The 57,076-nt window shown below is 64.2% G+C and carries 51 protein-coding genes and 1 pseudogene (2 of these 52 running past the window's edge); 16 read left to right on the top strand and 36 right to left on the bottom strand.

What is annotated here, in order from left to right; all coding sequences use genetic code 11:
- The 10 genes from GGR36_RS12580 to GGR36_RS12535 form a co-directional block, all read right to left on the bottom strand.
- Positions 1–988, bottom strand: partial view of an ABC transporter permease subunit gene (locus GGR36_RS12580; protein WP_183635091.1) — the 5' portion only. The gene continues 23 nt to the left of window position 1, outside the view; only the first 988 of its 1,011 coding nucleotides appear in the window; the start codon lies at positions 986–988; its stop codon lies off the left edge, out of view.
- A gap of 5 nt (positions 989–993) precedes the next feature.
- Positions 994–1,347, bottom strand: a complete 354-nt coding sequence (gene yedF, locus GGR36_RS12575; protein WP_183635090.1) for a sulfurtransferase-like selenium metabolism protein YedF — start codon at positions 1,345–1,347, stop codon at positions 994–996.
- Positions 1,348–1,400: 53 nt separating this feature from the next.
- Positions 1,401–3,008: an ABC transporter substrate-binding protein gene (locus GGR36_RS12570; RefSeq protein ID WP_183635089.1), complete on the bottom strand. Its 1,608-nt coding sequence runs from the start codon at positions 3,006–3,008 to the stop codon at positions 1,401–1,403.
- 174 nt (positions 3,009–3,182) lie between these two features.
- Positions 3,183–3,701 (bottom strand): GNAT family N-acetyltransferase, encoded by a 519-nt coding sequence (locus GGR36_RS12565; protein ID WP_183635088.1) that lies wholly within the window; start codon positions 3,699–3,701, stop codon positions 3,183–3,185.
- A gap of 88 nt (positions 3,702–3,789) precedes the next feature.
- Positions 3,790–4,308: a GNAT family N-acetyltransferase gene (locus GGR36_RS12560; RefSeq protein WP_183635087.1), complete on the bottom strand. Its 519-nt coding sequence runs from the start codon at positions 4,306–4,308 to the stop codon at positions 3,790–3,792.
- 8 nt (positions 4,309–4,316) lie between these two features.
- Positions 4,317–5,909, bottom strand: a complete 1,593-nt coding sequence (locus tag GGR36_RS12555; RefSeq protein ID WP_183635086.1) for an ABC transporter substrate-binding protein — start codon at positions 5,907–5,909, stop codon at positions 4,317–4,319.
- Positions 5,910–6,024: 115 nt separating this feature from the next.
- Positions 6,025–6,591 carry a YceI family protein gene (locus tag GGR36_RS12550; protein WP_183635085.1) on the bottom strand — a complete coding sequence of 189 codons (567 nt, stop codon included), beginning with the start codon at positions 6,589–6,591 and terminating at the stop codon, positions 6,025–6,027.
- Between the two features lie 83 nt (positions 6,592–6,674).
- Positions 6,675–7,232 carry a YceI family protein gene (locus GGR36_RS12545; RefSeq protein WP_183635084.1) on the bottom strand — a complete coding sequence of 186 codons (558 nt, stop codon included), beginning with the start codon at positions 7,230–7,232 and terminating at the stop codon, positions 6,675–6,677.
- A gap of 14 nt (positions 7,233–7,246) precedes the next feature.
- Complete coding sequence (locus GGR36_RS12540) at positions 7,247–7,786, bottom strand: cytochrome b (RefSeq protein ID WP_183635083.1); 540 nt, start codon at positions 7,784–7,786, stop codon at positions 7,247–7,249.
- Between the two features lie 127 nt (positions 7,787–7,913).
- Complete coding sequence (locus GGR36_RS12535; RefSeq protein ID WP_183635082.1) at positions 7,914–8,174, bottom strand: accessory factor UbiK family protein; 261 nt, start codon at positions 8,172–8,174, stop codon at positions 7,914–7,916.
- A gap of 269 nt (positions 8,175–8,443) precedes the next feature.
- Here GGR36_RS12535 and GGR36_RS12530 point away from each other — a divergent pair, with 269 nt between their 5' ends.
- Genes GGR36_RS12530 through GGR36_RS12520 form a run of 3 tightly spaced genes read left to right on the top strand, consistent with a single transcriptional unit; the run spans position 8,444 to position 11,170 of the window.
- On the top strand, positions 8,444–9,217 hold the full coding sequence (locus tag GGR36_RS12530; protein WP_183635081.1) for a TorF family putative porin: 774 nt from the start codon (positions 8,444–8,446) through the stop codon (positions 9,215–9,217).
- 60 nt (positions 9,218–9,277) lie between these two features.
- Entirely contained in the window at positions 9,278–9,616 is a 339-nt protein-coding gene (glnK, locus tag GGR36_RS12525; protein WP_172202545.1) for a P-II family nitrogen regulator, read from the top strand.
- A gap of 21 nt (positions 9,617–9,637) precedes the next feature.
- A complete protein-coding gene (locus GGR36_RS12520; protein WP_183635080.1) occupies positions 9,638–11,170 on the top strand; it encodes an ammonium transporter in 1,533 nt (510 codons plus the stop codon).
- An 84-nt stretch (positions 11,171–11,254) separates the two neighbouring features.
- Here GGR36_RS12520 and GGR36_RS12515 read toward each other — a convergent pair whose 3' ends face one another.
- A complete protein-coding gene (locus GGR36_RS12515; RefSeq protein WP_183635079.1) occupies positions 11,255–12,481 on the bottom strand; it encodes a methionine gamma-lyase in 1,227 nt (408 codons plus the stop codon).
- 127 nt (positions 12,482–12,608) lie between these two features.
- On the opposite strand from GGR36_RS12515, the gene GGR36_RS12510 reads away from it, so the two are divergent.
- Positions 12,609–13,091: an Lrp/AsnC ligand binding domain-containing protein gene (locus tag GGR36_RS12510; RefSeq protein WP_207064420.1), complete on the top strand. Its 483-nt coding sequence runs from the start codon at positions 12,609–12,611 to the stop codon at positions 13,089–13,091.
- A gap of 101 nt (positions 13,092–13,192) precedes the next feature.
- Entirely contained in the window at positions 13,193–13,975 is a 783-nt protein-coding gene (locus tag GGR36_RS12505) for a substrate-binding periplasmic protein (RefSeq protein WP_221229583.1), read from the top strand.
- 31 nt (positions 13,976–14,006) lie between these two features.
- Here the strand turns inward: GGR36_RS12505 and mtgA are convergent, their stop codons facing one another.
- The 11 genes from mtgA to GGR36_RS12450 form a co-directional block, all read right to left on the bottom strand.
- A complete protein-coding gene (mtgA, locus tag GGR36_RS12500) occupies positions 14,007–14,705 on the bottom strand; it encodes a monofunctional biosynthetic peptidoglycan transglycosylase (RefSeq protein WP_183635076.1) in 699 nt (232 codons plus the stop codon).
- The gene (gene aroE, locus GGR36_RS12495; RefSeq protein WP_183635075.1) at positions 14,702–15,535 is read right to left on the bottom strand and encodes a shikimate dehydrogenase; all 834 of its coding nucleotides are present in this window, start codon (positions 15,533–15,535) and stop codon (positions 14,702–14,704) included. The genes mtgA and aroE overlap by 4 nt, the downstream gene beginning before the upstream one ends.
- Positions 15,536–15,564: 29 nt before the next feature.
- Positions 15,565–16,644, bottom strand: a complete 1,080-nt coding sequence (locus GGR36_RS12490) for an energy transducer TonB (protein WP_183635074.1) — start codon at positions 16,642–16,644, stop codon at positions 15,565–15,567.
- 29 nt (positions 16,645–16,673) lie between these two features.
- Positions 16,674–18,581 (bottom strand): ribonuclease catalytic domain-containing protein, encoded by a 1,908-nt coding sequence (locus tag GGR36_RS12485; protein WP_183635073.1) that lies wholly within the window; start codon positions 18,579–18,581, stop codon positions 16,674–16,676.
- A gap of 58 nt (positions 18,582–18,639) precedes the next feature.
- A complete protein-coding gene (gene rarD, locus GGR36_RS12480; RefSeq protein WP_183635072.1) occupies positions 18,640–19,527 on the bottom strand; it encodes an EamA family transporter RarD in 888 nt (295 codons plus the stop codon).
- A complete protein-coding gene (locus tag GGR36_RS12475; protein WP_183635071.1) occupies positions 19,524–20,093 on the bottom strand; it encodes a YqiA/YcfP family alpha/beta fold hydrolase in 570 nt (189 codons plus the stop codon). The genes rarD and GGR36_RS12475 overlap by 4 nt, the downstream gene beginning before the upstream one ends.
- A 53-nt stretch (positions 20,094–20,146) precedes the next feature.
- Complete coding sequence (locus GGR36_RS12470; protein ID WP_183635070.1) at positions 20,147–20,740, bottom strand: PEP-CTERM sorting domain-containing protein; 594 nt, start codon at positions 20,738–20,740, stop codon at positions 20,147–20,149.
- 147 nt (positions 20,741–20,887) lie between these two features.
- Positions 20,888–21,712, bottom strand: coding sequence for an undecaprenyl-diphosphate phosphatase (locus GGR36_RS12465; protein WP_183635069.1), 825 nt, complete (start codon positions 21,710–21,712; stop codon positions 20,888–20,890).
- A gap of 165 nt (positions 21,713–21,877) precedes the next feature.
- Positions 21,878–22,249, bottom strand: a complete 372-nt coding sequence (locus tag GGR36_RS12460) for a ribbon-helix-helix domain-containing protein (RefSeq protein WP_183635068.1) — start codon at positions 22,247–22,249, stop codon at positions 21,878–21,880.
- Positions 22,250–22,329: 80 nt separating this feature from the next.
- Positions 22,330–22,908, bottom strand: a complete 579-nt coding sequence (locus GGR36_RS12455; protein ID WP_183635067.1) for a DJ-1/PfpI family protein — start codon at positions 22,906–22,908, stop codon at positions 22,330–22,332.
- Between the two features lie 100 nt (positions 22,909–23,008).
- Positions 23,009–24,415 carry a bifunctional enoyl-CoA hydratase/phosphate acetyltransferase gene (locus tag GGR36_RS12450; RefSeq protein WP_183635066.1) on the bottom strand — a complete coding sequence of 469 codons (1,407 nt, stop codon included), beginning with the start codon at positions 24,413–24,415 and terminating at the stop codon, positions 23,009–23,011.
- A 187-nt stretch (positions 24,416–24,602) separates the two neighbouring features.
- Between GGR36_RS12450 and glmU the strand changes: the two genes are divergently transcribed.
- The 3 genes from glmU (at position 24,603) to GGR36_RS12435 (ending at position 27,270) form a co-directional block, all read left to right on the top strand.
- Positions 24,603–25,964: a bifunctional UDP-N-acetylglucosamine diphosphorylase/glucosamine-1-phosphate N-acetyltransferase GlmU gene (gene glmU, locus GGR36_RS12445; protein WP_183635065.1), complete on the top strand. Its 1,362-nt coding sequence runs from the start codon at positions 24,603–24,605 to the stop codon at positions 25,962–25,964.
- The gene (locus tag GGR36_RS12440) at positions 25,961–26,794 is read left to right on the top strand and encodes a transporter substrate-binding domain-containing protein (protein ID WP_183635064.1); all 834 of its coding nucleotides are present in this window, start codon (positions 25,961–25,963) and stop codon (positions 26,792–26,794) included. Before glmU ends, GGR36_RS12440 begins: the two co-directional genes overlap by 4 nt.
- Before the next feature lie 80 nt (positions 26,795–26,874).
- Positions 26,875–27,270: a GNAT family N-acetyltransferase gene (locus GGR36_RS12435; protein ID WP_183635063.1), complete on the top strand. Its 396-nt coding sequence runs from the start codon at positions 26,875–26,877 to the stop codon at positions 27,268–27,270.
- Between the two features lie 41 nt (positions 27,271–27,311).
- On the opposite strand, the gene GGR36_RS12430 is transcribed toward GGR36_RS12435, so the two are convergent.
- A complete protein-coding gene (locus tag GGR36_RS12430; RefSeq protein ID WP_183635062.1) occupies positions 27,312–27,806 on the bottom strand; it encodes an Lrp/AsnC family transcriptional regulator in 495 nt (164 codons plus the stop codon).
- Between the two features lie 141 nt (positions 27,807–27,947).
- On the opposite strand from GGR36_RS12430, the gene glmS reads away from it, so the two are divergent.
- On the top strand, positions 27,948–29,774 hold the full coding sequence (gene glmS, locus GGR36_RS12425) for a glutamine--fructose-6-phosphate transaminase (isomerizing) (protein WP_183635061.1): 1,827 nt from the start codon (positions 27,948–27,950) through the stop codon (positions 29,772–29,774).
- A 544-nt stretch (positions 29,775–30,318) separates the two neighbouring features.
- Here the strand turns inward: glmS and GGR36_RS12420 are convergent.
- The 6 genes from GGR36_RS12420 to GGR36_RS12395 all read right to left on the bottom strand — a co-directional run bounded on the left by GGR36_RS12420 (position 30,319) and on the right by GGR36_RS12395 (position 38,325).
- A complete protein-coding gene (locus GGR36_RS12420) occupies positions 30,319–31,950 on the bottom strand; it encodes a DUF1254 domain-containing protein (protein ID WP_242533257.1) in 1,632 nt (543 codons plus the stop codon).
- A 116-nt stretch (positions 31,951–32,066) separates the two neighbouring features.
- Positions 32,067–32,960 carry a transporter gene (locus tag GGR36_RS12415; RefSeq protein WP_183635060.1) on the bottom strand — a complete coding sequence of 298 codons (894 nt, stop codon included), beginning with the start codon at positions 32,958–32,960 and terminating at the stop codon, positions 32,067–32,069.
- A gap of 55 nt (positions 32,961–33,015) precedes the next feature.
- The gene (locus GGR36_RS12410; RefSeq protein ID WP_338086687.1) at positions 33,016–34,287 is read right to left on the bottom strand and encodes an anaerobic sulfatase maturase; all 1,272 of its coding nucleotides are present in this window, start codon (positions 34,285–34,287) and stop codon (positions 33,016–33,018) included.
- Between the two features lie 132 nt (positions 34,288–34,419).
- Positions 34,420–36,774 carry an arylsulfatase gene (locus tag GGR36_RS12405; protein ID WP_183635058.1) on the bottom strand — a complete coding sequence of 785 codons (2,355 nt, stop codon included), beginning with the start codon at positions 36,772–36,774 and terminating at the stop codon, positions 34,420–34,422.
- Between the two features lie 91 nt (positions 36,775–36,865).
- Complete coding sequence (locus GGR36_RS12400) at positions 36,866–37,681, bottom strand: hypothetical protein (RefSeq protein WP_183635057.1); 816 nt, start codon at positions 37,679–37,681, stop codon at positions 36,866–36,868.
- A gap of 164 nt (positions 37,682–37,845) precedes the next feature.
- Complete coding sequence (locus tag GGR36_RS12395; protein ID WP_183635056.1) at positions 37,846–38,325, bottom strand: hypothetical protein; 480 nt, start codon at positions 38,323–38,325, stop codon at positions 37,846–37,848.
- Positions 38,326–38,780: 455 nt separating this feature from the next.
- Between GGR36_RS12395 and GGR36_RS12390 the strand changes: the two genes are divergently transcribed.
- Positions 38,781–39,833: an AraC family transcriptional regulator gene (locus GGR36_RS12390; protein ID WP_183635055.1), complete on the top strand. Its 1,053-nt coding sequence runs from the start codon at positions 38,781–38,783 to the stop codon at positions 39,831–39,833.
- 440 nt (positions 39,834–40,273) lie between these two features.
- On the opposite strand, the gene GGR36_RS12385 is transcribed toward GGR36_RS12390, so the two are convergent.
- Positions 40,274–40,801, bottom strand: coding sequence for a hypothetical protein (locus GGR36_RS12385; protein WP_183635054.1), 528 nt, complete (start codon positions 40,799–40,801; stop codon positions 40,274–40,276).
- 148 nt (positions 40,802–40,949) lie between these two features.
- Here GGR36_RS12385 and GGR36_RS21925 point away from each other — a divergent pair.
- A pseudogene (locus GGR36_RS21925) lies at positions 40,950–41,175 on the top strand (IS3 family transposase); the annotation flags it as partial.
- Positions 41,176–41,387: 212 nt separating this feature from the next.
- On the opposite strand, the gene GGR36_RS12380 reads toward GGR36_RS21925, so the two are convergent.
- From GGR36_RS12380 to GGR36_RS12370, 3 genes are all read right to left on the bottom strand, one after another.
- On the bottom strand, positions 41,388–43,670 hold the full coding sequence (locus GGR36_RS12380; protein ID WP_183635053.1) for a DUF1631 family protein: 2,283 nt from the start codon (positions 43,668–43,670) through the stop codon (positions 41,388–41,390).
- A 227-nt stretch (positions 43,671–43,897) separates the two neighbouring features.
- Positions 43,898–44,281 carry a hypothetical protein gene (locus tag GGR36_RS12375; protein WP_183635052.1) on the bottom strand — a complete coding sequence of 128 codons (384 nt, stop codon included), beginning with the start codon at positions 44,279–44,281 and terminating at the stop codon, positions 43,898–43,900.
- A 734-nt stretch (positions 44,282–45,015) separates the two neighbouring features.
- Positions 45,016–45,921, bottom strand: coding sequence for a LysR substrate-binding domain-containing protein (locus GGR36_RS12370; RefSeq protein WP_183635051.1), 906 nt, complete (start codon positions 45,919–45,921; stop codon positions 45,016–45,018).
- 361 nt (positions 45,922–46,282) lie between these two features.
- Between GGR36_RS12370 and GGR36_RS12365 the strand changes: the two genes are divergently transcribed.
- A complete protein-coding gene (locus GGR36_RS12365; protein ID WP_183635050.1) occupies positions 46,283–47,263 on the top strand; it encodes a glycoside hydrolase family 53 protein in 981 nt (326 codons plus the stop codon).
- A gap of 104 nt (positions 47,264–47,367) precedes the next feature.
- Positions 47,368–48,405 carry a glycoside hydrolase family 53 protein gene (locus tag GGR36_RS12360; protein WP_338086685.1) on the top strand — a complete coding sequence of 346 codons (1,038 nt, stop codon included), beginning with the start codon at positions 47,368–47,370 and terminating at the stop codon, positions 48,403–48,405.
- 51 nt (positions 48,406–48,456) lie between these two features.
- Here GGR36_RS12360 and GGR36_RS12355 read toward each other — a convergent pair whose 3' ends face one another.
- From GGR36_RS12355 to GGR36_RS12345, 3 genes are all read right to left on the bottom strand, one after another.
- A complete protein-coding gene (locus tag GGR36_RS12355) occupies positions 48,457–49,491 on the bottom strand; it encodes a LacI family DNA-binding transcriptional regulator (RefSeq protein ID WP_183635048.1) in 1,035 nt (344 codons plus the stop codon).
- Between the two features lie 37 nt (positions 49,492–49,528).
- The gene (locus tag GGR36_RS12350) at positions 49,529–50,527 is read right to left on the bottom strand and encodes an aldo/keto reductase (RefSeq protein ID WP_183635047.1); all 999 of its coding nucleotides are present in this window, start codon (positions 50,525–50,527) and stop codon (positions 49,529–49,531) included.
- An 84-nt stretch (positions 50,528–50,611) separates the two neighbouring features.
- Positions 50,612–52,585, bottom strand: a complete 1,974-nt coding sequence (locus GGR36_RS12345) for a beta-galactosidase (RefSeq protein ID WP_183635046.1) — start codon at positions 52,583–52,585, stop codon at positions 50,612–50,614.
- 327 nt (positions 52,586–52,912) lie between these two features.
- On the opposite strand from GGR36_RS12345, the gene GGR36_RS12340 reads away from it, so the two are divergent.
- From GGR36_RS12340 to malE, 3 genes are all read left to right on the top strand, one after another.
- Positions 52,913–55,294, top strand: a complete 2,382-nt coding sequence (locus tag GGR36_RS12340) for a beta-galactosidase (protein WP_183635045.1) — start codon at positions 52,913–52,915, stop codon at positions 55,292–55,294.
- Positions 55,295–55,321: 27 nt separating this feature from the next.
- Entirely contained in the window at positions 55,322–56,446 is a 1,125-nt protein-coding gene (locus GGR36_RS12335; RefSeq protein ID WP_183635044.1) for a sn-glycerol-3-phosphate ABC transporter ATP-binding protein UgpC, read from the top strand.
- A gap of 94 nt (positions 56,447–56,540) precedes the next feature.
- Positions 56,541–57,076 carry the beginning of a maltose/maltodextrin ABC transporter substrate-binding protein MalE gene (gene malE / locus GGR36_RS12330; protein ID WP_183635043.1) on the top strand. It continues 673 nt past the right edge of the window, so only the first 536 of its 1,209 coding nucleotides appear in the window; its start codon is at positions 56,541–56,543; the stop codon falls past the right edge of the window.

Genomic DNA, 57,076 nt, shown 5'->3' with positions numbered 1-57,076 from the left:
GGTTGATGATGCCGTAGAGCAGATCCACGACCAGATTGACGACGATCACCAGCGTCGCGATCAGCAGAATGCCGCCCTGCACGACCGGGTAGTCGCGGCGGTGGATCGCCTCGATCAGCCACTTGCCGATGCCGGGCCAGGCGAAGATGGTTTCGGTCAGCACCGCGCCGCCCATCAGCACACCCACCTGCAGGCCCAGCACGGTGACCACCGGGATCAGCGCATTGCGCAGCGCGTGCTTCACCACCACCCTGAAGGGCGAGAGCCCCTTGGCGCGCGCGGCGCGGATGTAGTCTTCGCGCAGCACTTCGAGCATGGCGCTGCGTGTCATGCGGGCGAGCGTGGCGAGCGGGATCGTGCCGAGCGCGAGGGTTGGCAGGATCAGGTGCGACGCTGCGGAGCGGAATGCCCCTTCCTCGCCCGACAGCCATGCATCGACCAGCATCAGCCCGGTGACCCTGGGCGGGTCGAACAGGATGTCGAGGCGGCCGGACACCGGCGTCCAGCCCAGCTGTACCGAGAAGAACAGGATCAGCAGCAGCGCCCACCAGAAGATCGGCATCGAATAACCGGCGAGCGACACGCCCATCACGCCGTAGTCGATCGGCGTGTTGCGCTTGACTGCCGCGAGCATGCCCGCCGGGATGCCGATCAGCATCGCGAAGAGGATCGCGCACAAGGCCAGTTCGAAGGTGGCCGGGAAGCGGTCGAGGAACTCGCGCAGCACCGGCTCATGGCTGACGATCGAGTAGCCCAGATCGCCCTTCAGCGCGCGCCCGACGAATTCGAAGTACTGCACCGGCAGCGGGCGATCCAGCCCGAACTCATGCATCAGCCGTGCATAGCGCTCCGGCTCCATGCCGCGCTCGCCGGACAGCGCCTCGACCGGGTCGCCGGGGATCATGCGGATCAGCGAGAAGACCAGCAGCGTGATCCCGATGAAGGTCGGGACCACGACGGCGAGGCGTTTGAGGAGGAAGGCGAGCATCGGCGTCAGAGGGTGATGACCTTTTCTGCCGCGCCCTGCGCCTCGATCACGTTCAGCATGTTGCCGATCTCGCCGACGGCGACACGGTCCATCAGGTTGAAGTATTCGAGGCAGGTGCGGCAGAGGATCAGCGGTACACCCGCTTCCTCCAGCGCCTTGAGTTCGGCGAGGCAGGGCGAATCGTCGGCCGAGAGCAGCACGCCGCGGGTGTAGAACAGGATCGCCTTGGGCAGGTTGCCGCTCTCGAACAGCGCGCGGAAGTAGGTGACGATCACCTTGCGGCGCAGTGTGTCGTCGCCGTGGCCGAGGCCGTCGTTGCCGACGACGATGACCGTACCGGCGTAGGGATTGCTGGGCATCTGCAGCTCCAGTGTGGGGCGGCGGCATGTTGCGTGCCGCCCCGGGTTCGTGACTACTTCGCGATGTCGACCTTGGACAGGAAATGGCTGACCGGCACCGCGGCCATCTTGTAGTTCTTCACTTCCTTGCGCACCGGTTCGAAGCGCACCGAGTGGGCGATCGGCACCCACGGCGCCTCTTCCTTGAAGATCTCCTGCGCCTTCTCGTACAGCTTCGAGCGTTCCTTGCGGTCGGCCGTGCGGGTGGCTTTCGCGATCAGGTCGTCGAAGTCCTTGTTGCACCAGCGCGCGCTGTTGCCGCCCCCCTTCACCGCGTCGCAGGAGAGCAGCGGAGTGAAGAAGTTGTCGGGGTCGCCGTTGTCGCCCGACCAGCCGAACATCACCGCCTGGTGCTCGCCAGCCTTGCTGCGCTTGCGGTACTCGCCCCATTCGTAGGTGACCAGTTTCACCCGCACGCCGATCTTCGCCAGATCAGCCTGGATCAGCTCGCCCATGCGCTTGCCGTCCGGGTTGTAGGGGCGCTGCACCGGCAGGTACCACAGTTCCATCTCGAAGCCGTCCTTGAGGCCGGCCTTGGCGAGCAGTTCCTTGGCCTTATCGACGGCGTAGTCGTAGTCCTTCACCCGGTCGTTGTAGCCCCACATGATCGGCGGGATCGGGTTTTTCGCCATCTGGCCGGCGCCCTGGTAGATCGTGTCGAGGATCGCCTTCTTGTTGATCGCCATGTTGATCGCCTGACGCACGCGCTTGTCGTCGAAGGGTTTCTTCTCGGTATTGAGCGCGAGGTAACCGACGTTGAGGCCTTCCTTGGTCATCAGGTTGATCGCCGGGTCGGCCTTCATCTGCGCGAGGTCGGCGGGCTTGGGGAAGGCCATCAGGTGGCATTCGCCGGCCTTGATCTTGGCGTAGCGCACTGAGGCATCCGGCGTGATCGCAAAGATCAGGTTGTCGATCGCCGGTTTGCCGTCCCAGTACTGTTCATGCGCCTTGTAGCGGATCACCGCGTCCTTCTGATAGCTGACCAGCGCGAATGGGCCGGTGCCGACCGGCTCGCGGTCGATCAGTTCGGGCGTGCCGGCAGCCTTCATCTTCTCGGCATGCTCGGCCGAGAGGATGGACATGAAGTCCATCGCCATGTTGGCGAGGAAGGGCGCTTCAGGCTGGCGCAGCTTGAAACGCACGGTGGTGTCGTCGAGCTTTTCGAGCTTTTCGACGATCTTGCCCATGCCCATATCGTCGAAGTAGGCGTAGGTCTGGCCGGGGCTGTTCTTGTGGAAGGGGTGGTTCGGGTCGGCCATGCGGTACCAGGAGTACAGCACATCGTCGGCATTGAAGTCGCGCGTCGGCTTGTACTTGGCCGTGGTGTGGAACTTCACGCCCTGGCGCAAGTGGAAGGTGTAGTTCAGGCCGTCCGGCGAGATTTCCCAGCTCGTTGCAAGACCGGGCACGATGTTCGTGGTGCCGACTTCGAATTCCACAAGGCGGTTCATCAACTGCGCCGAAGCGGCGTCGTGCGTGGTGTTGGTGGTGAAGAACTGGGAATTGAAGCCTTCGGGGCTGGCTTCCGAGCAGTACACCAGCGTTTTGGCCGCGGCCGCGGGCTGGGCCGCGAGGGCGAGGCTGGCCGCGGTGGCGGCGAGGGCGCAACGCAAACTGAACATCGATCTCTCCTGTCGGGGTTACCGCAATCCGGGGCGATGCTGGGATGTGTCCGGCGACGCGGGTGGCGCGTGGCGTCCGTTACAACCCGGTGCTGCTGCATGGACAGCACTGTGTGTCGGCAGATCATAGCCGCGCGGGACGTCCGGCTTCAACGGGCGAGCGCTCTGTTCTGCTCAGTCGAGGCGACGCGACCAGATCTCGACCGGCGCGCCGCCAAGCGGTTCGTAGGCTTCCAGGCGCTCGAGGGCCATGCCCAGCTTGCGCACGACGCCTTTTGAGGCATGGTTGTCCGGGTGGATCACCGAAATCAGGCGCGTCAGGTGCAGCGTGTCGCGTGCAAACGCGATCGACGCGGCGCCGGCTTCGGTGGCCAGCCCGCGCCCCCAGAATTCGGTCAGCAGGCGGTAGCCCAGTTCGGTTTCATTGAATTCGGGCAGGAACTTGAGGCCGCTGAAGCCGATCAGCTGGTCGCTCGCCTTCCATTCCACGGCGAAGCGACCGTAGCCATAGCGCGCGTAGTCGGCGAGCGGCGCATTGCGGATCACCTCTCGCACGCCCTCGATGCTGTCGGGCCCCGGGCCGCCGGCGTAGCGGGTGATTGCGGGGTCGGTGACGAGCGGGCGATAGGCTTCGGCGTCGTCTTCGCGGAAGGGGCGCAGCCGCAGGCGTTCGGTTTCGATGATGACGTTCATGGGGCCTCAAGTGGCAGGATCGATGGTGGTGCTGTGCGCCACAGCAGAGGCGGGCGCGGCCGCCCGCCTTCAATGCGTCGGTGCCGCTTCAGGATAGCGTGCGCGACCACAACTCGATGTGCCCACCGTGCCGGACGTGGAACTCGACGTCGCTTTCATAGGCGAAGCCGAGTTTGCGCAGCACTTTGGCGGCGGATACGTTTTCCCGATCGACGAGCGAGATCACCCTTTGCAGATGCAGCGTCGCCTTGGCGAAGGCGATCGAGGCGTGCCCGGCTTCGGTGGCGAGGCCCTTGCCCCACCACGCGGGCAGGAAGCGGTAACCGAGTTCGATCTCGTCGAATTCGGGAATGTACTTGAGGCCGGAAAACCCGATCACTTCGCCGCTTTCCTTCCACTCGCAGGCGAAGCGGCCAAAACCGCGGGTCGCGTAGTCGGCGAGCGGCGCGGCGCGCAGCACCTCGAGCGCTTCTTCACGCGAACGGAAGGGCGTATTGCCGACGTAGCGGATCGCGTCCGGGTCGGTGCCGAGGCGGTGGAAGGCGTCGAGATCGTCTTCGGTGAAGGGGCGCAGGCGGAGTCGCTCGGTCTCGATATTCACGTTCATGGCACGCCTCAGCGATTCAGATCGACGTTGTAGAAATTCAGGCCGTAGGTGGGTTCAAGCAGGAAGCCGGAGACTTCCTTGCGGGTGACGCCGACCCGGTTGCCGTGGGCGATCAGCAGCAGCGGAGATTCGTCCCGCAGGATTTCCTGTGCGGTCGCGTAGAGACGGGCGCGTTCGCTACGGTCGCTGATCTTGCGGGCGCGTTGCAGCAAATCCTCGAAGCGCGGGTCGCACCAGCGTGCAAGGTTGCCACCGCTTTTCGCCGCGTCGCACGAGAGCAGCGGTTCGAAGTAGTTGTCCGGCTCACCGTTGCCCGAGAGCCAGCCGAACATCACCGCCTGGTGTTCGCCGGCGCGGCTGCGCTTGAGGTACTCGCCCCATTCGTAGGTTGCGAGCTTCACGCGCACCCCGATCTTTGCGAAGTCGGCCTGCAGCAGCTCGGCCATGCGCTTGCCGTCGGGGTTGTGCGGACGCAGCACCGGCAGGTACCACAATTCCATGTCGAAGCCGTTCGGATAGCCCGCACCGGCCAGAAGTGCCTTGGCCTTGGCTGGATCGTAGGCGAGCGCAGACAGTTTGGCATTGGCGGCCCAATACGCGGGTGGCAGCAGGTTCTTCGCGACCAGCGCGCGGCCCTGATAGATCGCCGAGAGAATCGTGCTGCGGTCGATCGCAAGGTTGAGCGCCTGACGCACCCGTTTGTCGTTGAAGGGCTTCTTCTGCGTGTTGAGCGCGAGGTAACCGACGTTCAGCCCGGGCTGCTGCACCAGCGTGAGTGCGGGCTCCTTCTCGATCTGTGCGATATCGGCCGGCTTCACCGACGTCGATACATGGCATTCGCCGGTACGCAGCTTGGCGAGCTGCACCGCGGCGTCGGGTACGATCGCGAAGATCAGGTTGTCGAGTTTGGGCTTGCCGCGCCAGTGATCGGCAAAGGCCTTGTAGCGGATCGCCGCATCCTTCTGGTAGCTGACGAACTGGAAGGGCCCGGTGCCGACCGGTTCGCGGTCGAGTTTGTCGGGTGTACCGGCGGCACTCATCTGTGCGGCGTACTCGGCGGACTGGATGCCGAGCATGTCGAAGCTCATGCGGGTCAGGAACGGAGCCTCGGGTGTTTTCAGGCGAAAGCGGATCGTGTTGGCGTCGAGCTTTTCAAGCTTGTCGACGTTTTCGTCCATGCGCAGGTTGTTGAACTGGACATAGGCCAGATTGCCGGCGAGCGTGTGATACGGGTGGCTTTTGTCTGCCTGGCGGTTCCAGGTGAACAGCACATCGTCGGCATTGAAATCGCGTGTCGGTTTGAATGTCGCGCTGCTGTGGAACTTCACGCCGCGGCGCAGGTGGAAGGTGTATGCAAGACCGTCGGGCGAGATCTCCCAGGACTCGGCGAGCGCCGGCTGCAGTTCTGCGGTGCCGGGTTTGAAGTCGAGCAAGGTGTCCGCGACCTGCGCGCCGGCGTCAGCGGTGTTCTGGCCGTTGGCGAAGAGGCGCGTCAGCGACTCCGGGCTGCCTTCGGCGCAATACACCAGGGTCTTTGCGGCATGCGCTACAGCGGGGATCAGCAGGGCGGCAAGCAGGAAGGGGGCGAGCGTGCGTCGCATCGTGGGTCTCGGCGTCGGAACTTTCATCATGGCAGAGGGTACCCGAGCGGTCGAGGCGGGCACCAAAACAAAAAGGGATGCCAGAAGGCATCCCTTGGTTTGGCGACGCCCGCGATTACTGCTGCTTGAGCGATTCGACCGGGATCTTGATCGTGACTTCGTCCGAGACGTAAGGCACGTACTTGGTCATGCCCCAGTCGGAACGCTTGATCGTGGTGCTGATGTCCGCGGCACAGGCCTGCACCTTGAGCATCGGATGCGGCAGGCACTTGAAGTTGCTCACCGTCAGCTTGACCGGCTTGGTCACGCCCAGCAGCGTCAGCGTGCCGTCGGCAGCGACAACCTTGTCGCCGTCGAAGGTCAGCGCGTCGGCCTTGAAGGTCATGGTCGGGAATTTGGCGGCATTGAAGAAGTCTTCCGACTTCAGGTGCTCGTTCCACTTCTCGAAGCCCATGTTGATCGAACCGGTCTCGATCACCGCCTCGACGCTGCCCTTCTTCGCGGCGAAGTCGATCACGGCTTTGCCGGTGGTCTTGTCGAAGCGGCCGCGCTGGGTCGACAGGCCGAAGTGGTTGATTTCGAAGCTGGGCCAGGTGTGGGTCGCGTCGAAGTTGTAGGTGTCGGCGGCGACGACGGCGCCGGATAGGGTGGCGATCGCAGCGGCGATGAGCAGCTTTTTCATGGTGTGATGTCCTCTGTCAGAGCGGGTGGTGCGGGTTGGGTGCGGACGGGTTCGACCGTCCAGCTGAAAACGTGTGGCAGGGTTCATTTGCGCGCAGCGGCGATGAGGTGGAACTTGATCAGCACCTCGTCGGCCACGGTCGAGGTGTCGCCCCAGGGGCCCTCGCCGACACCGAACTGCAGCCGCTTGATCGTGAAGGCGCCATCAAACACGCCGTTGCTGCCCTCGGCCTTGTAGGTAAAAGGCGCGGTCACGGTTTGCGTGCGCCCCTTGATGGTCAGCGGGCCGCTCACTTCGAACTTGTTGCCGCCCAGCGCCTTGACCGCGGTCGACTTGAACACGGCGGTCGGGAACTGCTTGACGTTGAACCAGTCCTTGCCCACGACTTCGTCGTTGGCTTCCTTGCTGCCTGCATCGATGCTCGCGAGCTCCAGCTCAAAGCCTGCGCTGGCTTTCTGAACCGCGGCCGGGTCAAAGTTCAGCGTGACCTTGAAGCGGTTGAACTTGCCGTCGACCGGCACGCCCATCTGCTTGGTGGTGAAGCTGAGCGCGCTCTTCGCGGTGTCCGGCGTGCCGTACTCGACGGCGGCGACAGGCAAGGCGAGGGCTGCGGCCGCGAGGGCCGGGATCAGTCTTTTCATGTCAGGGGCTCCGGTTACTTCAGGAAGGGCAGCATGCGGGCGAGGATGCCGTCGCGTGCCACAAGGTGATGCTTGATGGCCGCCGCAGCGTGGGCAATGACGATGGCGGCCATCAGCCACGCGAGCAACTCGTGTGCGCCCTCGAAGAACTCGGCGAGTTGCTCGTTCTTGCCGATCAGGTCGGGCAAGGGCAGCACGCCGAACCACACCACCGGGAAGCCCTTGGCAGAACTCATCAGCCAACCGGCCATGGGAACCGCGATCATCAGCAGGTAGAGCAGGTGATGCGCGCCGTGCGCGGCGAGTTTCTCGATTCGGCTCATCGAGTCCGGCAGCGCCGGCGGGCGATGCGTGCTGCGCCACAGGATGCGCACCAGAGTCAGCGCAAGCACGGTGATGCCCGCCCATTTGTGCCAGCTGATGATCTTGAGTTTTTGCGGGGACAGCGGCAGGTCGACCATGTAGAGGCCGACCGGGAAGGCGATGAAGATCAGCAGTGCGATCACCCAGTGCAGGGCAATCGCGGTGCGGGTGTAGCGGGCGGCGTCAGTCATGGTCCGGTCTCTGTGCTGGATGGGTCGTGTTCCGCATTCGTTCGATGCGGTTCAGCGTTCATTGCATGCTAGAGACTCGGACTCACCTCTTCCAGCGAAAGTTTCTCGTGTAAAAAGTGAATCTGGTTCACTTTTCGTTGGTGCCCGACTTCGCGGCGAGGGCCGCCTCCAGTTCAGCGATGCGGGCCTCCAGGCGGACCAGTTGTTCGCGCGCGCGGGCGAGCACCTCGCGCTGTACGTCGAATTCCTCGCGCGTCACCAGATCCAGCTTGCCGAGCATCGAAGCGAACGCGGCCTTGGCATTGCGTTCGATGTCCTTGGCCGGGCTGTTCTCCAGCAACTCGGCCATCTTCTTCTGGATTTCGTCGACGAACTTGGGCGGCTCCATGGTGGCTCTCCATAAGGGATTCAAAGGTCTCGACCCAGTTTAGCACGCAGGTTTTGATGCACCGGGACAGTGCGGCAGCCCGCTTTCCAGCGAAATGCACCAAGTTGGCGCGCGGGCCCGTCAAATGCGGAGCAAAACAGTGCGGCCGGTGCGCCGGGTCGGTGTGCTCGCCATGCTCCATAAGCCTTTCCGCCAAATCGTGGGGCAGTGGCACGGATTCTGCATTAGGGGTCTCGCAACGTAATTCTCATCCCACGACGGAGATTGATATGCGCAAGACCCTGATCGCTACCGCACTGCTCGCCAGCTTCGCCGCGTCCGCTCCGGCCATGGCCGAAGAGGCCAAGGCACCGTACACGCTGACCGGCAACTTCACGTTGGCCTCCGAATACCTTTACCGCGGCATCGCGCAGACCAATCACAAGCCGGCCATCCAGGGCGGCGTCGACTTTGCCCACGAGAGCGGCATCTACCTTGGCACCTGGGGCTCGAACATCAGCTGGCTGTCGGACGCCAATGGCGGTGCGGTCAGCGCCCCGATCGAACTGGACTTCTACGGCGGCTACAAGGGCGCCGCAGGTGACTTCGGCTACGACGTCGGCCTGCTGCAGTACTACTACCCGGGCACCTACCCGGATGGCTATACCAGCCCGAACACCCTCGAAGGCTATGTGGCTGGCAGCTACAAGTGGATCACCCTGAAGGGTTCCTACTCGTTCACCAACCTGTTCGGCACCAAGACCCCGTCCGGCGAGAAGACCAACGGCAGCTACTACCTCGACGCAACCGCGACCTTCCCGGTTGCCGAGGGCATCAACCTGATTGGCCACGTTGGCTACCAGAACGTCAAGGGCTTCGATGACGCGTCCTACACCGACTACAAGCTCGGTGGCACCGCCGACGCGCTGGGCCTGACCTTCGGCCTGTTCTACAGCGGTACCAACGCCAAGGGCGATGCCGGTCAGTTCTATCGCAGCCCGGCGCCGTTCGACAAGGATCTGGGCGCTGGCCGCGTGCTGCTGACCGTCGGCAAGACCCTTTAATCGCTGCACCGCACGCGGCGTCGTTTCCCGGCGGCGCCGCGCCCCACCCAAGGAGCCAACATGAAATTCGTTACCGCCATCATCAAGCCGTTCAAGCTTGACGAGGTGCGCGAGGCCCTCAGCGCGATCGGCGTGCAGGGCATCACCGTTACCGAGGTCAAGGGTTTCGGCCGTCAGAAGGGCCACACCGAGCTGTATCGCGGCGCGGAATACGTGGTCGACTTCCTGCCCAAGGTGAAAATCGAAATCGCGATTGCCGACGACCTGCTCGACCAGGTCATCGAAGCGGTCGAGAAGGCTGCCAGCACCGGCAAGATCGGCGACGGCAAGATCTTCGTCTTCGACCTCGAACAGGCGATCCGCATCCGCACCGGCGAAACCGGCGCTGAAGCGCTCTAAGGCACACAGGAGAACCCGACAATGAAAAAGATGCTTGCGATCCTGCTGACCGCGCTGTCTCTCAGCGCCGCAGGGGCAGCCTGGGCGGACGACAAGGCCGCCGAAACCGCCGCACCGGCCGCCACGGCCGAGGCCTCCGCACCTGCGGCTGATGCGTCGGCACCTGCTGCCGCCCCGGCTGCGGCTGCAACCGCCGCACCCGCCGCTGCCGCGGATCAGTCCGCACCGGCTCCGGCCGCCACCCCCGCCCCGAACAAGGGCGATACCTCCTGGATGATCGTTGCCACGCTGCTGGTGACGCTGATGACGATCCCGGGTCTTGCGCTGTTCTATGGCGGTCTGGTCCGCTCGAAGAACATGCTGTCGATCCTGATGCAGGTCTTCGTGATCTTCTCGCTCTGCGTCGTGCTGTGGACGGTCTACGGCTACTCGGTGGCATTCACCGAGGGCAATGCCTTCTTCGGCGGCTTCGACAAGCTGTTCCTGAAGGGCATCACGCCGGATTCGGGCGCTGCGACCTTCAGCAAGGGCGTGTATATCCCCGAACTGATCTACGTGATGTTCCAGGCGACCTTCGCGGCGATCACGCCGGCGCTGATCGTGGGTGCATTCGCTGAGCGGATGAAGTTCTCGGCCGTGCTGCTGTTCATCGTGCTGTGGTTCACCTTCTCCTACCTGCCGATCGCGCACATGGTCTGGTTCTGGCAAGGTCCGGATGCCTACATCGATGCGGCCGCAGCTGACAAGGCCACCGCAACGGCAGGCTTCCTGTTCCAGAAGGGCGCGATCGACTTCGCCGGCGGTACCGTGGTGCACATCAACGCTGCGATGGCCGGTCTGGTTGGTGCCTTCATGGTCGGCAAGCGTATCGGTTTCGGTCGCGAAGCGATGGCGCCGCACAGCCTGACGATGACCATGATCGGTGCTTCGCTGCTGTGGGTGGGCTGGTTCGGCTTCAACGCCGGCTCCAACCTGGAAGCCAACGGCGCTGCCGCGCTGGCCTTCGCCAACACCATGGTCGCGACTGCGATGGCTGCGCTGGCCTGGCTCTTCGCCGAATGGCTGATCAAGGGCAAGCCCTCGATGCTGGGTGCTGCTTCGGGTGCCGTTGCTGGCCTCGTCGCGATCACCCCGGCGTGCGGTTACGTCGGCATCATGGGCGCACTGATCATCGGCCTCGCCGCTGGCCTGGTCTGCCTGTGGGGTGTGAATGGCCTGAAGAAGCTGCTCGGGGCGGATGACGCGCTCGACGTGTTCGGCGTGCATGGCGTCGGCGGCATCCTCGGTGCGATCCTGACCGGTGTGTTTGCTGACCCGGCCCTGGGCGGCGCTGGCGTTATCGACTATGTCGCGAACAAGGTCGGCGACTACAGCATCTCGGCGCAGGTCACCAGCCAGCTGTGGGCCGTTGGCACCACCGTGATTTGGTCGGGTGTTGTGTCCCTGGTTGCGTACAAGCTGGTCGATCTCTTCATCGGCCTGCGTGTCGCCGAAGACGAAGAGCGCGAAGGTCTGGACATCGCCTCCCACGGCGAATCGGCCTACCACAACTGATGTGCGTCCCGGCGCGGTGCTTGCACCGCGCCAGACAAACAAACGGGCGCCCCACGGGGCGCCCGTTTCATTTGCGCAATCGCGTCAGGCGGCGGCGATCTCGCTGCGGACGCCAAGCGCGGCGATCGCGAGTGCCTGCTCGAAGTCCGCCAGCAAGTCCTCCGCGTCCTCCAGCCCGGCAGAGATCCGCACCAGCCCTTCTGAGATGCCGTGCGCGGCGCGCTCTTCCGGCGTGTAGGTCGAATGGGTCATGCTCGCCGGATGCTGTGCGAGCGTTTCCGGGTCGCCCAGGCTCACCGCTCTCGTTACCAGTCGCAGCGCGTTCATGAAGCGGCGGCCGGTCTCGATGCCGCCCTTGAGTTCGAACGCAATCATGCCGCCGGCGCGTTTCATCTGGCGCAGGGCGAGCATGCGTTGCGGGTTGTCGGGCAGGTCGGGGTAATGCACCTGTTCGACCAGCGGATGGTTCGCCAGCAGGCCCACGATCGCCTTGGCGTTGTCGCAATGGCGGTCCATGCGCAGCGCCAGCGTCTTGATACCGCGCAGCACCAGGTTTGCGTCCTGTGGCGAGAGCACCGCGCCGGTCATGTCCTTCAGTCCGTACAGCCGGATGCGCTCGGCCGTTGCCGCGTCGCACACAACCAGCCCGGCGGTGACGTCGCCGTGGCCGCTGAGGTACTTGGTCGCCGAATGCACGACGATGTCCGCCCCCAGTTCCAGAGGGCGCTGCAGGTAAGGTGTGCAATAGGTGTTGTCGACCACGGTGATGGCGCCGTGCGCGCGCGCAATCATCGACACCTGGCGGATGTCCACAAGGCGCATGTTCGGGTTCGCCGGCGTCTCGAAATACACCACCTTGGTCTGCGGGTTGAGCGCGCGCTGCACTTCGAGCGGGCTGCTCATGTCGCAGTGGCGCACGGTCACGCCGAATCTTGCCAGCCCGTGGTGCAGGAACGAGAAGGTGCAGCCGTACAGTGTCATGTCCACCAGGATCTCGTCGCCGGGCGCGAGCAAGGTCCACAGCGTCGAGGTGATCGCGCCCATCCCCGAGGCGAACGCAACGCCGGCCTCGCCCCCTTCGAGCGCCGCAATCCGCGCTTCAAGCAGCGCCAGGGTCGGGTTCGAGATGCGCGTGTAGATGTAGCCCGGTGCCTCGCCGGCGAAGCAAGCCGCGCCCTGTTCGACGTTCGGGAACGCGAAGGTACTGGTCTGGTAGATCGGTGGTACCAGCGCCCCTTGATGGCTCATCGGGTCGTATCCGTGATGGATCGCGCGCGTCGCGAAGCCGCGTTGCCGGCTTGTATGGGTCATGGCTTTCCCCTGCTCTTGATGCTGGTTCTGATGGGGAAATCGTAGCCGCAGGATGCCGGTGTTTCTTTGCAAAGCATGCATACCGCAAGGTAAAGTGGGTATGAATCATGCGCCAACGGAGGGGCTGGTGGATAAAGCAGTCGCAATCGCTTTGGACGGCACCGATCGCCGCATCCTCGCCGAATTGCAGGACAACGCGCGCCTGACCACGGCCGAACTGGGTGAGCGGGTATTCCTCAGCCAGTCGCCCTGCTGGCGGCGTGTACGGCGGCTGGAAGAGGAGGCCTACATCCAGGCTTACCGCGCGGTGCTCGACGCCAGGAAGCTCGGATACGGCGTGACGGCCTTCGTCAGCATCATGCTGGAAAGCCATGCGCAGGCGCTGAGCCGCGACTTCGAGGCGCGCATTGCCGAAATCCCCGAGGTCATTGCCTGCCACAACGTGTCCGGCCGCTACGATTTCCTGCTCGAGGTGGTGGCGCGCGATCTGGAAGGTTTCGGCGTGTTTGCGCGCGATGTGCTGCGTGCGCTGCCGGGGGTCAAGGAGATCTACTCGAGCTTCTCGCTGAAGGAAATCAAAGCTACACGCGCCCTGCCGATCGCACGATGAAATCGGCCGCCGACGGGCGGTGCTTGCACGAACGGCATTCGTCCGCCATGCTTTTCGCGATAACCGTGAAGCGACCCCGAAACGTGACCACTGCACCGTTCATGCTGCCCCGCCGTGCCCCGAGCGGGCTAGCCCCAGCGCGCCCGGGGTGCCTCGCACGGCTGGTCGTTGCGCTGATCGTGTCCGTAGCGCCGGCGGCTGCCTGGGCGGACACGGCAGAACTGCATGTGCACTTCAATCCGCGCATTCCGTATGCGTTTAGAGATGGTGACCACATTGGTGGGCTCGTCGCCGGGCCGATAGGCGCGGCGCTCGAAGCCGCGCGCATTCCGTTCGTGTGGGAAGAGACACCTTTCAGCCGCCAGATGGCGCTGCTCAAGGGCAACCAGCGCCAGGACTGCATGATCGGCATGTTCCGCAAGCCGGAACGCGAGAAATTCGGTCGCTTTTCCGAGCCGGTCTTTCGCGATTCGCCACAAATACTGCTGGTGCGCGTTGAAGATGCGGCCGCGTTCAACCGCTACCCATCGATTCGCGACGCCATGCAGAAAGGCACTTTCCGCCTGCTGGTGAAGGAGACCTATTCCTACGGGCCAGCCTTCGACCAGATGCTGGCGGAGCGCACCGGCCCGACCGTGCGGGCGTATGAGGAGAACGACCAGATGTTGCGCATGCTGGTCGAATCGATGGCCGACGCGATGATCATTGCGCCGGAAGAGGCGAGCGCGTTGATCAAATCCCGCGGTTTGAGCGTCGAACGCTTTGCCTACATCAAATACCCCGATACCCCGCAGGGTGAGTTGCGGCATCTGTTCTGCAGCATGCAGGTACCGCAGGCCACGATCGATCGATTCAACCGGGCCCTCACCTCGAAACCGCGTTGAGTCGCGGTGGTGCAAGCGCGCGCTTGCGGACTCAGGGTATTTCCGAAAAGCGCATGCGGCGTTCCACGCTGGCTGCATGGCCAGCAAGACGTGGGCCGAAACTCTTCTCGTACTTGCGCGGGTTGGGCAGCATCACTGCGAGATGCGCCGCTTGCCCGGCGTTCAGTTGCGCGGCGGAAATGCTGTAGTAGCGGCGCGCCGCCGCCTCGGCGCCGAACACGCCGTTGCCCCATTCGACCACGTTGAGGTACACCTCGAGGATGCGGCGTTTGTCCCACAGCGTTTCGATCATCACCGTGATCACCGCTTCCTCGGCCTTGCGCACGTAGCTGCGGGTCGGCGACAGGAACAGGTTCTTCGCCAGTTGCTGGCTGATCGTCGAACCGCCGCGGATCGGCTTGCCGCGTTTGGCGAGTTTCTCGTTCTTCTCCATCGCCTTCTGGATCGCTTCCCAGTCGAAGCCGTCGTGGTCGACGAAACCGTCATCCTCAGCCGCCACCACTGCGCGCTTCAGGTTGGGCGAGATGCGTTCATACGGCACCCAGGTGTATTTGAGCGTCGCAGCCGGGTCGGTCTCGCGCAGTTCCTTCAGGCGCAGCGACATGAAGCTGGTTTCCGAAGGATTGAACTGCTTCCACCACAGCACATGGCCCAGCAGCCAGAGCTGATAGGCAATGAACAGCAGGATCAGCGCGAGCAAGGCGCGCTTGAACCACTTCCAGAGACTCATGACGAGCGGGCGAGCGTTCCGCGCAGGGCCTCGCGCACCGGCTGGGTGTCGGGCCGTACGCCGCGCCACAGGAAGAAGCTCTCTGCAGCCTGCTCCACGAGCATGCCGAGGCCGTCTGACAGGCGTTCAGCGCCCAGTTCGCGCGCGGCTTGCATGAAACGCGTCTCGTCGCTTCCGTACATCATGTCGTAGGCGAGTGCGCCGGGCGCATAGATACCTTGCGGCAGCGGCGGTGCGTCGTCGGACAGCGATGACGAAGTGGCGTTGATCACCACGTCGAAGGTGCTGCCTTGCAAAGCGTCGAAGCCACAGCCGAGCAGCGCGCAGGCGCGACCTTCGGGCTGGAATGCAGTGGCCAGCGCCAGCGCCTTCTCCACCGTGCGGTTGGCGATCGTCAGTGACGACGGCGCCTCGGCCAGCAGCGGCAGCAAGGCGCCGCGCGCGGCGCCGCCCGCGCCGAGCAAGAGCACGCGGCTGCCTTCGAGGGTGTAGCCGAGGTGCGCGAGATCGCGTACCAGCCCCACGCCGTCGGTGTTGTCGGCGGTGATGCCGCGTTCGTCGAAGATCAGTGTGTTGGCGGCGCCCGCCGCCTCGGCGCGTGCGGAGCGACGATCCGCCAAAGCGCAGGCTTCCAGCTTGAACGGCACCGTCACGTTGGCGCCGCGCCCCCCCTCGTTGCGGAAGGCGGCGACCGCTGACGCGAAGCCGTCACGCGGTGCGAGCCTTGCTTCGTAGCTGATTTGCTGGCTGGTTTGCTCGGCGAAGCGCGCGTGGATCCACGGCGACTTGCTGTGTGCGATCGGGTTGCCGAAGACGGCGTACAAGTCCATCGATGACCTCCGCTCGGAAAGGGCTGGATTCAGTTGTTGCGCGCTTCCAGCGTACCCGCATCGCGCGAGAACACCCAGGTGCGGATGATGTGAAGCTCGTCCCACTTCTTGCGCTGTTCGGCATTGAAGGGGGCGAAAGGGCTCGACAACTGCAGGATGCGCAGCGCTGCGTTGTCCAGCGCAGGGTTGCCGGACGAGCGCGTGATTCGGGTGTCGCCGATACTGCCGTCGGCCCTGATCGTGACCTCGATCAGCAGGTTTCCGTACAGCCGCCCGTTCTTGTCATGCGGGAAATTCAAAGTGCCGACGCGTTCGAGTTTCTGGCGCCAGTCCTCGACATACTGCGCAAACGCGTATTCGGTGGTGCGCGCGGTGGCGTAGGCCTTCTTCGGTTTGGCCGCGTACTCCTGAATGTCCTTGCTGATCTCACCTTCGAGGCGGGCGATGGCGCGGGTACGGTCGATCTGGTCGGCACCGCTCGCCTTGCTCGGCTCAGGATTCGGTTGCGGCTTGCCCTGCACGATCTCGGCCGTACGCAGGCTCTTGCTCTGTTTGAGCAGGTCGCGCTGGCGCTCTTCCAGGCGCTCGATACGGCGCTTGGCCTCCATCAGTTCGTCGCCTTCCACATTGAGCTCTTGCGGTGGCAGCGGCGTGGTTGGTCGCGCCTTGTCCTTGCTGTTGCCGCCTCCGTCCATGTTGGCCTGGGCGAGGGCCTGGGCGTCCTTGGGCGCGCGTGCGTGCTTGGCGTTCACCAGCACGATGTCGAGCCCCTTGTCGCGTTGCCGTGACAGCGCCCAGTCCGGTGGCGCAAAACGCAGCACCAGCAGGACCGCGTGCAGCACGATCGATACCGAGATCGCGCCCCAGAAGATGTTCTCGCTGCCAATCCTGCGGGTGGCAGGCGGCAGGCGCAGGCGCCGCCGCTTGGCCGACGGCCTCGGGGCTGCGTGTTCGGCCGGCGCCTTGGGCGCTTGCAGCAGGGCGGCTGCCGGCGCGGGGCTTGCGGCGGGCGCCGGATTGGCGGGCGCGCTGCGCTTTGGCGCGGCCCCGGCCGCAGGCTTGGGGGCCGGCGCCGCGGCAGGCTTGCGAGGTGTCTTTGCGTGTGGCATCGGGTCGCGAGTTTAGCGCGGCGCGGGGCTTACAAGGCTTCCGAATCGTCGTCCGGCAGCACATCGGCATCCGGCGCGAGCGTTTCGACGTAGCGAACCGCAACGTCGGGCGCGAGGTCGTCATAGCGTTCGATTGCCAGGCGCACATGGGTGCTCGGATCCAGCCCGGGCAGCGACGGTACCTTGACGACCAGCGGCACGTCATTGAAGCGCACCAGGTTCTCGCGCCAGACATGGCCTTCCGGCTGGTAATTCGGCCCTTGCTGGCGCAGCCAGCGCAGGCACCAGTAGCGTTCCATCTGGCGCTGGTAGTCGGCGTAGGCGGCGTAGGCGAGTTCGAAATCGTTCATCGCGGCCGCGAGTTCGGCCGAACCCTTGCCAAAGGGCGCCGCCTCACTGGTGAGATGCGCGATCAGCTGCCGCTGATTGACCAGGTCGACATAGCGGCGCAGCGGCGAACTGGACCACGCGTAGCAATCGACGCCAAGGCCGTCGTGCGGCGCGGCGGCGGTGGTCATGCGCACGCGGCCGCCGGTCTGCGCGCGGTAGATCGCCGGAATGCCGGCGTCGGCCAGCACGCGGCCCCAGGTGCTGTTGGCGGCGATCATCAATTCCGCGACCAGCTTGTCGAGCGGCGAGCCGCGCTTGCGGCGCTGGATGTCGACCTGGCCCGGCCCGTCGGCGGTGTCCACCGACCAGTCGACATAGAAGTTGAAGTCGAAGGCGTTCTGGTTGGCCGAAGGCTTGCCGCGGCCGGCCTCCAGCACGGTGGCGAATTCCCACAACAGCTTGAGTTCGTCGCGCCAGGGGAAATCGGGCAGCGCGCCACTGAGGGTGTCCTCGTTGAATACCGGCTCGATGTCGTGGTGACGCAGGTTGGCTGCGATCGGCACGATCTCGACCCGGCTTGAATGGCCGGCGATCGACAGGTCCGCGTTCACGTCCAGATACAGCGAGACGGCCGGGCAGTCGCGCCCCTCGCTGAGCGTGTAACGGGCGACTGCGTCGTCCGGCATCATCGTGATCTTGTCGCCCGGCATGTAGGCGGTCGAAAGCCGCTTGCGCGCCACCGCGTCGAGCGGCGACCCCTGCGGCATGCCAATGCCGGGCGCTGCAATGTGGATGCCGATGTGCCAGCCGCCAGCGGCGCGCGGCGTCACCGAGAAGGCATCGTCGATCTCGGTGGTCGTTGCGTCGTCGATCGAGAAGGCGCGGACATCCGCCCGGTCAAGCGCGCGTACCGGCTCGGGTACCTCATGCGGCGGGAAGTCGAGACCGTCGGGGAAGTGCTCCGACAGGAAGCGCGCGCGGTGGTAGGCGTGGGCGTTCGGGAAGGCGCCGCAGGCCAGCAGCAGCTGCGGCAAGCTACGGCCACTGCGTTCGCAGGCGAGCTCGACGCCCTTGGTCTCGAGCTTGTTGCGATCGGGCTTGACCAGCAGCTGGGTGACGATTGCGCCGACCTCGGCCGGCAGGCGGCCCGCTTCCAGTTCGCCGGCATAGCGCTCGATGGTTTCCTGTTGCAGGCGCTTCTTTTCCAGCCCGGCCAGCGCGGCCTGCAGGATTTCCGGCGGCGCCTTGCGGAAGCGCCCCTTGCCCTTGCGGTGGAAGTGGATCGGCGAGGCCTGCAGCTTGAGCAGCAAGGCGACCGATTCGACTGCGTTCGGCACATGGCCGAAGTATTCCTGCGCCAGCTCGGTGAATGCGAACTCCCCGTCGCCGCAGACTTCGTAGAGGAATTCGGTGTCGAGCCCCTCGGCCTCGCGCTCGGCGGTGGCCATCAGCTCGCCGGCGGCCGGCGTGCTGAACTGCATCAGCACGTTCGCCGTCTTGAGCTTCACCCGCTTGCCATGCGGCGTTTCCACCTGGAGCGACGAATCGGTTTGGGTGAGGATCGTGGCGGGCTTGAAGGCCCCATCCTCTTCGAACAGCACGTGCATGGCAGCCCAGCGTCAAGCAAACCGCGAATTATACCGGTGCGCTGGTCGCGCCGTGCGCCTAGCGGGATGCCGGCGGGTTGGCGCGCAGTGCGTCGATCGAATACAGCGCCAGGGCGGTCCAGATCAGGCCGAACGCGGCGAGATCCGCAGCGCGGAAGCTTTCGCCGAACAGAAGCACGGCGATCAGGAAGTTGAGCGTCGGCGACAGGTACTGCACCACGCCAACGGTAGAGAGCGGCAGGCGGCGTGCCGCTTCGGCGAACAGGGCAAGCGGAATCGTCGTCATGATGCCGGCGACCGGCAGCAGCGCGGTGACGGTGGCGGTGGCGCCCAGGTGCAGGCTGCCCTGTGACGCGAGCCAGCCGAAATAGCCAAGCGCGATCGGTGCGACCAGCAAGGTCTCGATGAAAAGCCCGTTCTGCGCGTCGATAGGCGCGCGCTTGCGCAGCAGGCCGTAGGTGCCGAAGGTGCCGGCCAGAAACAGCGCGATCCACGGCAGATGGCCGGTCTGCCAGACCTTGAGTGCGACGCCGGCTGTAGCAACAGCGACGGCTGCGCGCTGCAAGGGCCGCAGCCGCTCGCCGAGGAACAGGCGCCCGAACAGTACATTGACCAGCGGGTTGATGAAGTAGCCGAGGCTCGATTCCACCAGCCGCCCTGCGCCGACCGACCACACGAACACGAGCCAGTTGGCGCTGGTGAGGCTGGCGGTGAGGGCAAGCAGGGCGAGCAGACGCGGCTGGCCGAAGACACTTCGCAGGGTGTCGAAGCCTTGTCGGGCGCCGATCCATGCCGCCAGCAAAAGTACCGACCACAGCACGCGATGCGCGACGATCTCGGTCGCCGGCACCGATGCGATGGCATGGAAGTAGAGCGGTGACAGGCCCCAGACGCCGAATGCGCCGAGCGCGCATGCGAGCCCGGTGCGCGCGCTCGCGCGGCTCACGCGATGCCCGCGTACGCGATGATCGCGTCGATGTAGTCGTGCCAGCGGGTGAAGGAGTGGTCGCCGCCGGGCAGTACGGTCTGCCTGGCGCCGGCAAAGCGGGCGACGGCGACGCGCGTATCGAGCACTTCGTCGTCTTCCTCGGCGAGCAGCCAGAAACGTTGTGGCTTGACGAGCGCAGGCAGCCGCAGCGCCTCGATCTGGGCGACATGTTCCCAGGTGAACTCGAAGACTTCGCCGGTGTAGAGGTTCGAATGCTGGCCGACGAAGGGGGCTGCGTCGAATCCCTCGGGGAACACCGCCGGGTTGATCAGCACCGCATTCAGATCGTGGCGTTCGGCGAGCCAGGTCGCGTAGAAACCGCCGAGCGAGCTGCCCACCAAGGTCGGCCGAACTGGCGATGCGGCGATGGCGGCTTGCGCCTGTGCAATTGCTGTTGCCGGTGCGTGCGACAGCGCCTCGCACCAGAACGCGTCGGCGCGGCCGAGCTGCGTCAGACGGGCGTGCAGATCCTGCGCCTTCGAAGAGGCGGGTGAAGAACGGAATCCGTGCAGATAAATGATCACGGCCCGGAGCTTATCGCATCCGGGCCGTGGCGCCAGTCAGCTGTGCGACGAAATCAGCCGCGGCTGCGTCGACGCAGGCAGGCGGCGCCAAGACCGAGGCCGACGAGTGCCAGCGTCGCCGGCTCGGGCACCTCTGCCCCACGCGTGTTGGTGAACGAGAAGCTCAGATCGTTGTAGCCGCCCGGATATTCCGGGGTGCCGCGCAGGTCTTCGAAGCTCACCAGCGCTTCATTCGGCAACCAGGCGGTTTCGACGCGCGCATGGGCCTTGCCGTCGGCATTCCGGATGCTCGGGCCGGTGTAGAAATCGTCGCCGGTGTTGTTCACATGCAGCCGGAAGATCAGTTCCGTGCCGACTGCGAAGCTGCCGAGGTCGACGGTGCTGCCGACTGCCGAAGCGTGGTTGTTGAACAGGAATCGGTCGTTGCCGAGAATGCCGTCGTTCCCCGGATTCCCCGAGCCGTCCAGCGCAAGGTAGAGATCGTTGCTGTATGACGCCGAGTTGCCTTGATAGGTGGCGATGATGTCGGCGGTCGACGTGACCGTAACCTTGATGCCTTCAGTACCGAAGGGCGCGATCGGGAACGCAAGGCTGCTGCCCGCGGCGGCCAGACAAATACTGGCAACAAGGAATTTGGCAATTTTCATGATGAGCGGCCGGTGGATAGTGAGGGGACGAACCATCCTCAAGCAAGTGCCAGGCCATCTACATCAGCGCCATGTATGAGAAGGACTCCCGCGGTTCACGGGAGTTCGGATCCACGCAGATGTAAAGGTAGGCGACACACTCTGTGGTCAGTTATCCACCCACGCAACCCAGCCCATTTGCCAGGTGAGCAGGATCACCAGGCCGAAGGCGATGCGGTAGTAGGCGAAGAGGCGGAAATCGTGGGTCATGATGTAGCGCAGCAGCCAGCGCACGCACAGGTAGGCCGAAACGAAGGCGGCGATGAAGCCGACGGCCCACATGCCTGTGTCATCCATCGCGAGGAGTGCGCGTTCCTTGTACAGCTGGTAGAGCGATGCGATGAACAGGGTCGGGATCGCGAGGAAGAACGAGAACTCGGTGGCCGCCTTGCGCGACAGGCCGAACAGCATGCCGCCGATGATCGTGGCGCCGGAGCGCGAGGTGCCGGGGATCAGCGCGAAGGCCTGCGCGATGCCGAGCTTGAGCGCGTCGAGATAGGTCATCTGCTCGACGCTTTCGACGCGGGTGAATTTCTGACGCGACTCGGCCCACAGGATGATGAAGCCGCCGAGGATGAAGGTCGACGCGACCACTGGCGCATTGAACAGGTGTGCCTTGATCGCCTTGCCAAATACCAGGCCCAGCAAGGCGAGCGGGACGAAGGCGATGGCCAGGTTCACGAGGAAGTGCATCGCTTCCCGGTTGCTGAAGGCATGCGTGACCGCATCGGTGAGGCGGCGACGGTATTCGAGCACCACGGCGAAGATCGCGCCGGACTGGATCACGATTTCGAACAGCTTGCCGCGCTCATCGTTGAAGTTGAGCAACTGGCCGGCGAGGATCAGGTGGCCGGTGGAGGAAACCGGCAGGAATTCGGTGAGGCCTTCGACGACGCCGAGAATCAGCGCCTTGAGCAGCAGCAGGAGGTCCATGGTGTGTGCGAGTAGGGGTGGGGCCGCCGATTATACGTTTGCGGTGCAGCAATCCCGTGACACCGGGGGCGCCGGCGTGTGGCGCGGCACACTCCATCGCAGAAGTTCGGGAGACAAGCGGTGGTGGCGCGCCGATGCGCGCACCGGATACGGCTGCAGGCGCCTTCAGATCCGGCTGTGTGTCGAGGCGTGATGCAGCGCGCGTTCGGCGGCCAGCACCTGATGGGCGTCTAGGCTTGAGATCGGTACGCCGGTGTTGGGCGGGATTGCGCCGACCAGTTGCAGCGACAGGTAGCGCAGGCAACTGACGCGCAGGAAGGACGAGAAATTGGCGACGTCACCTTCGATGTCGACCAGTTCGTCGTAGAGCTTCGACAACAGTTGCGGCAGTGTCAGGCCGTCGCGTGCGCCGATTTCCTCCAGCACGCGCCAGAACAGGTTTTCGAGGCGGATCGAGGTGGATACGCCGTGCAGGCGCAGCGAGCGCGCGCGCGACTGATAGAGCGCCGGATCGGCGCCAATGAAGACCTGACACATGTGAGCGACCCCCCGGACGCGATGCGGCGGGCCGGACGGCCCGCCGCATGTGACATCGTAGCCGTTGCGCGAACGACTGCTCAGGCGTCGATCCGCGTGCCGAGTACCGCGAGGAATTGCGCGATCCAGGCGGGATGTGCGGGCCAGGCGGGGGCGGTGACCAGGTTGCCGTCGGTGACGGCGCCGTCGATCGGGATCTCGGCGTACTTGCCGTGCGCCAGCTCGACTTCAGCGCGGCAGGCCGGGTAGGCCGAGCAGGTGCGGCCTTCCAGCACCTTGGCGCCCGCCAACAACTGCGCGCCGTGGCAAATCGCCGCGACCGGCTTGTTGGCCTCGAAAAAGTGGCGCACCGCCGCGATGACCGCCGGGTTGAGTCGCAGGTATTCGGGGGCGCGGCCGCCCGGGATCACCAGCGCATCGTAGTCTTCGGCGCGCACCTCGGCGAAGCTGGCATTGAGCGTGAAGTTGTGACCGCGCTTCTCGGAGTAGGTTTGCTGGCCTTCGAAATCGTGGATCGCGGTGGCGATGGCGTCGCCTGCCTTCTTGTCGGGGCAGACGGCATGCACCGTGTGCCCGACTGCCTGCAGCGCCTGGAAGGGCACCATGATCTCGTAGTCTTCGACGAAGTCGCCCGCCAGCAGCAGAATCTTCTTGCCCATGTCTGTCTCCTCTGTTGAGTTCCGGCCGGCTCTGCGGCCGTCGGGCCATTCTTCGCCGTGCTTGTGACAGATGGGTGTTAACCGGTTACCGCGCGCCCCATTACATTGCAGACGGGCGTTTGTGCACCAGCAGTTGGGCGATCGCGCAGGACATTGAACGACTCTGCGCGGTATCGGCGCGGCTGGTCAGCACCAGCGGCACGCGGGCGCCCAGCACCACGCCGCCCAGCAGCGCGCCGGCGAGGTAGTGCAACTGCTTGGCGAGCATGTTGCCGGCTTCCATGTCCGGTACCAGCAGGATGTCGGCGCGTCCCGCGACTTCGGACTCGATCCCCTTGGCCTTTGCCGCCAGCATCGAGATTGCGTTGTCGAAGGCGAGCGGGCCGTCCAGCACCGCGCCGCGAATCTGTCCGCGATCCGCCATCTTGCACAGCGCGGCCGCCTCGAAGGTGGAGCGGATCTTGGTCGTGACCATCTCGACCGCAGAGAGGATCGCCACCCGTGGTGTGCTGATGCCCATTGCCTGCGCCAGTTCGATCGCGTTCTGCAGGATGTCGACCTTCTCTTCGAGTGTCGGCTCGATGTTGATGGCCGCATCCGTGATCAGGAGCGGGCGCGGATAGGCCGGCACGTCGGCAACGAAGACATGGCTGATCCGCCGCCCGGTGCGCAGGCCGGCGTCGCGCGACACCACGGCGCCCATGAAGGTGTCGGTGTGCAGGCTACCTTTCATCAGTGCCGCGACCTTGCCGTCGCGCGCCAAGGATGCGGCCACCGCGGCGGACTGCTGCTCGAACTCGGTATCGATCAACTCGATACCCTCGAGACTGGCGCCATATTGCGCGGCGAGTTTTTCTATACGCGCGCGCGGGCCGACCAGGATAGGGGTAACAAGGCCTTCATTGCGCGCCTGGATCGGCCCCAGCAGCGAATCTTCAGAGCAGGGCCAGGCGACGCCGATGCGGACGGGGGCCAGCCCTTGTGTAAGCGAGATCAGGTTGCCGTAGCGGCGTTGACTGTCGTTGACGGTGACCTCGGGGAGATCCGGCATGGGTTGGATAACCTTGTCTGCCGGCGCGACCACTTCCGCCTCGCCTTCGAAGATGCGTACGCCGTCCTGATTCACGCCTTCACAGTTCATCGTGATGCAGCGAGAGGCCGCCTGTTTCGCCACGCACGTCACCGTCACGGTGAGGGTGTCGCCAAGGCTCAGGGGCGCGAGGAAGCGCAGATTCTGGCTGCGATACACCGTGCCCGGTCCGGGGAAGCTGCTGCCGAGGATCGACGACACCAGCGTGCCACCCCACATGCTGTGTGCCACTACCCCCGAGAAGCCGAGGTTACGTGCGTAGGCGCTGTCGAGGTGCGTGGGGTTGAGGTCGCCGGAGGCCACCGCAAACAGCTGGATGTCCTGCAGACGCAGGGTGCGCGTGAGGCGTGCGGACTGGCCCGGTTCGATCTCGTCGAAGGTGTGGTTTTCGAGCTTTTCGGTGGCGGCGGCGGACATGGCAACCTCGGCAATTGCTGCGCTGCAAAAATGACATCTTAGAGCCTGCTTGCTTACGCGACGGTGTCGACCGCCCGGTATTTGATCCAGATGAAACGGGCACATGGTTAGTGCATGGTGATCGACCCCGGAGCCCATTCGGGGCAGTGCTAAACTCCCCGCCATCCCTTATTCCGAAAGGCCTTCCATGCATGTCGTCGTTCTCGCTGCCGGCCAAGGCAAGCGTATGCGTTCAGCGTTGCCAAAAGTGTTGCAGCCGCTCGCCGGGCGCCCCTTGCTTGGGCATGTGCTCGACACCGCGCGCGCACTCGGCGCGGAAAAGCTGTGCGTGGTGTACGGCCACGGTGGCGAGCAGGTGCGGGCGGCGCTGGACGCACCCGACCTGGCGTGGGCCTTGCAGGCCGAACAACTCGGCACCGGCCACGCGGTGGCGCAGGCGCTGCCGCATCTGCCCGAGTCCGGCCCGGTCCTGATCCTGTATGGCGATGTGCCGCTGACACGTCGTGAAACGCTGGCCGGGTTGATCGAAGCGGCAGGCACTTCGGGCTTCGCGTTGCTCACCGTCGACATGGCAGATCCGACCGGTTACGGCCGCATCGTGCGCGACGCGTCGCACCGCGTGGCGCGTATCGTCGAGCACAAGGATGCGAGCGAGGCCGAACGCACGATCCGTGAAGTGAATACCGGCATCATCTGTTGTCAGGCACAGCACCTGCGCGGCTGGCTCGGCAAGATCCGCAACGACAACGCGCAGGGCGAGTATTACCTGCCGGACGTCATCGCGATGGCGGTCGCTGACGGCATCGAGGTGAAGACCTCGCAGCCCGTCGCGGTGTGGGAGACCTTGGGCGTCAACGACAAGGCCCAGCTCGCCGAACTCGAGCGCCTGCACCAGAAGAACCTTGCGCAGGCCCTGCTCGTGGCAGGCGTGACGCTGATCGACCCGGCGCGCATCGATATCCGTGGCACGTTGGAGACGGGTCGCGATGTCGAGATCGACGTGAACTGTGTGTTCGAAGGTGCGGTGGTGCTGGGGGATGGCGCCAAGATCGGCGCCAACTGCGTCCTGAAGAATGTGACTGTCGCGGCCGGTGCCGTGATCCACCCGTTCAGTCACCTCGAAGGTGCAGAAGTGGGAGCCAAGAGCCTGATCGGCCCCTTCGCGCGCCTGCGCCCGGGCACCAAACTTTCTGAGGATGTTCACATCGGGAATTTCACCGAAGTGAAAAACAGCACCATTGCTGCGCACTCGAAGGCGAATCACCTCGCCTACATCGGCGATGCGGACATAGGTAGCAAGGTGAACGTGGGCGCGGGCACGATCACCTGCAACTACGACGGCGCGAACAAGTTCCGCACCGTCATCGAAGACGAAGTCTTCATCGGTTCCGATACGCAACTCGTGGCTCCGGTGCGCGTCGGCAAGGGGGCGACGCTCGGTGCAGGTACGACGCTGACCAAGGACGCGCCGGCCGGCCAGCTGACGCTCTCGCGTGCCAGGCAGTTGACCGTGCCGGGCTGGCAACGACCAGTCAAGAAGGCAAAGTGATCGCCAGAATGCGTCAGGCTTTGCTCGCGTTCAGCGCTGCAGTTGCGCTGTTCGGACAAGGCGTGGTGCGGGCTGATGGCGGCTGCCGTCAGGCCTACGAACTGCCTTTCCCCTTGTACGGCGAAGTGTTGGTGCGCGAGGCTGACGGGCGCCTGAGTGGTTACGCATACGATCTGGTTGCCGAGCTGGCGCGGCGCAGTCAGTGCTCGCTGAGCGTGACGGATGTGCCTGCGGCGCGCTTGCAGGCGATGCGCAAACAGGGAGAGATCGCGCTGCTGCCGTTTTCGGCCGAACGCGCCCCGGCGCCGGGCTATCGCTTCATCGCGACCGACAGCGTGGTGCACGACATGCTGGTCAACGTGCAGCGTGCGCCTCAGCCGCTCACGGTCGACGCGGTCATCGCCGACAAGCGGCTCGTTTTCGGGCGTGTGCGCGGCATTCAGTATGGCGCCGAAATCGATGCACTGTTCAACCAGCTCGGCCCGACCCGGGTCGACGAGTCGAGCTCGATCGATGATCTGTTGAGGAAGCTCGCCGCAGGCCGCATTGATGCGGCCTTGCAGTCGCCCTTGGCGTATCACCGCAAGCTGAATGCGCTGAAATCGATGGCTCGGATCGAGGTGCTCGAATACGCTGGCGCGCCGCCGCAAGTGGTGGGGTGGACCTTGTTGTCGCCGCCGCTTGATCCGCAAGATGCGCAACTGCTCGGTCGCAGCATTCAGGGCATGTACGAAGACGGCACGACAACGAAGATCCTTGCACGCTACATCGGCGAGGCCAAGGCAAAGCGTGCCCGCCTGCCGCGCCGCGCGCGCGAGTCCGCGCCGTGAGCGGAGAATCCAGCGGGCTTCGCTATGAACCCGCCTGTGCCGCGGATTTCGAAGCGCTCGCCACAATCCGCATCGCGGCCATGAGAGAAAGCCTTGAACGCATCGGTCGCTTCGATGCTGTCCGCGCGCGCGATCGCCTGGCTGCGAGCTGGGTTCCCGCGCTGACTCGTCATATCGTCAGTGACGGTGAGCGGGTCGGTTTCTTCATGCTGCGTCGTGCCGATCACGCGCTGGTGCTGCAGCACTTGTACCTTGTGCCCGCGGTGCAAGGTCGCGGTATCGGCAGCGCGGTGATGAAATCGCTGATCGGCGAAAGTGTGCGATCCGGTTTGCCGCTGCGGGTAACCGCCTTGCGCGATAGCCCTGCGAATGCGTTCTACCTCAGGCACGGGTTCGTCCGCTGCCACAGCGAGGAATTCGATGTCGATTACGTGAGGGCGCCGGATGCGTGCGACCAAGCTTCGTCATCACGCTGAGGTCGTTACCGCTACACGCTGCGTATGCGATGCAGACCCGCTCATGCAGCGGGGGGCAGGTGGATCGCCGGCGAGAACTTGCTGCGTTTGAGCGAGAAGAAAGTGCGCACATTCCGCACATGCGCGTTGCCCGCGAACAGGCGGTGTGCGGCCGCCTGATACGCGGCCATGTCGGCGACCTGAAGGATCAGCACGAAGTCCGGGCCGCTTGAAACGCGGTAGCACTGTTGTACCTCCCGCGCGCTGTCGGCCGCCGCTTCAAAAGCAGTGAGTTGCTCGTTCGACTGGGTTTCGAGCGTTACCTCGACAATTGCAGTAAGGCCGGCGCCGAGATGGTCAGGCGACAGGATCGCCACCTGCCGTTCGATGACGCCAAGCTTGACCAGGCGCCGCACCCGCCGCAGGCATGTCGCCGGTGAGACATGAACCTGCTCCGCCAAGGCGTGATTGGTCAATGCGGCATCGCGCTGCAACTGTTCAAGGATTCGCAGCTCCGTCGCATCCAGCGCAAGCCCTGCTTTGTCTGATTCATTCATCGCGAAGCTCGGAGTGAAATAAAATTGCACGTATCGTGGTGCGTGAAAGATTCTTGCTCTTTGGTGTGAGATTTGCAAACCCATTGCGCGTAACGCCGCCTATAGTTCCGGCATCTCTACCAAGCAAACACGGAGTGCTCCATGTGCGGCATCGTCGGTGCAGTGTCTCAACGCAATATCGTTCCGATCCTGGTTGAAGGCCTCAAGCGGCTTGAGTACCGCGGCTACGATTCTTGCGGCGTCGCGGTCCATCAGGATGGGGCCCTGCGGCGCGCCCGCAGCACCTCGCGCGTGGCTGAACTGGATGCGCAGGTGGCGGCCGAGAAGGTCGAGGGCTTCACCGGTATTGCGCATACCCGCTGGGCAACCCACGGTGCGCCTGCGGTGCATAACGCGCATCCGCATTTTTCGCGCGACCGGATCGCGCTGGTCCACAACGGCATCATCGAGAACCACGACGAACTGCGTGCCGAACTCAAGGCCAAGGGCTACGTTTTCGATAGCCAGACTGATACCGAGGTCATCGCGCATCTGGTCGACTCGCTCTACGACGGCGATCTGTTCGATGCCGTCAAGCGTGCGACCGCGCGCCTTAAGGGGGCCTACGGGATTGCGGTGTTCTGCCGCGATGAGCCACACCGCGTCGTCGGTGCGCGTGAGGGCTCGCCAATGGTCTTGGGCGTGGGGAAGGGCGAGAACTTCGTCGCCTCCGATGCGATGGCGTTGGCCGGCGTGACCGACCAGATCATCTATCTGGAAGAGGGCGACGTCGTCGATCTTCAACTCGGCAAGTACTGGATCGAGGCACGCGCGAAAGAGGGTTTCGTACGGGTCGAACGCCCGGTGCGCACCGTGCACGCCCATACCGGCGCCGCCGAATTGGGCCCGTATCGCCACTTCATGCAGAAGGAGATCTTCGAACAGCCGCGCGCGGTGGGGGACACCCTGCAGGGCATTGAAGCGATTACGCCCGACTTGTTCGGCGAAGGGGCAGAAGCCATCTTCAAGGGGATTGACTCTGTGCTGATCCTCGCCTGTGGCACCAGCTACTACGCTGGCTCGACTGCGAAGTACTGGCTCGAATCGATCGCGCAGATCCCGACCAACGTGGAGATTGCAAGCGAATACCGCTATCGCGACAGCGTGCCCAACCCCAACAGCCTGGTCGTCACGATCTCGCAATCCGGCGAGACTGCCGACACCATCGCCGCGCTGAAACACGCACGCGGCCTCGGCATGGCAAACACGCTGACGATCTGCAACGTATCGACTTCTGCGATGGTGCGCGAGTGCAAGCTCGCCTACATCACCCGCGCCGGTGTCGAGATCGGTGTCGCATCCACAAAGGCTTTCACTACCCAGCTCGCGGGCCTGTTCCTGCTCACGCTCGCACTCGCCAAGGTGCGCGGAAAACTCTCTGCAGAGGCCGAGGCAACGCACCTCAAAGCCATGCGTCATCTGCCGGTTGCATTGCAAGCGGTGCTCGCGCTCGAACCCCAGATCATGGCCTGGTCAGAAGAGTTCGCAAAGAAACAGAACGCGCTTTTCCTCGGCCGTGGCCTGCACTACCCGATCGCGCTCGAAGGGGCTCTGAAGTTGAAGGAGATCTCCTACATCCACGCCGAGGCCTACCCGGCGGGCGAACTCAAGCATGGCCCGCTGGCATTGGTTGATGCGTCCATGCCGGTTGTTACGGTGGCGCCGAACGATGCCCTGGTCGACAAGCTCAAGAGCAACATGCAGGAAGTGCGCGCCCGCGGCGGCGAGCTCTACGTATTCGCCGATGCGGACACCCACATCGAGAGCGAATCCGGCATCCACGTGATCCGCATGCCGGAGCACTACGGGCCGCTCTCACCGATCCTTCACGTCGTGCCACTGCAACTGCTCGCGTATCACACCGCCTGCGCCCGCGGTACTGACGTCGACAAGCCAAGAAACCTCGCGAAGAGCGTTACGGTCGAGTGAATCAAAGGGAACGTGTTCTGATTTTGTTCCCGGCAATTAAAGTCGAAAACTAAACAATAAAGTCGAAAACTAGCTCTCCGCAGGAAAAACCCGCCGAAGTCATGTGCCGCAAGACGTTGGCGGGTGCTGGGTGACAAAAACCTTTCAAGGCTGCAGGCGGAAATAAAGTCGAAAACTAGGCTGAGCCTGCGATCCGGAGAAGGAAACCTGGATCTGACGCGGCCTGAGGGCGCGTGCGTCGCGTAACAGGCCAGCAAAGCCGTCGGTGCAACGTCGTACCCGACGGCATAAGGCTGTAAGCGGTCAGATGCACATCGCCAGTCGAGGGCAGGGCTCGACCCAAAGCGGACGTTCAATCTTTTCACGGCAACCGCGGCTCCGCAGCGGTTGCCGTCATTGGGCGAACGTGACTCTGCAACAACACCAAGCCACTAAGCGGTCGTTGAAACGAGCCTACGACTAACGATCGGTGCCCAAACGAAGCCAGCCCAACTAACGGCGCGTTATCGCCATCAGTTGGGCTGGTCGTTGCGTGGGTCCTGGCTTACTTGATCAACTCAATCTCGCTTGGCCGCCATGTCTTGTCGAACCAAGGTTGCAGCGGCCCGTAGAGGCGCAGAAGGGTATTCCATCCCTTGCCGGGAATGGTTTGCACCCAGTTGTTCTCCTTGCCAGCGGGGGCCTTCGGTCCAAAGTAGACATCGACCGAGCCGTCCGGATTGATCAACACCGTCTTGTTCTGGCTGGTGACGGCAGGCCATTTTTGGTCGGTCTGGAGCATTGAGCGGGTCTGGTTGTCATAAAGAATGACCGACCAGAACTGCTTGACAGGGATGTTCGGCGGCAGATGCAGCTTGTAATTCTTGCCTCCGTCGAACGGGCGACCGTTGGCGTCCACAAAAGCCGCCATGTACTGCGAGCCCTCACCGACGGTCTTCGAATCCATCGCAGGCGTCACACCGGTGGCATAGAAGAAGAACGCGGAGTAGGCATCGAGTACCCGCGCGCCGTCCTGCTCAAACTTGTAGCCGCCATAGAAACCCGAGCGCCACGCGCTGTTGGGGTAGTAGTAGCTCTCCTTGATCCGGAAGCGGCTATTGATGGCACGCGCCGTGGCATCGCCGACCAATGCAGCCTCGGTCAGGATCTTCTTCATGCGCGCATCGGGCGCAAAAGGCTTGCCCTTCTGGATGCCGATCGATGCGTACAGGCCAAGCGTGACCGGATCGATCGATTCGGTCGGCTCTTCCTGCACCACCTGGTTCAGGTAATCCCAGAATGGATAGTCCGCCGGCGCCAAGGTGCTGAAATCCTTCCCGGAGACGTGCACGAATTTGACCGGCGGTGGATTCGCAGCGTCCTTCAGGAGATAGATCTTGGTGTGCTTCTCGACGACGTCCACGCCCGGCTTCGGATCACCATCAACGAGGAAGGAGCGCCACGGCACCCAGACGCTGAAGGTCGCAGGGCGCACGACGAAGTAACCCGCCGGGACTTCGCCCGTGTAGCCAGGCGGCAGGATCAGATACTTGCCACCCTTGCCCTTGTCAGGTCCAACCAGGCCGATATCGGTGACAAAGCTGTACCACATGTCATCCATCAGCCCGAGCACATTCGGCGGTACTTCGAGGACTAGCGGCCCGCCGCGCAGGTCCAGCCAGAACCACGTGTATGGCGTGTTGTTGTTGGGCGTGAGGAACAGGGACTTAGAGTCCATGCGATCCTCGAAGATCGGTACGGTCGTGTTGATCGGCCCGAGTTCAGCGATCCCCTTGCGATTGGCCAGTTGATTGACCGGCGCGAGCCCCAGCAGATACGCCTGCACGGCGCGTTGGAAGTCGAGATTGTCGTAGAGCTTTTCAACCGTCGCGTCGTCAGGGAAGCCGTCGAAGAACTTCAAGGTGCCCAAGCGGGTCGCGACCTTGTCTGGTATGGCGACGCCGGCCGGAACCTCGGTCGTCATCTTCATCTTTGGCGGTTTCTTCGCTTCTGCCGGGCTTGCAGCCAATACGCAAGCGAGCACACCAGCGAGCACTGCCATCATGGGTTTAGTCTTCATTTGCATCTCCTCCTCGAACTTGTACGTAATACGTGTCGTCGTTGCCAACTCAGCGCCGACGTAGAGGGCACCTGAATGCTGCAGACGGAAGCAACAATGGATGCCGGTTCTGCTCAAATTGGTGATCTGCTTAGCGCGCAGCCCCGGCCTCCGTAATGGGTTGGCCCTGTGCGGCTTGATGCATTAATCCGATGTCCTTTTGACTGGCACTCACTGCGTGCGTATCCGGACAGTCAAAGTCCTCCTCCCCAACGGGTCTGCAATGCCAGGCTCAGAAGACTCATGTTGTTTCCCGTTCGGGCATATACCCCATCACTCGCCGACAACTTCAATGAATAGTGGCGACCAATCGGCACCGAAAAGGCGGCACCGATGCGCCAGTTTTCCTGGCGGTCATCATCAGCCACGTCGTTGACGTAGGTCCGACCGCCGCCGTAGTACGTCGCGCTGATGGATGCCCATACCGCAGTGGCAAAGTTATAGACGCCGTGCACCTGTACCGAATAGAGCGGATCTTGCCGACGCGTGCTGCCCCCATAGAAATTGGTATTCCGCGTAAACAGGGTGACCGCGCCCGCCAGCTCAAGCGATAGCGGCCCCAACGCCTTGGAGAGCCCAAGCTCGGGCTTGAAACTCCAGCGGTTGCTGCCAAGGTTGACCACGTATGCCGGGTCGTAGCTGCCCGTCGGGGCCGTGATCTGCAGGCTCGTCCCGACAATCAGGTCGGGCTCAAACCGCGCAAACTCCGGCAAGATCAGTGGCGGTGCCCCCTTCAGGTTCAACGCCAGGCGGACTACCGAATCGGTGAAACCATGTTGTTCGCGGTCGGTTCGCTGGCCGGCATATTCCGCATTGCCCGACATCCGTGCATAGGGCAGCGCCAGATCAATGCGCCCCGTCTGGCCCTGAAACTCGAATGCGTGCGCATACGCTACAACGGTCGTCCAAACATCCAACTCCGGATTCCGGACCGGAAGCGCCGCATCAAAGGCGATCCCTCCCCGAGTGTGGCTGGCGCCGACAATCAGAAAGTTCATGCCGACCGGCAGATTTGCATAGTTGCGCGGTTCGAGAGACTGCGCATGGCAGCACTGAATGGCCAGTGCCCCGAACACGACCAGGATCAACGCTCGGCACAGTGATCTGAAACGCCTCATGTCGCGGCCTCGCAGGTCGAAGATCTCAGACTGACCCGCCGGAGGGCGGGCTCGCCTTGGCGTTCATGCCCATCGTGACGGCACTGCCTTCACGCGGTGGCGCTTTCGTGATGATCAAGGGGCCTTTGGTTGCCTCCATCACCGCCGAGGCGGGAAGGTCGTTCTCGATCAAGGTCGCCATGGCACGCAGGTACTTGCGGATATGCTTGAAGAACTTCTTGTAGCCCGCACACAAGTAATGGAGCCCGGGCTCGCCGTCCGGCGTCATCGCGAAGCGGTGCTTCGGGCAGCCGCCCCAGCAGGCTTCCTTCACCTCACAAGTACGGCAGTACTGCGGCAACGTCGCTTCCTTGTGCGGGCCAAAGCCGGACGCCACCGAACGATCGACCATCGCCTCAAGCGAATCACGCATCACATTGCCAAGCCGATATTCCGGATAGACATAGTGGTCGCACGCAAACACGCTGCCATCGTGCTCCATCGCCACTGCTCGCCCGCATTGCTTCGCGAAGATGCAAACAGGTGATGATTCGCCGAGCCACGCAGTCAGCGCCCATTCAAAATTCATGACGAAGACCGAACCGACGTCGTTGCGCACCCATTCTTCGTAGATCGCAATCAGGAAGTCGCCGTAGGCCTCAGGCTCGACGGTCCACGGTGTAACGCGCGCATTTGGCTCCTGGCGATCAAGGACCGACGGGCGGGCGAGCCAGAGTTTGATTGCCTTGGTTTCGGCATCGGGCTCCCGCTCCACGATCGGCGTGAATTGAACGAAGTTGATGCCCGCTGCCTTGAAGAATCGATAGACCTCTAGCGGGTGCTGTGCCGTCTCCCTGCCGACACAGGCGAGTGCGTTGAACTCGACCCCGTGTTGCTGCAGCAGACGAACACCGGCCATGACGCGCTCGAAAGTGCCAGCACCGTGGCGATCCTTGCGGTAACGGTCGTGGATGGCCTGCGGGCCATCGAGGCTGATCCCGATAAAGAATTCGTTCTGCTTGAAGAACCTGCACCATTCGTCGTTCAGATGCAGCCCGTTGGTTTGCAGCACGTTACGGATCTCACGCTGCGCACGGAAAGGCTGCTGCAACTCAACGACGCGGCGGAAGAAGTCAATGCCCAGCAGCGTCGGTTCACCGCCGTGCCAGACGAACTCCACCACCGGGGTGGATTGCGCGGCGACGTATTCCTCTATGTATTTCGCAAGTACCGCCTCGGGCATCTTGAACTGCTCGCTACCCGGGAAAAGCGCTCGCTTCTCAAGGTAAAAGCAGTAATCGCACGCGATGTCGCACACTGCGCCGATCGGTTTGGCGAGTATGTGGATTCCGGGCTTACCGCCAACAGCGGACGCATTCGTCAAATCTGCCCCCTGAACCTTGAAGGCCGGAGATCCCCCTGCAGGGAATCCCCGGCAGCACTGCGGGTGTTACTTCACTTCAATCGTCAGCTTTGGAATGCGGCCGGTGAAACGTGACTTCGCCTCGGCACCAATCGACTCCACCACGGGGGTTCCCAAGTCGATGCCAACATCCGCCGTTTCGTCGGCCGAGAACAAGCCCGCCTCGGTCGCGGGGATGCGCCCTTCTGCGACCTTCTCGCCATTGACGAAGAGGGCGCCCTGCCCACCCTTGCCCTGGCCGCCGCCGTCGTAGTCGAACTGGAAGCGCAGCGTCGACTTTCCGGCCGCGAGCTTCTTCGGTGCCTTGATCGACGTGTGCTGCATGCCGAGGAAGTTGTAATCGTAGGCAGGCACGCCATCCTTGACGTACAAGGACCAACCGCCGAAGCGCCCGCCTTGCGCAAACACCGTCCCGTTGCCGCCAGATGCGTCGACTTCAACCTCGGCGGTGATCACGCTGGAGCGGTTCTTCACGTTCAGGAAGACGCCTTCCATCATCCCGGTCATACCCTGTGCCAGTGAGATCGACTTACGCCCACGCATCACGTCCGGTCGGCCAACCGTCTCACCGTTCAAGCGTTCAAAGACACGATCGTCCATGGGCAGCACGCTGTACTTCGCGGCTTCCTTGAGGTACAGCTTCTGCATCTCGGCAAGCTTCTTCGGGTTCTTTGCGGCGAGGTCATCTGCAAGGCTGAAGTCGGCGTGAACGTCATACAGTTCCCACGCGGAATTGTCAGACAGCGCACGACGCGGCTTCGCCTCCCACGGGGCGCGGTGAATCGTGCGAGCGAACCATCCATCGTGGTAGATCGCACGGTTGCCGGCCACTTCGAAATACTGTGTCGTGTGGCGTTCCTTTGCCTTCGGTGCGTCGAACGAATAGACGAAGCTCGTGCCCTCCATGGGAATCTGCTTCACGCCATTTACGCTCTTCGGCACTGGCAGCCCCGTCGCCTCCAACACGGTTGGGACAACATCGATCACATGGCTGAATTGCGTACGCACTTCGTTCCGCGTTGTGATGCGCTTGGGCCAGCTCACAACCATGCCGTTGCGTGTTCCGCCAAAGTCAGACGGCACCTGTTTCATCCACCCGAACGGCGAATCGAATGCAACCGCCCAACCAGCCGACATGTGCGGGTAGGTCTCAGGCCCGCCCCATTGGTCGATCTTCTTGAGCATGTCCGGCACGGTTTCCTGCACACCGTTGAAATAGGTGTACTCGTTGAACATGCCGCTCTGGCCGCCTTCGCCACTGGTACCGTTGTCACCTGCGATGTAGACGACCATCGTGTTGTCGGCCTGCCCCACATCCTCGAAGGCCTTGAGCATGCGGCCGATCTCATGGTCCGCGTATTCGGCGTAGGCGGCAAAGACTTCGGCCTGGTGCGCGAACAAGCGCTTTTCATCGGCCGATAGCGTGTCCCAATCTTTGAGCGCCGACGGTTTCGGCGCAAGCCGGGTTCCCGGTGGCACGACGCCCATCTGGATCTGCTTCGCCAGCGTTTCTTCCCGGATCTTGTCCCACCCCTGGTCGAACTTACCCTTCCAACGTTCGATCCACTCCTTCGGAACATGGTGCGGCGCGTGGGTCGCCCCTGGCGCGAAGTAAACGAAGGACGGCCGATCCGGCGCGAGCGCTTTCTGATGCTTGATCCATGCCACCGCCTTGTCCGTCATGTCGGACATGAAGTGGTAGTTGGGATCATTGGGCAATTCCACCTGTGCGGTGCCGTCATACAGATACGGCGCCCACTGGTTGGTCTCGCCCCCCAGGAAGCCGTAGAACTTGTCAAAGCCCTGGCGCGTGGGCCAACGATCAAACGGCCCGGCGATACTGGTTTCCCACGCTGCGGTTTCGTGCCACTTACCAAATGCCGCCGTGCTGTAGCCGTTGAGTCGCAAGACTTCTGCGAGCGGCGCCGCGTTGCTTGGCACCTGGCCGGTCGCACCCGGCAACGAAGTCGCCATCTCGGTGATGAACCCCATGTTCACCGAGTGGTGGTTACGGCCAGTCTTGAGTGCGGCGCGGGTGGGTGACGACAGCGCCGTAGTGTGGAAGTTGTTGTAGCGCAGACCGCTTTCGGCAAGGCGATCGAGCGCCGGCATGTTGATCGGTCCGCCGAAGGTACTGGGTCCGCCAAACCCGATGTCATCTAGGAGGATGATCACCACGTTTGGTGCCGCCTGCGGCGCCTTCACCTCAAACAGGGCCGGCGACTTGACGTTGCGCGCGTCGACTTCCGTGTACTTTGGGCGCTTCGGTTCGGCGATCGGCAATACCGACCGATCGATTGCCGTCTGCGCAACGGCGCCCGTCGCACACAGCGACGCCACCGCGGGCGCCAGGGTTCGGTAAACCTTAGTCCTGCGTGTCATTGCGCGACCCCTCCATTCATTGTTAGAGCGGTCCGAACGGCAGGCCTGGCGATCAACAGCCAAATCTTGCGTTCGGCCAAGTTGAACACCTTTACCAATGGAACACCGCCGCAAAAGCAGGGCCACCGAATGTCAGGCTGCGAAGCGCTTTCCCTTCGGTAAATTGGTAGTCGAGATAGCGCCAGGAGGCCACCACGTCGCCCCAAGCAAAGGAGTAACCGAGCCCCGTCATGGCTTGCCAAGTCAGGTCAGCGTCGCCGCCTCCGACATCGACATAGAAGGGGATGAACCACCTGCGGCCTTCTCCGAACGCATATCGGCCTTTGGCGCCGAGAATCGCGTCCCAGCTCTTGATACCGGCCGCTCGATTGCCAGCGCGATCCAGCACTGGAACGGATGCCACGTTGCCCGCAAGCGCCCAGCCCAAGGATTGATCGAGATCCAGCATCCGCGCGCCCATCACCAGGTCGACGTTCAGTTCCGGCCTCGCTTCAGTATGGAAATAGGCGGCCAAGGTCCACACCGTCCCCTTGAGGCTGTAATCCGCGTTGGCAGTGGCGTCGGCGGGCAAGCCAGCAGGCCCGATCGTCAAGGCGCGGGTCTGCGACTTCGTGCCACCGACATCCATGTAGAGCAGATCTGTGAACCCGCCCCATTCGCCCTTGCGAACGTCTAACGAACCCATGAAGACGCCGTTCAGATTGTCGAGCAGTTGATCGATGTCGACGCTCGCCTCACCGCCACCCGTATTCGGCGGCACCGAAAAGGCCGACGTGCCCGATATCGTCGGGAGATAGGCGTAGATTCCGCCCGTTACTGACCACGCGTCGGCGTTGCTTGCCAACGTACATGTCGAAAAGGCCGCACAGCACAGAGACAAGGCGGTAAAGGCAGAACGGGCAGACATGTCAGTCACTCCCTTAAAGAGCGTTGAGGCCTATCGGCCCCTGCGCGAGTTCCGCGCGACAAACCAGACTCTTGGGGCCGGTCATCCGGCAGACTTCATCTTTGCGCCGAGCTTGAGCGCGCCGCGGCGTCCGATGAAATCCATTGCGTATGGCGCAAAGAGTCCTACTTGATCGTGTAACCGCGCCCTTCCAGACATGCCGAACGGGCCTTGTTGAAGGCGGCAGTCTGGTTCTGCTGCTGCGTTGCTTGTTGCTGAGCCGCCTGCTGCTGCGCCGCGGCCTGCTGCTGGCTGGCTTGGCGCTTGGCGCCACGTTGCGCGGCCCCGCCTGCTACCGCACCAGCCACTGCCGCGTCACCCGTGTCGTGATCCGTAATGGCCGCCACCGTTGCCCCGGCTGCCGCCCCCCTTACCCGCGCGCCACTTGGTTTAGGCGCTGGCGGCGGTGCTGCGGCGGTGGTCGGTGCAGGCGGCGGTTTGGCCGGGTCATATCCAGTCTGCCCCACGGCCCAGGTGTAGCACTCCGCTTCGTCCTTCTTCTGCTGCTCAGCCGACTGCCCTTTTGCCGGATACACATAGGTTTGCGCGGATGCCGACAGGCTGACGAGCAGCATCACGGCGCAAAGGCCAAGTCCAATTCGCATAGTTCGGTCCTCGATCTCTCGGCACCCTTTGACCAGCTCTCTGTAACGGACGCTGGTCGGAATGCCACGGAATGCCATGTGGGGAGCAACCTCCGGATACCGCGATGAAGCGTTCCAATCATTTCACTGATATAGAGGACTTGTTGGACATTTTGCGACACCGATGGGCCGCAATTGATCTGCGTCCAATGCTCCGTTCGCAGACAACGCAAAGTGAGCGGGCGACGACGACAGCGAAGTCCCGCAAGCACGAGCAGGCATTGTCGGAAGCACCCTGTGGCTCGCGCGGCACCTTGTCTTGTCGTTCAGGGCATATAACCCGGCGCATTCGTCGGTCGACGCCGCGCGTTGCGCTGCGACCACAAGGCACATCGTGCGCATGGAGCACGCTCCCTGAATGCAATGATCGATCCGGCCCAAACAGGCGCCTCATGGCGCCAGCTTAGGGAACAGGCATGGACGCACGTGTCAGCCCCGCAATGCGGCTCGCGCCCCGCGAAGGGCAGTTGCGCGTCAGCATCATTGCTTACCTGCCAGGCGCCTTGCGGGGACTTGGCATCGACCCCGAGCCTCTGCTCGCCGCGCGATCGCTGACAGAGACTGATCTACGTGATCAGGACCGCTACCTGGACTACGACACCGTCGGTTGGCTGTTGAGCCAGGGCGCGCACATCTCAGGGCGCCCGGATCTCCCGCTACTCATTGCCAGCCAGGGCGGAACGCGTGATCTCGGCCCCGTGGGCCGCTTGATGTGTACTGCGCCGGACGTACGATCGGCACTGAAACGTCTGGTCGAATCGATGCACGCTCATGACACCGGCGCCGTTGTAGCGCTCACGATCGAAGGCGAACTCGCGTACCTTTCCTACGGCATCTACATGCCCAATTGCCCGGGCTGCGAGCAGTTGAACGCTGGGGCGATCCTGATGGCTTACAGGCTACTCAGAGAGATCTGTGGCCCGCGATGGAGGCCGCTCGACATCCGTCTGTCATGCCGCCGCCCGGATCAGCCTCACCTGTTCAGCCAGCATTTCGGGGCCACCAGCATCCGTTATCAGTCTGAAGTTTCCGCCGTCGTTTTCTCGACAGCCTGGCTGGATTGTCCGAACGCGCTGGCGAGTCAGGGGAACGTACGGGTGAATGCACCGGAACCCGTAGAACACGTGACCCCTGCCCCCATCGACGAGCGGCACTTCGCTCATCGACAGCTCAGGACGATGATTCTCACCAACCACACGCCATGCCAAGCTTCGCTGGCCAGCGCGCTCGGCGTCCATGAACGGACCTTGAACCGAATCTTCCAGCGTTACGCCACCACGTTTCGAAAGGAGCTGACTACAGCGCGGATGGACGTGGCATCCCAGCTTCTGTGTGATACGGACCTCACGGCCGGGCAGATCGCCACATATCTTGGCTATTCCGACTGCAGCGCCTTTGGGCGCGCCTTCAGGAGAGCGTGCGGCGTCTCGCCAGATGTATGGCGCCACCGGAAAATGAGTTCCGCCTGATCCTGTTGAATAGGGCCACTCGGCATGTAGACGATGTACGCACTGCAGTCAGGCGCGGCCCGAGACCAACGTTTCCGAATAGATGGAACAAGAGCGAACTTGCAAACCGCAAGGCGTGATCGGATTCTGGCGGCGCAACCGTTCCGATTTGCATGTTGCGGTGAGCGCGCTAATAAGAGACTGGCAACGAAATCGTCGCAAGACTCCACCGCGGCGTTCGCTCCCAGAAAACAGCAGGACGGCCGCCAGAATGTTTGCTTCGCAGCTGCTATTTCTGGCCGCTGCTGACGGACAGCTTTCGCCAGACATAAAGCGCGCCTGTCGTCAGGCCCTGGGGCCGCATCCAAGCTGAACGGACCAATCGGCACTCGACCTCAAAGGACTGCTCTTTGGCCGGCTGCGGTCATTCGGCCGCTGACATCCAAGAGTCGAATGCGTTTCTAGCGAAGAATGGCTTTAACCCGGTCCTTTTCGGTGGAGTTCATGTCAGCGATCAGATTATTGTGCGCCCCGCCAATATGACTTCTGCAGGCTGTCCAATGGATAGCAAAGTCCGAATCTGACTCGCCTGAGAACTCTCTAATGAGTGCATCAATGATGGTTGAAAGGCGAATGGCCTGGTGAAGATCTCTTGTTCTCACGACATATTCGTTTGGCGCAATCTCGAGGAGCGCGATGAGAGGCCTCTGCTGCCACGAAGTTCTTCCATCTCTTTCTACGTATTTGTGAGATCGGTCTAGATCTGTCAGGGTATCCATGTTCGTCACGAGGAAGTGCTCGTTGACGATATCGCCCTTGTGTTTTTCTTCAATTAACTCGTCGTAATACGTCCCGCTATCTAGCAAAGCGGCCGTTGAGGTGCCGGTGTATAAGCCATTGCTCGGAACGTAGAACTTCGCATCACACTTGAGGCTAATCTTGTCGTTGACTTGCAGATAGCCGTGCCCGTTCACGAAGACCTGTTTCATGATCTCTCCCCTCTTCAGTCGGCTGTGTACTCGATGATCTTCCCCGGTTTTGGGCTGCGGTTGATTTCGATCAACGCGAAGCATTGATCCAATGAGTGGGTGATGAGGATACGAAACGAGCGATTGGGGTCATTGGGCTCCAAGGAGCGATAGCCAGGACAATGTACTTGCTGAGACGACCAACGGCCCCTGCAAGACAGGTGATTCGCCGCAGTGGTCCATGGAAGACCAAACAGAGCGCGGAAACAGCAACGCTCGAATGGGTAGCGCGGTTCGACCATCATCGGCTGATGGGTCCGCTGGGGCACGTCCCTCCATCCGGATTCGTAACCCATTGCCATCGTCAACGCGCCGGTCAGGCCGCGACCGTCTGACTTAATGCCGATGGCCTCCGCGATACTCGGGGCGATTCAGTTTTGCGCAGGCAACGGAGCCCAGGTTCTTACCGGCGTTCGGCACGGCGCACAGCGCCATCCAGGTGCCCGATCGGGCCATGGCGGACGACGCTTGGGGCTAGCGCGAAGGCAGGCCCGACACGTGAGCCCCGGGTCCCGCGAGTGGCTAATTGGCGGCAATGCAGTGTTGATCAAGCCGTGTGCGCGACGACCTGCTCTGCCGTGAGCGCGCTTGCTGCGGTCGAAGCGACTCGCGTCAGGGCGCCCCTTGCGATGCTGGCCGTGGTTTCCTCTTGCTCGGCAAAGAATGTCTGCACGTGGCGAACAATCAAGGCGAAGCGCGGGCCGCTGTAGATGAGGCGCGCCTGGTCTTTGATCAGCAGACTCACCAAGTGGCGACGAGGCATGGCGACCGCTTTGCCCTCCTGAGCCGACGTGAGTAGAAGCACGCCGGTGCTCTCGTCATTCCAGTCGATTTGCCGCAGGACCTCGGAACCGTCGTCTTCAATCAGTGCAATCCAGTCGCCAGGGGCGAGCGCGCGAACGGCGCCGACGGCTTCCTTTGCGTTTCGGTCCATCGGTATCGGATATGCCGGTTCGGTGAGCACTTGCAGCGCGAAGTGCCCGTGCTGGTAGCTACGCGTCGGCTCATCCTCTCCTGCGCCAAATGGCTCGGCAAGCGCCTCGGCGAGGGAGGGGACAAAGCCCTGCAGAGCCTGTTTCTGCAGCGCCACGAGTTGGGCGAGTGGCTTGGCCCACTGGGTTGGCGGAAGCGGGCTGGTGTCGAGTTGAATTGTCACGCGTTCGATCAGTGTCGGCAGCTCAGCCTGAAGCGAGAGTCGTTCGGATGCTGGCAGACCCGGTGTCATGGTGTGGCAGATGCGCTCCGCCATCGCGACCAGGATGCCGGTCTCGCGATCCTGCGCACCTTCCAGCAGGGCGGCCTCGACGAGCGGCGTCCAGACATTTACAAGGAAGTCTTGCAACGCCATCGGCATCGGTGCTGCAAGCAGCGGTTTCATCGTGCGGCGGGAGTGCCGTTTTGCCCAGGCCCGGCGCGACACAGCGACGACATGGCTACGAAGCGCAGCAATGGCAGTCTGTTCGACACGCGCCGCGGCAGTCAGGTGGCCTTCGAGCGTTGCGAGTGCGTCGGCGAAAGTGTTCGCACTGCAGCTGTCTTGCGCGGCCAGTCGACCAACGATTTCCTCCAGTCGCGCCCGTGTCGGGTTGTCATCGCAAGCGGCGCCATCGCAGCGCATGGCCGCGAAGATGAGGCGGTCAATGAATTTGCCCGCGGGGTGCTCGGGGTGAACAAAGAGGGTCTGATCCAGCAACGCAAGTCGCAGAACGGGCAGCTGCAATCGTGCAAGCAGGGGGCGGGCAACAGGCGGCAGATCCGGGTCGCAGAACAAGCCGGAGAATACCGACGCGAGCGTGAGGATGACGGAACGTGCCGCCTTGCCACTGGGGGTAATCGCCGCCTCGCGACGCAGTTGTTCGAGGAGCGCGGCCAACGGCACACTGCCTTCGCCGCCGAAGCTTTCAAGGCGTTCAAATACCTTGCACACGGCCGCTACTTCGCTCGTCGGAATGCGCGCTTGCGGCCCTTGCGCCCGCGCAGGCAGCGCATTGCCGACTGGCACTTTTTTCCACGGTGCGGGGCCATGCATGAAGCGCGTACGGCTGAGCTCTGGCAAGACGCCGCGATAGGCCAGTTCAGCGTTGAGTTCCTCGTAAATATGGAGAAGGGAGTCGGCGAGCCCTTGCGCAACTTCATGGGCGAAATGTGGACGAACCGCAGGCGGCAACTCTTCGCAGGCACGGACGAGCGCGACACTGATCCGTTGCGGGTTCTCCGGCTCATCGCGCGCTTCGGTCGATCCCGCTTGGCAGTGGAGTGCGTCGAGCCGCGATTTGAGTGTCGACCACGGCGCCTCGCAGTCTCGACCCAGCAGCGCAGAAATCTCGCTCGCAAGGTTCAGCAGACCGAGCTGGGTGCTGCTGAATACCGTCAATTCGCCGAACTGTTCATCATTCGCTTGCAAGAACAGTGGCCCTTGCAGGGCAAGTTCGAACCTCGCCATGAACTGGTCCCAGTACTGGTCAAGCGCGCTGCAGAATTCCGCCCGCTCTTGGCGCGCGGCTGCGCTTCGTGACCCCGGAGTGCGTTCGAGCAGCGCCATCAGCACGGGATTGCGGATTGCGCCAATGTGCTCACGCAATTGCGCCCGCAGGGCTGCTTGAATTTCGTAGATCAGATCTAGCTGCGGCGAAGGAGCCGGCGTCTTGAGAGGGAGGACCCCGGCGCAAGGTGCTTTCATGACAAGGCGTGCGCAGGCTTCAATCGTGCGTTGCGCAAGATCTTTCTCGAACCCGGACTGAGTCATCGCCGCCTGAATGCGGTCGGGAGCACAGCCGCGCGCAAGGTTGCTGGTTATCCAGTCTTGCCAGCGTTTGTCGAGGGTGTTCATTCAATCTGCATCCTGTGTTGTAAGTGCTGCGTGAAGCGCGCGGGTTGGTTGGCGTATTGGGGCCAAGCTGTTGCCCAAGGTTTGCGGGTGTGGGGCGCTCTCGCGCGCCGTACGATTGGCGGGTGCCTGTGGTGAAGTCGCTCTGGCATCTGCCGGAACCCTCTTCCAACCACCGGGGATGTCGCACATCCCGTCGGCGAACTCGGCGTCCTTGTCCGCATTGGCCTTCATCGCGCCCACCTGGACCGCCATCTGGTTTGCGATGCAAGCGGTCTCAAGGGTGATGCCATCGGCACCCAAGGAGACGCGGAGATTCCCGCCTGACCGGAGGTCGTGGCATCGCTCTTCGTCGCGCCGGTGATCGCGTAGCTGGCGTCGTTTGTGATGGCGACACATCCGTTGCCCGCCATGACCGAGACGAAGGTGGCGCCGCTGACAGCATTGCTCTTCTCCGCGGCGAAGGCGTTCGTGCGATAGGCCGCGTTACCGATACCCCAAGGGTAGAGATGGGGCGCGACATCGGTTGCCTCCGCCAGGCCGCAGGTGAGCATGGCGCTCACCATCAGGCTCGGTGCCAGAGGCGTGGCAAGCTGAGTGAAGGACTTCTTCATGGTCGAACGAATGGACGAACGTACGGGCGAACGAATGGATCGAATTGGCCTGGATGCATCCGTCGCCAAGACCGAGGCGGCAATGCGAAACGTGGCAAAAGCGACAAAAGTGTCAACGAGGGGACTTTAGACAGTCCGCCAATGACCCGGTACTGCTTGGGTGCTCGCCGATTCCGCAAAAGCGTTCATGAGGGTTCGCCCGACGAAGTCGTTTGCGTGATGCGCAATCACCCGCGCTCGGAGATGATTTGTCCATTCATCGCCGCTGCCGCGCGGGCCGGCGTCGATACGCGCTTCATCAGCGCCCGGCATCACCGGTAACGTGCGAAAGCGCTGCGCCGCTGGGGGCCGCCCTGCGGATCTTTGATCATTGACGAGATCGGCTATCTGCCCAAGAAGCGCGGGCGGCCCAGGCGACGCTCGCCGCCGCGTGGCGCGATCGGCTGCTGCTTTGCGCGCACATGGTGTCGAGTGGGGGCGAGCGCTGGCGGCTCAAGGCAGCCAGGACGGTCGACATGATCGGCGCGGCCATCGCGCGATTCGCCACCGCGCAGCCCGCGCGATCCCCCAAGCACTATGGGCTGGGCGGGCCAAGCCTGGCGCGCCCGCCGTAACGGAGGCGGCAGCAGTCCAGGAATGCCAGCGCAGCGCAATGCTGCGTCAATTTCAGGGTGTCATTGACACCAGGCAATGAGCCACGTGCACCGCACGGGTACCCACCCGGCCCCGCGTGCTCAGGCGTTTGCGACGCTGGGGGCGCTCTCGGAGAACATCCACTCGCGCAGGCAGGCAATGTTCTCGTTGTCCAGCATGCCGCTCCGGTAGGTGAGGTAATAGGTCAGCTGGAGCGAGCTGTTGACCTGCAGCGGGCTGACGAGGCGGCCGGCGGCGAGGTCGTACTCGACCAGCAGTGCTTGACCGAGGGCGATGCCGTGACCGTCGATGGCGGCCTGCAGCACCATGTGTGCGTCGCTCAGGACCATCGTCCGTGTGATCCCGGCCGGGTCGATGCCGGCCTCATGAAGCCACTGGTTCCAGCCCGGGAGGTGCGCGAAGCGCTGGGTGCTCCGGTCCAGCAGCAGCGTGTGTCCGGTCAGTTCGCGCACATGCTCGAAGCGGGTGGCGACCGAGGGGCTGCAGACCGGAAAGTAGCCGGTCGTGGCGAATCGTTCCGTTACCACGCCGGCCTCATTCGACTGACGATCGGTAATCAGCAGATCGAGTGCTTCCGTTGATTGCAGCTCGGGTTCGGTGACCACCTCGACGCGTAGCTCGGGGTAGGTGTTGAAGAAGCGGAACAGGCGCGGCACCAGCCACTTGCTGCCGAGCGCTGCGGGCACGCCGATGCGCAGGGGGCGCACCGCGTCCGACAGCAGCAGTTCGGTCGCCTGCTGCACCGAGCGGAAGGCGTCGCGGATCCGCGGCAGGTAGTTCTCGCCGGCGCCGGTCAGCAGCAACTGGTTGTTGCGCCGGTCGAAGAGCTTCAGACCGAGGAATTCTTCCAGCTGCTTGACCTGGTGGCTGACGGCCGCATTGGTCACGCACAGCTCTTCCGCCGCCCGCGTGAAGCTCATGTGGCGAGCGGCGACCTCGAATACGCGCAGGCCGTTCAGGGGTGGCAGTCGTTTCCGCGGGACCATACGTTCACACTGATTAAACGTTTCATTAAGTTTATGTAGTTTGCCATTCTTCGCGCGGCAGTCAAGCATTCTCTGCGCGCCAATCCGGTTTGGCGCAATCCTGAAAACCTTTTAACAACAATGAATAGCCGGGTCGCTCATGGTCATGGGTGTGGGCCGCGCATCATGGTTGAAGGTTTAAGCCACCCCATGGAAAGGAGGCGTCATCTGCTGCACCGCCGCGCACTGCGGCCACCACACGCGCCGGCCACGCGCGCTGTCTCGCATGTCGGTGCTGTGCACTGCGGCATGCGTCAAGGCGGATGGCATGGCCGGCAAGGAGAAACGGGCCCGCAAGGCGCCCGACGAGGAGACCAGAATAATGAAGATCCGAAAACTGCTGCTGGGTGGGCTGCTTGCCTGCCTGGTCGTACCGTGCATGGCGGCAACCTTTGCCAAGGGGGCCGATGTGAGCTGGGTGAGTCAGGAAGAGGCGGCCGGCTACAAGTTCTACAACAGCTCGGGTGTCGCGACCGACCCCTTCGTGCTGCTGAAGGGAATCGGCGTCAATGCGATCCGGCTGCGGGTGTGGGTGAACCCGGGCGATGGCTGGAACAACGGCGCCGACGTGCTGTACAAGGCCAAGCGCGCCGCCGCGCAGGGCATGCGCATCATGATCGACTTCCACTACAGCGACACCTGGGCCGATCCGGCGCACCAGACCAAGCCGGCGGCATGGACCAGCCACGGCTACGCTGACCTGAAGACCGACGTCTACAACCACACCTGGGGCATCCTCAACTACCTCAAGACCAACGGCATCACGGTCGAGTGGGTGCAGGTCGGCAACGAGATCAACAGCGGCATGCTGTGGCCCGAGGGCAGCACCTCGAACTTCACGCAGCTCGCCGGCCTGATCAACCAGGGCTACGCCGCGGCGAAGGCGGTATATCCGGGGTCCCTGGTCGTGCTGCATCTGGCCAACGGCTACAACAACACCGTGTTCCGCTGGTTCTTCGATGGCGTGAAGGCGGCCGGTGCGAAGTGGGATGTGATCGGCATGTCGCACTATCCGGCGGCCGCGAGCTGGTCGAGCTACAACACGCAGCTCGCGACCAACATGAGCGACATGGTGTCGCGCTACGCCAAGCCGGTGATCATCAGCGAGGTGGGCATGGACTGGCAGCAGGCCGCCACCGCGAAGAGCATGCTCGCCGACCTGATGGCCAAGGTGCAGGCGCTCGGCAGCAACGGACTCGGCGTTTTCTACTGGGAGCCGGAGGCCTACCCAGGCTGGCAGGGCTACACGATGGGTGCGCTGAACGGCTCCGGCCAGTTCACGCAAGCGCTCGATCCGTACTGAGCCGTTTCTTGACGCACGGGGCGACCAGCCCCGGCATGACCGCGCCGGGGCCGCAGCAAGCGGCGCCGGTGCCGAGGTGAGTGATGAGGAAACATGTATTTCGCGTGGCCCGGATACTTGGGCTGAGCCTGTCGTTGGCACTTGCCGCCTGTGGTGGTGGAGGCGGCGGCTCGGGAACCCCGGCGCCGGTGGTGGATACGCCGAGCGCCAAGCCGATCGCGAGCTTCGCGCGCGGCGCGGACGTTGGTTGGGTCAGCGCCGAGGAGGCGGCAGGCTATCGCTTCCGCGATGCTGCGAACAACGTGACCGATGCATTCGCATTGCTGCAGGGCAGCGGTATCAACGCGGTGCGGCTGCGGGTGTGGGTGAACCCGGCCGATGGCTGGAACGGGCTCGACGATGTGCTGGCGAAGGCGCGACGGGCGGCGGCGCTGGGCCAGCGCATCATGATCGACTTTCACTACAGCGACACCTGGGCTGACCCCGGTCACCAGACCAAGCCGGCTGCGTGGGCCAGCCACGACTACGCGGCACTCAAGAACGACGTCTATACCCACACCCGCGACGTGCTCTCCGCGCTCAAGGCTGCGGGCATCGCGGTCGAATGGGTGCAGGTCGGCAACGAGATCAACAGCGGCATGCTGTGGCCGGATGGCAGCTACCAGCATTTCGACCAGCTCGCCGGCCTGATCAACAGCGGCTACACCGCCTCGCACGAGGTCTACCCGGAAGCGCTGGTCGTGCTGCATCTGGCGAACGGTTACGACGACGGGCTCTACCGCTGGTTCTTCGACGCGGTGAAGACTGCCGGTGCGAAATGGGACGCGATCGGGATGTCGCACTATCCGCCGACCAGTGGCTGGCTCGCCTACAACCAGAAGATCGGCGCGACCATGGCCGACGTCGTCGCGCGTTACGGCAAGCCGGTGCTGGTGACCGAGGTGGGGATGGATCGCACGCAGGCCGCCACCGCGCGGGCGATGATCACCGACCTCATCGGTCGCGTCGCGGCGCAGGGCAGCAACGGGCTGGGCGTGTTCTATTGGGAGCCGCTGGCCTGGCCGGGCTGGCAGGGCTACACGATGGGCGCGCTGGACGAGAGCGGCAAGCTGACCGAAGCGATGAAGGCTTTCGTACCCTGAGCTCCGTTTCCCGGTGCCGGCCGCCATGGTGGCGGCCGCACAGGGCCGGATTCAGGCGGATTTGCGTGCGCGGCGTACCCGGCCGGTCGATGCGCGCACCACCAGCTGCGGGGTCGAGGCGACAGCGCAGCGCGCGATCTGCTGCGCGCCGTCCTCGATGACCTGCATCATCAGCTGCACGGCGAGTTCGGCGGCTTCCTCGGTCGGCACCGCGACGGTCGTCAGGGCCGGCCGTACCTGATGCGCGAGCTGGATATCGGTGATGCCGATGACCGAGAGGTCGGCCGGCACCTCGAGCCCGAGGTCCGCCGCCGCCTGCAGCACGCCGATCGCCGGCAGGTCGTTCGAAACGAAGATCGCGGACAGATCCGGCACTGCCGCGAGCAGCGCATGCGCGGCGTTGCGGCCTGCGTCGATGGTGTCGCCGCCGAAGCGCACTTCATCCGGCGGATGCGGTACGCCGGCGCGGGCCAGCGCATCGCAGAAGCCGCGGTAACGCCAGATGTGGTTGCCGGTCGGCTCGGAGCCGACGATGGCGCCGATGCGGGTGTGGCCGAGCTTGAGCAGGTGTTCCGCGGCGATCACGCCGGCCTGGTGGAAGTCCACCGCGATGTAGGGCAGATCCGGCGCTTCGTCCGGTTTCTCCCACATGCACAGCACCACCGGCACGCCCCGGCGTCGCAGCGCCAGCAGTTCGTCGACCCGCACGAAGTCTGCGTTCATCACCAGCACGCCCTGCGCCAGCGAGCCGCCGACCGCGTCGAGGTAGGCGGCTTCCTGCGCCGGGTCGTTGTTGGTGTTGCACACCAGCAGGAAGTAGTCGTGCTTGCGCACGGCCTTTTCCGCCGCCAGTGCGAACTCGGGGTAGAACGGGTTGGCGATGCTGGAGACGATCAGCGCGATCGTGTGCGGGCGGCCCTCGACCAGCGCGCGAGCGTTGAGGTTGGGCCGGTAGCCCAGCTGCTGCACGGCAGCGAGGACGCGCTCGCGCGTGGCTTCGGATACACGGCCGCGACCGCGCAGCACGTTGGAGACAGTGGCCGGCGTCACGCCTGCAAGGCGGCCGACTTCGACGAGCGTGGACATGATGCGGATCTTAGCAGTGAGGGCCCGACGGGGGTGTTCAGGGTTTGCGCAGCAGCGCCTCGATGGCGGCCAGTTCGTCCTGCGCAAGCGGCGCCGCGTTGGCCGCGCCGACGGCGTCGAGGATCTGTTCCGGCCGGCTTGCACCGATCAGTACCGAGCTGATCGCGGGCTGCCGCAGCAACCAGCTCAATGCCATCTGCGCAAGCTTCTGGCCGCGCGCGGCGGCGATATCGTTGAGCGCCCGCACCAGGGCGAGCTTCTCGGCGGTGATCTGCTCCGGTTTCAGGAAAGCGCCACGCGCGGCGCGTGAATCCGCGGGAATTTCTCCGCCGAAGTAGCGGTCCGTCAGCACACCCTGCGCCAGTGGCGAAAAGGCGATGCCGCCGATCCCTTCGTCGGCCAGGGCGTCGAGCAGCCCGCCTTCGACCCAGCGGTCGAGCATCGAGTAGCGCGGCTGGTGGATCAGGCAGGGCGTGCCCAGCTCGCGCAGCAGCGCGGCGGCGCGGCGCGTCAGCTCGGCCGGGTAGTTCGACAGGCCGACGTACAGGGCCTTGCCGCTCTTCACGATGTGCGCCAGCGCGGCCATCGTCTCCTCCAGCGGCGTCTCGGGGTCGGGCCGGTGGTGGTAGAAGATGTCGACATAGTCCAGGCCCATGCGGCGCAAGCTCTGGTCGAGGCTGGCGACGAGGTACTTGCGCGAGCCCCAGTCGCCGTAGGGGCCGGGCCACATGGTGTAGCCAGCCTTGGTCGAGATCACCAGCTCGTCGCGCCAGGGCTTCAGGTCGCCGGCCAGCAGGGCGCCGAAGGTCTCTTCGGCAGAGCCGGGCGGCGGGCCGTAGTTGTTGGCCAGATCGAAGTGCGTGATGCCGTGGTCGAAGGCGCAGCGCACCAGCGCGCGTGCGTTCTCGAAGCGGTCCACGCCGCCGAAGTTGTGCCACAGGCCCAGCGATACCGCAGGCAGTTTCAGGCCGCTGCGCCCGCAGCGGCGATAGGGCAGGCAGCTGTAGCGGTGCGCGTCGGGCTGGTAGTGACTCACGTTCTCTCTCCGTCGGGTTGAGGTGCCGAGTATCCGTCAGGCGGGGCGGCGGCGGGGGCGCCACCCCGCCTGACGGATGTGGCTTCAGGCCGCGTCGTCGGGCGCTGCGACTTCCCACGCGGCGACGCTGGCTGGCGGCAGCACCTCGCTGCCGAGCACGAACTGCGTGTCGGGGGGCGCGGGTACGCGGGCGCTGTGTGGGCCGTGGTTGATCGCGAACTGCAGCTTGCCGCGGCGGCGCAGGCGCAGGCCGTCGTCGACCCGCTGCACGCCGATGCCGGCATCGCGTGCCGAGGCCTCGAGCTGGTCGAGCAGCAGGGCCGGGGAGAAGCACCCGGCGAAGTAGCGCGTGCGGCCGTGGCGCAGGATCGCAGGCTGGCCGTCGGCGAAACGCGCCTGCACTTCGGTCTGCGCCAGCGGTTCGACGAAATCGCGCCAGCGGCCGGCGACGCCAAGTTCCTGGCCGGCAGCCTGCACCGCGATGCTGACGCCGTCGCGCAGGGTTTCGACGCGGTTGACCCGCATCGGCAGCAGCGCGCGCAGCGCGCCGGGCGGCAAGCCTTCCGGGATCGCGAAGTCTGCCGTCTTGGCGCCGCAACGGGGGCCAAATACCAGTTGGGCGCCCGAGGCGCGCAGGCGGCCGACCAGCGCCTCGTCGATCACGGTGAGCGCCGGCACGGCGATCAGCGCATAGCCGCTGAAGCTCTCGCGGCTGGCCGGCACGATGTCGATGTCCAGGCCAAGGCGGCGCAACGCGCTGTACCAGGCGAAGACCTCGCCGTAGTAGTCGATATCGGTGCCATGGGGCTGGATGTCGTGCATCCACTTCGCCGCATAGTCGAACACCAGTGCGACACGGGCTTGCCGCGCCGGACCGGGCTGCAGCCGCGCGAGTTCGCGCGCGACCTGGGTGGCCTCGGTGCCGCCGACATCGATGCGCCCGTCCGGCGTGTGCAGGCCGGAATGCATCTGCTCCTGCGCATAGGGCACCTGACGCCAGCGGAAGTACGAGACCAGTTCGGCGCCGTGGGCGAAGGCTTCCCAAGTCCAGGTCCGCACCATGCCGGGCAGCGGCGCGGGGTTGGCGTTGGCCCAGTTCACCGGGCCGGCCTGCTGTTCCATGACCCACCAGCGGCCCTTGCACAGGCCGCGGTAGAGGTCGTGGTTGAAGGCCGAGATGTCCGGGTGGCCGCTGCGCATCCAGCGCAGGCGCTCGTCGTCGGACAGGAAGCGCACGGTATCGGTGAAGCCGAGCGGGTAGTTGTCCCAGCTTGCGACGTCGAGGTCCTGCGCCAGTTCGTGATGGTCGAACTCGCCGAAGAAGCCCATGAAGTTGTGCAGCACGTCGCGGCCAGGGGCGTGGGTGCGCAGGATCTCGACCTGCATCCGGTTGTAGCGCTTCACTTCGTCGGATGCGAAGCGGCGGTAGTCCAGTGCATGGATCGGGTTGGCAAAGGTCGGCAGGCCGACCGGCGCATTGATCTGCTCGAAGCTCGCGTACTCCATGCTCCAGAACACGTTGCCCCAGGCTTCGTTGAGCGCGGCGATGCTGCCGTAGCGCGCGGCCAGCCAGCCGCGGAAGCGCTCCACGGCGGCTGCGGAGTACGACAGCACCGTGTCGTGGCAGCCGTACTCGTTGTCGGTCTGCCAGGCGATCACCGCCGGGTGCTGGCCGTAGCGTGCGGCCATCGCGGTGACGATGCTGCGGCTCGCCTCGAAGAAGGCCGGGCTGGAGAAGCAATAATGGCGGCGCGAGCCGAAGCCTTTCGGATGGCCGTGCGCATCCAGCGCGACGATGTCCGGGTGGCGGTCGAGCAGCCAGCGGGGTGGCGCGGCGGTCGGCGTACCGAGCACGACCTGCAGGCCGGCCTCGGACAGCACCGCGATCGCTTCGTCCAGCCAGGCCCAGTCGTACTCGCCGGGGCGCGGTTCCATCCGGCTCCAGGCGAATTCTGCGATCCGCACCACGCGGATGCCCATCGCCGCCATGCGGCGGGCGTCGTCGCGCCACACCGACTGCGGCCATTGTTCGGGGTAGTAGCAGACACCAAGCTTCATGCGGGGGCTCCGTTTTCCAGCGTGCTTCGCGGGGTGAGATTAAGCGTTTAAGTTGCGACGGAATGATACTCGTGCCCCGCCCGTTGTCACCTGTCCGGTATTGCGCCGGTGCGCTGCTTGCGCTGGATCAAACCTCGTCGTGCCGCGCCGTCGCGCGTCGGCGGGCCGTTTGCAGCGGCGCCGCGCCCTGTGATCGCGGGATGTGGCGCGCGGCACCGCTGAAATGCAATCCGCATTGCTGCGGTGCGAGTGAGGGTTTACCCTAATTGCTCGCGTGTCGCCGCGAACCGAGACTGCGTCGAAACTTAAACGCTTAACCAAATCGCCGTGACTGCATCGATCTCGATCCGCCTCCCTGTCGCACCCGCCGCCGTCGAGCGGGATTTCCTGAACCTGGGCCACTACCAGCCGGCCGAGCGTCGCCTGACGGTCAACAGCCGCTACCTGGAGCTGGACGGCGAACCCTGGCTGCCGGTGATGGGCGAGTTCCATTACTCGCGCTACCCGGCCGGGGAGTGGGAGACCGAGCTGCGCAAGATGCGCGCCGGTGGTGTCAGCATCGTCGCCAGCTATGTGTTCTGGAATCACCATGAGCCCGAGCGCGGCAGCTTCGACTGGCGTGGCGATCGCGATCTGCGCCGTTTCGTGCAGCTGGCCGCGAAGGCCGGGCTGTACGTGTACCTGCGCCCCGGCCCCTGGGTGCATGCCGAGTCGCGCTACGGCGGCTTCCCTGACTGGCTGATCGGCATCGGCGAGCTGCGTTGCAACGCCCCGGCCTACCTGGCCGAGGTGACCCGCTTCTACGGCCAGATCGGCGCCCAGGTACATGACCTGATGTGGCAGGACGGCGGCCCGGTCATCGGCGTGCAGCTGGAGAACGAATACGACCGCACCGGCCCGGGCTGCGGCGCCGAGCACATTGCCGAGCTCAAGCGCATCGCGATCGAGTCCGGCCTGCGGGTGCCGCTCTACACCGTGACCGGCTGGCCAACGCTGGACATCCCGCCGCGCGATGTGGTGCCGGTGTCCGGCGCCTACCCGGACGGTTTCTGGCAGGGCAGTGCCGAGCCACTGCCGCCTTCTGGCGTGTTCGTGTTCAACACCGAGCGCGCCATCGGCGAGATGGGCAACGTCGGCGGCACGCCGGCCGAGGGTCGGGTCGACAAGACCCACTACCCCTTCTTCCTGGCCGAAGCCGGCGGCGGCATGCATACCTCCTACCACCGCCGTGTCGCGGTGACGGCAGACGACCTGGCCGCGACCACACTGGTGCAGATCGGCTCCGGCGCCACGCTGTACGGCTACTACATGTACCACGGCGGCACCAATCCGGCCGGCCCGCGCCGCTACAACGAAACGCAGGACACCGGCTACCCGAACGACGTCGCGGTGATGGGTTATGACTTCCGCGCGCCGCTGGGGCAGTACGGCCAGACGCGCCAGTCCTATGGCCGCCTGCGCTGCCTGCACCTGTTCCTGCAGGCCTTCGGCGCCGAGCTGGCACCGATGGATGCGGTGCTGGCCGAGGGCGCGAACATCGACGCCGCGGCGCGCGAGCCGCTGCGTGTCGCCGCCCGCGGCGTCGGCGAGCAGGGCTTCGTGTTCATCAACAACCATGTGCGCCACCACCCGCTGCCGGATTTCAGGGACGTGGCGATCAAGGTTGCGACCGCCTCCGGCGAGCGCAGCTTCCCGGTGGTGGATGTGCCGAGCGGCGCTTATGCGATCTGGCCGCTGGGCGCGCGCATCGGCGCTGTCGTGTTGCGCACGGCGACGGTGCAGCCGCTGACCCGCTGGCAGGACGGCGCGCATACCACCTGGGTCGCGTTCATCCATCCCGATATCACACCGACGCTGAGCTTCGAGCGCGACAGCCTGCGCGAGCTGGACGCCGGCGGCGCCGAGGTCGAGCGCGACGGCACGCTGCTGCGTGTGCGCCCGGCCGCGGACAGCAAGATCATCACCCTGCGCCTGGTCGACGCGGCGGGCACGCGGCACACCGTGCTGCTGCTGTCGCGGGACTACGCCGAGCGCGCCAGCCGGGTGCGCTTCCGTGGTCGCGAGCGCCTGGCGATCAGCGAATACGCGCTGTACCAGAACGGCGAGGACCTGGTGGCGATCGCCCCGGCCGCCGAGGGGGCGGACGTGGTCTTCCACCCGGCCGACGACCTGGTGGGCGAGCCGCTCAGCGGTGGTTTCGTGCGTGTCCGTGCCGCGCTGCCGGAGAACGCACCGCTGCAGGCGAGCGTGCCCTTCGAGGTGCTGCACGACCAGCCGCAGGCGCCTGCCGTGCGCCTTGGTCCGCATATCCCCTGGCGTACCGGTCCGGTGCCGCTGGCGCCGGACGATGCGGAGTTCGAGCAGGCGACGCGCGTGCGGCTGGATGTGCCGGCCGAGTGGGCACAACTCGGCGGCCGGCTGCTTGCCGAGATCGATTACATCGGCGAGGCCGCGCGCCTGTATGCCGACGGCGTGCTGGTGGACGACAACTTCAGCGACGGCGAGCCCTGGTATGTCGGGCTGGACCGTTTCATCCGCGATGGCCGCTGGCCGACGCTGGAACTGCGCATCGTGGCGGCGCGGCCGGATCTGCCGGTCTTCCGCGAAGCGGCAGCAAGGGCGCGACTGGCGGAGGCAACCCATCTGGGCTGCCTGCGCGACGTGCGGCTCAGCGCCTGGCGCGAAGCCTACCTGGCCTCGGCCATCTGACGAACCCGCGCAGGATCGGAGTACCAAGTGGCAGCAGTCACCCTCAAGAACGTCAGCAAGGCCTACGACAGCAATCCGCCGGTCGTGCGTGACGTGTCGCTCGAAATCGCCAACGGCGAGTTCTGCGTGTTCGTCGGCCCCAGCGGCTGCGGCAAGTCCACGCTGTTGCGCATGGTCGCGGGGCTGGAAGACATCACCGGCGGCGACCTGTACATCGGCGAGCAGCGGGTGAACGACCTTGCGCCGTCCGAACGCAACGTCGCGATGGTGTTCCAGAACTACGCGCTATACCCGCACATGAGCGTCGAGGAGAACATCGCCTTCGGCATGAGTCTGGCCGGCTTCGACAAGCCGACCATTCGCGAGCGCGTCGCGCGCATCGCCGACATGCTGCAGATCGAACGTCTGCTGGTGCGCAAGCCGCGTGCGCTGTCCGGCGGGCAGCGCCAGCGGGTCGCAATCGGCCGCGCGCTGGTGCGCGATCCGGGCGTGTTCCTGTTCGACGAACCGCTGTCGAACCTCGACGCTGCGCTGCGCACCCAGATGCGTGTGGAAATAGCCCGCATGCACCGCGAGTACGGCAAGGCCAGCACCATCTACGTGACGCACGACCAGGTCGAGGCGCTGACGCTCGCCGACAAGATCGTGCTGCTGCATACCGGCGACGATGTCGCCCGCTTCGGCAGCGTCGCCCAGGTCGGATCGCCGATGGCGCTGTACAACACGCCGGCCAACCGTTTCGTCGCCGGTTTCATCGGTTCGCCGAAGATGAACTTCATCGCGGCCGAGGTGATCGCGATCGAGCCGGCAGCGGTGGTGGTGAAGACGCGTCGCGGCGAAGTGTTGCGCGCCGCGGTGTCCGCCGGTGCGCTGTCGCTCGGCAGCGAGGTGACGCTGGGCATCCGCCCGGAGCATGTCGAACTGCGTGACGACGCGAGCGCCGACACGCTCAGTTGTGGCGTGCGCTGGGTCGAGCGCCTGGGTGACCAGACCTACGCCTACCTCGATGGCGGCCAGGCCGAGGATCTGCTGGCGCGGCTGGATGGCACGCACGCGGTGCGGGTTGATGACAAGGTGCATCTGCACCTGCCGCCGGAAGCCTGCCACCTGTTCGATGAAGCGGGGCTGGCGCTCAAACGCCACGGATATTGAAAAATAGCGGTGGCCCGGGTGGGCCGCCGGGGTGGGCCGTGCGCCAGGGGGCGTACGGCGTGAGTTCAGGCAGTAGAAAAACAGGAGACACGTGATGAAAGCATTCACTCCCCGTCGCCAGGCGCTGCGTCTGATCGCGGCCGGCGTGATCGGCGCGCTCGGCTGTGCGGCGTTCCCGGCGATCGCAGCGGAGAAGGGTTCCTTGCTCATCTGGATCAACGGCGACAAAGGCTACGAAGGCATCGCCAAGATCGCGCAGAAATTCAGCAAGGACACCGGGATCGCGGTAAAGGTCGAGCATCCGGAAGATGCGATCGCCAAGTTCGAACAGGCCGCCGCGGCCGGCAAGGGCCCGGACATCTGGATGTGGCCGCACGACCGCGCCGGCAGCTGGATCTCCGCCGGCCTGATCACCCCGGTGACGCCATCGAAGAAGACGGTCGAGTCGATCGACCCGCTCGCCTGGAAGGCCTGGAACATCGGCGGCAAGACCTGGGGCTACCCGATCTCGATCGAAGCCGTGGCGCTGCTGTACAACAAGGCACTGGTGCCGACCCCGCCGGCGAGCTGGGATGACGTGATCGCGCTGGACAAGAAGCTCTCGCCGAGCGGCAAGCGCGCCATCATGTG

Source organism: Niveibacterium umoris, from assembly GCF_014197015.1.
Taxonomy (GTDB): Bacteria; Pseudomonadota; Gammaproteobacteria; order Burkholderiales; family Rhodocyclaceae; genus Niveibacterium; species Niveibacterium umoris.
This window is presented reverse-complemented; position numbering and strand designations above follow the sequence as displayed.

Excerpts from the sequence above, each read along its gene's own strand:
- GGR36_RS12470 (WP_183635070.1), bottom strand. The coding sequence starts at position 20,740 with ATGAAAATTGCCAAATTCCTTGTTGCCAGTATTTGTCTGGCCGCCGCG.
- GGR36_RS12570 (WP_183635089.1), bottom strand. The coding sequence starts at position 3,008 with ATGTTCAGTTTGCGTTGCGCCCTCGCCGCCACCGCGGCCAGCCTCGCC.
- GGR36_RS12545 (WP_183635084.1), bottom strand. The coding sequence starts at position 7,232 with ATGAAAAGACTGATCCCGGCCCTCGCGGCCGCAGCCCTCGCCTTGCCT.
- GGR36_RS12520 (WP_183635080.1), top strand. The coding sequence starts at position 9,638 with ATGAAAAAGATGCTTGCGATCCTGCTGACCGCGCTGTCTCTCAGCGCC.
- GGR36_RS12385 (WP_183635054.1), bottom strand. The coding sequence starts at position 40,801 with ATGAAACAGGTCTTCGTGAACGGGCACGGCTATCTGCAAGTCAACGAC.
- GGR36_RS12550 (WP_183635085.1), bottom strand. The coding sequence starts at position 6,591 with ATGAAAAAGCTGCTCATCGCCGCTGCGATCGCCACCCTATCCGGCGCC.
- GGR36_RS12565 (WP_183635088.1), bottom strand. The coding sequence starts at position 3,701 with ATGAACGTCATCATCGAAACCGAACGCCTGCGGCTGCGCCCCTTCCGC.
- GGR36_RS12395 (WP_183635056.1), bottom strand. The coding sequence starts at position 38,325 with ATGCGAATTGGACTTGGCCTTTGCGCCGTGATGCTGCTCGTCAGCCTG.
- GGR36_RS12435 (WP_183635063.1), top strand. The coding sequence starts at position 26,875 with ATGAGAGAAAGCCTTGAACGCATCGGTCGCTTCGATGCTGTCCGCGCG.
- GGR36_RS12430 (WP_183635062.1), bottom strand. The coding sequence starts at position 27,806 with ATGAATGAATCAGACAAAGCAGGGCTTGCGCTGGATGCGACGGAGCTG.
- aroE (WP_183635075.1), bottom strand. The coding sequence starts at position 15,535 with ATGGACTTGTACGCCGTCTTCGGCAACCCGATCGCACACAGCAAGTCG.
- GGR36_RS12460 (WP_183635068.1), bottom strand. The coding sequence starts at position 22,249 with ATGTGTCAGGTCTTCATTGGCGCCGATCCGGCGCTCTATCAGTCGCGC.
- GGR36_RS12370 (WP_183635051.1), bottom strand. The coding sequence starts at position 45,921 with ATGGTCCCGCGGAAACGACTGCCACCCCTGAACGGCCTGCGCGTATTC.
- GGR36_RS12535 (WP_183635082.1), bottom strand. The coding sequence starts at position 8,174 with ATGGAGCCGCCCAAGTTCGTCGACGAAATCCAGAAGAAGATGGCCGAG.
- GGR36_RS12490 (WP_183635074.1), bottom strand. The coding sequence starts at position 16,644 with ATGCCACACGCAAAGACACCTCGCAAGCCTGCCGCGGCGCCGGCCCCC.
- mtgA (WP_183635076.1), bottom strand. The coding sequence starts at position 14,705 with ATGAGTCTCTGGAAGTGGTTCAAGCGCGCCTTGCTCGCGCTGATCCTG.
- GGR36_RS12540 (WP_183635083.1), bottom strand. The coding sequence starts at position 7,786 with ATGACTGACGCCGCCCGCTACACCCGCACCGCGATTGCCCTGCACTGG.
- GGR36_RS12515 (WP_183635079.1), bottom strand. The coding sequence starts at position 12,481 with ATGACCCATACAAGCCGGCAACGCGGCTTCGCGACGCGCGCGATCCAT.
- GGR36_RS12345 (WP_183635046.1), bottom strand. The coding sequence starts at position 52,585 with ATGAAGCTTGGTGTCTGCTACTACCCCGAACAATGGCCGCAGTCGGTG.
- GGR36_RS12365 (WP_183635050.1), top strand. The coding sequence starts at position 46,283 with ATGAAGATCCGAAAACTGCTGCTGGGTGGGCTGCTTGCCTGCCTGGTC.
- GGR36_RS12560 (WP_183635087.1), bottom strand. The coding sequence starts at position 4,308 with ATGAACGTGAATATCGAGACCGAGCGACTCCGCCTGCGCCCCTTCACC.
- glnK (WP_172202545.1), top strand. The coding sequence starts at position 9,278 with ATGAAATTCGTTACCGCCATCATCAAGCCGTTCAAGCTTGACGAGGTG.
- GGR36_RS12530 (WP_183635081.1), top strand. The coding sequence starts at position 8,444 with ATGCGCAAGACCCTGATCGCTACCGCACTGCTCGCCAGCTTCGCCGCG.
- yedF (WP_183635090.1), bottom strand. The coding sequence starts at position 1,347 with ATGCCCAGCAATCCCTACGCCGGTACGGTCATCGTCGTCGGCAACGAC.
- GGR36_RS12505 (WP_221229583.1), top strand. The coding sequence starts at position 13,193 with ATGCTGCCCCGCCGTGCCCCGAGCGGGCTAGCCCCAGCGCGCCCGGGG.
- GGR36_RS12390 (WP_183635055.1), top strand. The coding sequence starts at position 38,781 with ATGGACGCACGTGTCAGCCCCGCAATGCGGCTCGCGCCCCGCGAAGGG.
- GGR36_RS12555 (WP_183635086.1), bottom strand. The coding sequence starts at position 5,909 with ATGCGACGCACGCTCGCCCCCTTCCTGCTTGCCGCCCTGCTGATCCCC.
- GGR36_RS12465 (WP_183635069.1), bottom strand. The coding sequence starts at position 21,712 with ATGGACCTCCTGCTGCTGCTCAAGGCGCTGATTCTCGGCGTCGTCGAA.
- GGR36_RS12405 (WP_183635058.1), bottom strand. The coding sequence starts at position 36,774 with ATGACACGCAGGACTAAGGTTTACCGAACCCTGGCGCCCGCGGTGGCG.
- GGR36_RS12450 (WP_183635066.1), bottom strand. The coding sequence starts at position 24,415 with ATGTCCGCCGCCGCCACCGAAAAGCTCGAAAACCACACCTTCGACGAG.
- glmS (WP_183635061.1), top strand. The coding sequence starts at position 27,948 with ATGTGCGGCATCGTCGGTGCAGTGTCTCAACGCAATATCGTTCCGATC.
- GGR36_RS12455 (WP_183635067.1), bottom strand. The coding sequence starts at position 22,908 with ATGGGCAAGAAGATTCTGCTGCTGGCGGGCGACTTCGTCGAAGACTAC.
- glmU (WP_183635065.1), top strand. The coding sequence starts at position 24,603 with ATGCATGTCGTCGTTCTCGCTGCCGGCCAAGGCAAGCGTATGCGTTCA.
- GGR36_RS12375 (WP_183635052.1), bottom strand. The coding sequence starts at position 44,281 with ATGAAGAAGTCCTTCACTCAGCTTGCCACGCCTCTGGCACCGAGCCTG.
- GGR36_RS12380 (WP_183635053.1), bottom strand. The coding sequence starts at position 43,670 with ATGAACACCCTCGACAAACGCTGGCAAGACTGGATAACCAGCAACCTT.
- GGR36_RS12355 (WP_183635048.1), bottom strand. The coding sequence starts at position 49,491 with ATGTCCACGCTCGTCGAAGTCGGCCGCCTTGCAGGCGTGACGCCGGCC.
- GGR36_RS12400 (WP_183635057.1), bottom strand. The coding sequence starts at position 37,681 with ATGTCTGCCCGTTCTGCCTTTACCGCCTTGTCTCTGTGCTGTGCGGCC.
- GGR36_RS12485 (WP_183635073.1), bottom strand. The coding sequence starts at position 18,581 with ATGCACGTGCTGTTCGAAGAGGATGGGGCCTTCAAGCCCGCCACGATC.